Raw genomic sequence first — 57,671 nt, forward strand, 5'->3', positions numbered from 1 at the left:
ATTCCTTTATATTAGAATTTGTATGTACCTTGGATACGAGTGTAGTTACCTAATTTAAAGTTTTCTCCACCGTATAAAGTATCACGTTGTCCAATACCTTTTGCATCGAATGTATAGAATGCCTCAACTAAGAAGTCTTTACGAGGAACATAGCCACCACCCAATGTAAAGCTACGGATACCATCTAAGTAACGATCTGGCACAGCACCTGTACCATTGCCACCGAAGAAGGAACCATGAGCAAAGTATTTGTAATCCATAAATGCATTCCAGCTACCAGGTCTTGTGTAATCAGACTGTCCAAGATCAAGACGAGCTGTCCAGAAGTGTGGCGTACCACCCATAGAGTGACCTTTTACCGTAAAGTCAGCAGTACCACGAATATGATCAAAATTAGTATGACCATTCATGTAACGACCAAAATCGCTGCGGTTGAAACCATAATCTAAGGAGATAAGAGCATTATGACCTAATTGATATTGTGCACCAATAGCAAAGATATTAGCCAATCGTTTTGATGTATATGTATCATTAGTAAAGTCTGGAACTTCAGATGTTACATCACCGTAAATTGGCTCTGCATACCAACCAGTCGTGTAACCAGTAATTCCAGTATGCGTTTCCATCTTAGTTTTTGCATGACCGGCTTGCATTGTGTGTTCATTATTGTTCAAGGAACGTAAGAACCATGCTTGAATACCTAATCGTGGATTGATTTGCGTTTTATATTGAGCAAATAATGCCTTATCGATGGCTGGTATTACATCTCGTTCCAATTTCAAACCAGTTACTTTTATTGGTTTGCCCACTACTTTTTCTAAGGCAGCACGAGGTAATGTATTACCTTGTTCAGAATCTTTAACTGCAGATAGCAATTCTTTTAAGTATTCTTTCGCGATAGCTGGTAATGTAGTATCACCATATTCACTCTTATCGGATTTAAAGTTACCACCTTTTAATTCTTCTACTACATTATAGTCAAGAATTTTATCACCTTTAGGCCACTCAGATTCGCCTTTTTTGAACACTTTTACTACACGTTTAAATTTGTAATCTTTCACTGGATTAGAGTATTTGGCAGCTTCTGGTTTCCATGAGTAAATCTTCTTGTAATACCCATTTTCCATACTAAAAATATCCATATTTTTCATAGCAGAGTTGTTATTATCTCTGTCATATACATAGATTTCATTCCAGTTAGTTTTAGCTAATAATTCAGCTGCTGCTAAATAGCCTTCTTCTAACTGTGCTTTATGTGCATCAATATAGTCTGGTGTTAAAATCGTCGGATCTGCCAATGGAGATGCCATTTTTTTATTTAACGCTTCTTTTTCTACCACTTTTAAATCATATAAGACTTTATTTTTTTCTTCTTTGAATTTTTTAGCATCATCAGAGTCTGTGGCACGAATTTTATCTTCACTATACGTAATATTAGGAGTATAATTGTTCATATTTACTTCTAATAAAGCTGTATTATGATTAGCGTCTTCTACTTCATATAAAACTTTCATGGTTTCAGGATCTTTTTCCATTCTGTAACCCATGGATTTACCTTTTAAAAGTTCTGGATACGCTTGGTTTAGAATCTTAGCCATACGTTGGATAATTTCAACTTTTTTTGCATCTTTTTCTGCATCCGTTGCATTCGGCATAGATGCATCTACATTTGCCAATTGTTCTACAAAATATAGATTTTCATTTTTACCTTTAAACTCTTTGAGGTATGTGTCCATTGGCGATCCTTCACCAGGTACTTTTTTACCATCTACTTCAGGTACAATACCCCATTTATCGGCTAACATTGCTTTATCATTGTCATATGCATATAAATGATTTAATCCGATAAACTCTTCTAATGTTGGAGCTCTAAAATATGTAGAGTATGTACTATGGTTATAAGCGGAGTCTGTAATACCTGTACTTGCTTTAAAGGAACCAATACCTGTGCGGAATTGACTTCTTTGGTCCGTCCATACAGCACGAACTCCATCAAATGTTTTATTAAACCAGTATCCAGTAGCACCCATGGATTCAGATAAGCGACCAACAGAGAAATCCCAATGTCCACCAGAATGTGTAACATCTAAGTTTTCTAATCGTTGTTTATTTAATCCTTTAGAATTAATTGTCGTGTTAGCTGTATCAATGGAATGAGTTCCACTAGCACTAGCAAGAATTTTTACATTTGTATTGTCATTAATTCTTGCATCTACACCAAAACGGATACGTTGTTCTAATCCATGTTCTTTTTGATCTTTTAGATTATACTCTGCATTACCTACATAGGATGTGCTTGTGTACAAGGATTGTGGACGTTCAGAACCTCCGTGCGCCATTAAACGTGTACGATAATCACCGATAAATTCAGTACCTTTTTCTTTTTTAGCATCAAATGGTCTTTCTAAGAATTGATGCTCACGTCCCATATCATCGCCATTCACAGTAGTTATAGCTTTATCTACATGAACTTTTGTAATAGGAGTTGTACCATTTATACCATTTGTTGATCTAGGATTTTGCATCTTCGCATCTTGAGCTTTACTATCTCCACCTGCGCCGAATTTAAGATTTACACCAAAACGATATACGCGAGATTGTGTTGCTCTATCATCATCGCGATGATCAAAGATATTATTAACCCCAAAATACACTAAGGAATCATTACCAAACTTACGTTGTACCATGGCATTCCATGTACCGAATGATTTTTCTTCGTACTCATTAGATACATTATAGATGGCACTATCGGAATCAATACCACTAATCCAGTAGTTGGAACGATTTTTTTGTGTATTACTATCAAGCATTTTATGATAATAGTCTGCCCACAGTTGTGCATTCCACTTCTTAGTTTCATAAGTAATACCGAAATCGATTTTGTTAGTTGGACGGTCTAATAAATGGGCTGGCATTGTAGGATCAGATTGATTCAACGCTTGCAAACGAGTCCAGCCAAAACGTGTACTCCATTTAGAACCAAATTTATGTTTCCATTCTAACTGCACACCGGTAATTTTTGCTTTACCAATATTTTTAAAACTATAAATTAAATCTGGTGCTTGCATCCATTTATCTTGTTTTGATAACTGTGGTGCCCAGTCTTGTAATTCTCCTGTAAAGTATACGGACATATAGTTACGAATACGGTTTTGGAATACACCTAAACGAGCGTAATCATTTTTACCTTCCCCTTCAAAACTAATGTCGATATTTTTAGATGTTTCAGGTTTTAGGTTTGGATTACCTGCCCAATACCATCCCATTTTAGCTACACCTTGTGCTACTGGATTAGATGCGAACATTTGCCAGTTATACCATAATTCACCCATGCCAGGTTCAGAATAACCAGTACCAATATTCGCTTTCAAACGACGATGAGCGTTGGAGTTTACATTATAGGTAGCACCAAAATTCCAAGATACATGAGAACCAAATAAACTACTCTTATCGATACGAAGCGTTGGTTGAACTAATAAATCTTTGTTCACTTGCCATGCATCAGATAAGTAGTAATTACTTTTTTTAATACTACCTTCGCCTTCAGTAATACGTTGTTCACGCTCACGGTATTTTTCTAGGAATTTGACACCTTTATATTTTGGGGCTTTCGCACGTTCTGCTGGATCTAAGGATTCTCCTTGTGTAAAATATTTAACATATACAGAAGATGCATTCAAGTTATTTTCTTTTTTGAGAGCATCATTGAATTCGACAATTTTCTTCCTATGAGCATCATCTACACCAAAGTCGGATAAATTATTATAATAAGAAGATGGATCTGTAGATCCATTACCATCTAATTTGTGCTCCCGCAAATATTCATAGGTAATCGGTGGAATATCGCTTTCTTTTTCTGCGCCATAGTATTCATAATCTTTATCCCAAATTGGTAAACCATCTTTACTTGGTTTAAATTTGTAATCATGAATATGAGAATAAATACGTAAGCTATTGTCACCAGGTCGACGTTCTAAACGATCCACGCCTGCTACTAATAAATTTTTATCATAGTCCCATGGATCAATATAGCGAGTTTTTACATTAGGCGAACTTTTTAGTCGACTACCAGAACCTGTTTCTTTAGTTTGCGCAATACCCCAGCTCAATGTATGTTTTTCACCAATCGCGGAGTTTGCATTAAAACGGATATCTGTTTGACGATGGTCTACATCATCAATATAACGTAATTCATTTTTACCTTCATATTGGGAACGACCAACATAGTTAATTAAAGAAACATCATTTTCATTGATACGAGAGTGATTTAATTCTAATTTCCAATCGCTGGCACCACCACGACCATTCCAGATCATGTTTAAGGTATTACGGTTACTATCACGTTTAAAATGACGTTGAGGCTCCATTGGTGATGTACTATTTTTAACATCCCGTTGTAATTCTTCTGTATAACGATCTAAACGTACCTGAATATTATGATCTTTATTGATATCATAAATACCATTAAAGCCAATATCAGAAGTATCACCGTAGAAACGAAGTGCATTAGGTTTGAAGTCCCCTTCTAGTTTATCACCAGTATCTCTTCTTTCTTTTGTAGCATATACTGGTAAAATATCACGTTTACTACCAGAGATAGCTACACGAACTTTACCCATTTGTCCAGAATCGGCACGCAAGAAGAAATTAGTATTACCATAGCCAGTTTCTCCACCTTTTGCACGAGATCCTTCACCATTGATTTGGATTGTTGGTTTTTTAGCCGCTTTTTTAGTGATGATATTAACAACACCACCAATGGCATCAGATCCATATTTAGCGCTGGCAGAACCTTGTACGATTTCAATACGTTCTACGTTCTCTGTGCCTAAGCGCATAACTTCATCAGCTGCACCACTGAACTTAGCCAAGTCACCTAATACAGCTTGACCGTCTACTAAAATCAAAGTATGACGGGCTTCTGCACCACGAATGGATACACCCACACGACCCATAGAATCTACAGTACGTGATACACCGCTTTCAGTGAAAATGATATCTTCTACTGATTTAGCTTGTTTTTGTTCAATATCCTTTTTAGTAATAATGCTCACTTGTTGTGAGTTATATTTAGCCTCTTCATGAGCTCTATCAGCTGTAACATATACAGACCCCTCAGCTTGTACTGAGTTGGAATACATTAAACCTGGTAGCGCTATCCATGTAGCAATCGCACATGATAGCATGAAGTATTTTTGTTGCTTACTACGATTTGTCGTCATTCCAATCTACTCCTACATACAAAAAAATTAACACAATTAATAACACAAATGACAAAAAATATCATTTTGCTTTTATTTTATACTAATTTATCTATCAAATCCACTCCGAAACGTTTTCAATTAGCCCATTTAGTTATATTTTTTGTAAATATTTCTCATTTTTATAATGTACTACGCATATAAATTAGGTTTATTAGCATATATTTCTATCGCTCAACAAAGGGTACATATAAGTCTACCTATATACGTATAACCATTACATACTCTTTTAAGTCGATCCATTAAAGAGTATTATAATCTTTCCTATTTTAAAATCACATGAGTGTCAATACATAAAATGCCTAATGAGTACTAGATACGCACTCATTAGGCATCAAAAATAATCTTTTACATTACATCATGGATGTATGGAATAAGATAGTATTAGAATTTATATGTTCCTTGAATTCTTGTATAATTTCCTAGTTTAAAGTTTTCTCCACCATACAATGTATCACGTTGTCCAGTCGCTTTTGCATCAAATGTGTAGAACGCTTCTAATAAGAAATCCTTACGAGGCACGTAACCGCCACCTACGGTAAAGCTACTAATGCCGTCTAGGTAACGATCTGGCACAGAACCACTGCCATTACCACCAAAGAAGGAACCATGATCAAATCGTTTATAATCTATAAAACCATTCCAGCTACCTGCACGTTTATAATCGGATTGACCAATATCAAAACGTACTACCCAGAAGCTTGGATTTCCACCCATTGTACGACCAGTTGGTGTAAAGTTAATACTACCTGGAACATAGTTATACACGGTGCGTCCATTCATAAATCGACCAAAGTCAGTTCTGTTTTGACCGTAGTCAAAGGATACAGATGCATTACCTGTACTATATTTTGCCCCAATACCTACTACATTAGCCACACCTTTGAAAGTTGTACTTGATGTACCTAAGCCACTAGCAAATTGTACTGTGTTTGTATCATTGCCCATAGAACGCAAGTACCACGCAGTAAGGCCTAATTGTTTACCTACCATATGGCGTAATTGTACGTATCCTGCTCGTTTAATCGGTGGAATTACATCACGTTGTAGTACGATACCTTCCGCTGGAATAATAGCACCTGTATATGGAATAAATGCTTCTCGTGGTAATTTACTATGACCATCTGTAGCCTCTAAAGCACTTACTATTTCATTGAAATACTGTGCTACAAGGTATGGATACATGCCTGATTGATACGTTTTCGAGATCGTAGATTCACCTGGTGTGCCTACATTTAAATAGTTCATTTCGTATAATGCATCACCAGCTTTAGCTAAATCTTCATCTTTAAAGGTAATATCTTTCACTGTACCATGTTCACCTACCGAGTTTTTAGCTATTTCCATTGCTCGTTCTTTGTAGGCCTTAATGATTTCTTCTTTATTGGATTCAAACCATTTTTTGAGATATTCTTTTCTATCTTTACCCATTACAGCCGAATCAGAAATTTTCAATTTAAATAGTGGATTATCTAGGTTTGCACCGCTTGGGTTGGCCTTAGGTTTTGTATAAAATGTGTTAGAATCCACTGGATCTTCATAATCTGCATCCTCATCTTCGTCATGATGAATGGATGTACCAGTATATCTAAATTCAATATCCGGCAACTTAATCGGAACCGTAATTTCTTCATCCGCCTTTTTAGCTACATTATATTTCTTAAAGCCTTTATCATGTCCATATGCTTTTAAGACAATTTCTTGCATACGTGCTACTACATCATATTGGGCATCGATATTGGCATCTAGTTTAGCAGTTACTTCTTCAAGTTCTTTCGTTTTAGCTTCAATATCTTTACGATACTGCTCTTTCTTTTCAGGTGTGTCGGCAATGTATTCATTATCCATTTCATCCTTCAACGCAACAATATCGCTAGCAAATGTTTCTTTTTTCTCACTTAAGGATTTGTAATCTCCTTGTAAGGCTTTTAACTGTTGATAGAAATTAATCGTATTCGGCGCATCTTTCACAACTTTTTCAATTTTTGCACCACCTACTAATTTTTTCTCTTCTTCAGAAAGACCCGTGTAATCAAAAGTTGTTCCTACGAATTCATCAACAGTTGGAGGACGTTTGAATTTAGTAAAAATTGCATGGGTGTATGCAGAATCTTCAATACCTGTACTATGACGGAAATCACCATAACCAATACGCACTTGATCTTTATCGCTAGTCCAAACACTGCGTAGTCCATCAAATTCCTTATTAAACCAATAGCCGGTCATACCAAATTTCTCAGTCAATCGACCGACACTGAAATCCCATTTAGCATGATGGTTTGTGACATCTATTGTTTCTAAACGGCTATGAGAAAGTCCTTTAGACCCTGTTGTGACATGCGATGCATCGACGCCTTCTTGACCTTGTGCTGTAGCTACTACTTTTACATTCGTATGATCGCCCACACGAGCATCAACACCTAAGCGTAAGTGACTATGGAAGCCATGTTCATTTTTATCTTGTAAGTTTTTCAATGCTCCATCACTAATTGAACTTACTGCTGTCACACGGTTTGCTGGTCTATCACTGCCTAAGTGACTGTCACCACCAAAGCGGATATCTCCCACTACAGTAGCCCCTTTTTCTCGATTTTGGTCAAATTGAGATTCTAATACTGACGGCGTTAGAGCTTCTTGAGCTTTAGATACACCATGTTCTGTGATTGGAGTTGTTCCATTCATTGCTACAGCCTTCGCATCAGTATGTTTAGAAGTACTAGAACCATCGGAACCAAATTTTAAGTTCATACCAAATCGGAACTGACGTCCTTGTAGAGCACGATCATCATCACGATGGTTGAATAGGTTGTTCATGCCAAAGTAAACAAGGGAATCTTTATCGATTTTTTTCTGTACAATCATATTCCAAATACCATAGGTTTTCTTCTTGTACATATCCGCTGTTTTTTTCGTATTGAACTCGTAGGTGATAATAGACTTATCGTTATTTTCTGGATTTACTTGTGATGTAATATAGTTACCACCGCCAGCAACAGAGTTACTATCTAACATACCATAATAGTAATCAGTCCAAATATTGCCACTCCAGCCACTTACTTTATCTTCTAACTCCAATCCTAAATCGAGTTTATGCATTGGTTTGTCCAACAATCGTTTTGGCATATCTGGATTCGTTTTATTCACTGCATCTAAATATGTATAACCTACTTTCAATTTCGCATGGTCATTCAACCGTTGTTTCACTTCTAGTTCAATACCATTGACACGAGCTTTTCCGATATTGCGGAATGTATAAAGCATATCTGGTGCATGCGCATATTTTGTAGCTCCGAAATAAGTGCTTTCATCAAGATATGGATAGAAATCCATTAAATGTCCAGTATTAGCAATGGTCATATAGTTGCGAATTTGATTGCGGAAAGCCGTCAATTTCATATAGGTATTTTTATTTTCTCCTTCAAAGGAAATATCTATATTTTTCGACTTTTCAGGTTTTAATGTTGGGTTGCCAATCCAATACCAACCTAAACGAGCACGTCCACCAGACAATGGAGCCACATTCGTTACCGTAGGTCCAAACATTTCCCAGTTATAGTATAATTCACCCATACCTGGCTCTGTATAACTAGTACCAACATTGGCTTTCAACCGACGATGTGCATTCCCATTGACATTGTGTGTAACACCCATATTGAAAGTCATATGAGACCCAAATAAATCACTATGATCTAAACGTACAATTGGTTGTAACAAAGTATCTTTGTTGATTTGCCATGTGTCTTGCAAGAAGAAGTGCTGTTTCCGTAATCTTGCACTACCCATGGTTTGTTGGTTAATGCGTTTATTGTATTCATCTTTGAAATGACCGCCATTAAATTGAGGTCGTACAATTTTGAAAGACGGATCTTCCATGTAATAGAATAAAGCTAAATAATCTTTATTTATTACAGGTGGTTTGACCCCATCAATGGTTTCAGTACCTTGATGACCTGGTCCATATTTAGCAATCAGTTCTTTATTGTACGGAATTTCATTTAATTTATCATTAAATGCCTTGAATCGTTTCAATGCTTCTGGGTTACGGGATTCCATATTGTTTGGTGTATATCCAGAGTTATACACAAGTCCATGGAATGCAGCTGGATCTAATCCTGCTTCTGGGTCAAGATAGTTTTTGAAATCTTCATAGGTAAATTCTGGTATACTTGTTTTATCTGTATGATCATAACCATACCACTCTTTTTCTTTATCCCAACGTAATACGCCTTCTTCATTTTCTTTGAAAGAATGACGATAGATTGTACTCTCTGGTTTACCATGTTTTACAGCTAAACTTTTATCATAGTCCCATGGATCAATGTTTCTAACCCATGTATGAGGTGCACTTTTTAGACGGCTACCTTCGCCACTTTCAGTAGTATATCCAAAACCATAAGAAAGCAAGTGATTATCGTTGGCTTGAGTGTCTCCAGTGATATTAAAGCTCCATTGTTTATGGTCCACATTGTCCACATAGTTCAATGTGTTTTTACCTTCATAATTACTACGACCATACTCACTTGTTAAGGTTACATCATCTTCTTTTGTACGAGTATAGTTTAATTCAACCTTCCAATTGCTTTTTTCATCTTGTCCTGCATAGGAAAGGTTACTTTTATTTCTATCTAAATCACGTTTGTAATGAACTTGTGGTTCATCTTCGGAGTTTGTACGTTTTACAAAACGTTCTAAATCTTCGTTATAACGGTCTGTTGTAAAGGTAAACGAATTATTTTGATTCACATCATAAATTGCAGACAATCCTAAATTGGAGTTTGTCCCATAATATCTTAGGGAGTTTTTAGGAAACTGTTCATTGACAGTAGAATTTCCAAATGGAACTTCTTTTCTTTCCCTCGCAGCATATACAGGAACGATATCACGTTTACTACCATGAATATTGACACGTAATTTACCTTGTTGACCAGAGTCAGCACGCATAAAGAAGTTACTATATGGGAACAAACCTTGATCGCCACGGGAACGAATGCTTTCACCATTGATACGGATATTTGCATTTTTATTTGGTTTATTCGTAATTACATTGATAACACCACCAATAGCATCGGATCCATATTTTGCACTCGCAGCGCCTTGGATAATTTCTATACGTTCTACATTTTCTGTACCTAGTCGTTGTAATTCATCACCTTGACCTTGGTATTTTGCAAATTCACCCATCACTGGCTGCCCATCTACAAGAATTAATGTATGACGAGGTTCAGCACCACGAATCGATACACCGACACGACCCATGCTGTCCACTGTACGACTCACACCAGCTTGTGTAAATACAATATCTTCCACAGATTTAGCCTGTTTTTGTTCAATATCTTTTTTAGTAATGATTTGCACTTGTTGAGAGTTATATTTTGCTTCTTCTTGTGCACGGTCTGCTGTAACAAACACAGATCCTTCTGCCTGTACAGGTGCTAATCCACCAAGTAGATACCAAGAACAAGCCATCCAACTCATGACTGCACCAGTAAGTAAACGTTTCTGATACGGCTTAGAATAATGCATAGCATTCCACCATCTTCCTATAAATACAAATAAATTTGATAATATTAATCATTTGTATTATAGACCTAATCAAATATCACATCTACTCCATATGGATTTCAAATGCTCCATTTGATTCACGAATTGTAAAATTATATTTATATTTTAGACGATGAGTTCATGATAATATACTTTAATTATATCTAACTTTCATGATTATATGTTTATATTTCATTGACACTTATCACAGCTAGGAATATAATAATAAATGAGTATGAATAGGGAAATAAAAATTCATGCTTTTGGGTATATTTCTAGTTTTAGGTAAGGAGAATTATTATGAAATTCTTTTCTAAAAGCGCCATGATTGCGGCATTAGCAGTAACTGCAGCTTTCGGCGTTTCTCAATCTACTGATGCGGCGTACATGTTAAACTCTGAAGTAAAAGATGCAACTCCAGCATTACAAGAAGCTGCTTCCATTGGTGTTCGTACATACGAAAATCCAATGATGAAAAACGCAATGAATAAAGATGCTATCGTAGTTATGTCCTTTGGCACTACTTTCAAAGATACTCGTGCAAAAACAATTGATGCTACTATCAATGAAATCAAAGCACAACATCCAAATGTGAAAGTAGTCACTGCTTTCACATCCCATATTATTATTGATCGCATTAAAGCCCATGAAGGTATTACATACCCTACCCCAGAAGAAGCTTTAGACCAATTAAAAGCTGATGGATACACTCGTGTTGCTTTAACAACATTAAATATGATTCCAGGTATGGAATATAACTATGCTGGCGCTGTATTCAACCATCATAAACAAGATTTCAAAAAAATGACATTAGGTTTACCTTTAATGTACTGGATGGGCCAAGAAGAACAACGCGACGATATTGAACAAGCATTAAAAGCATACTCTTCCCAATTCCCTATGATCCAAACAAAAGATTCTGCTGTATTGATCATGGCTCATGGTACTCCGGATCCATCCAATGCATACTATGCAGTAATTCAAGATCGTATCGATTCCATGGGATTCCAAAATACATACCTTTACACAGTTGAAGGATGGCCAAACCTTGAAACAGTAATCCCTCAATTGAAAGAAAAAGGTATCAAACACGTTACATTAATGCCATTAATGATGGTGGCTGGTGACCATGCAAACAACGATATGGCTGGTGATGAACCTGATTCTCATAAAAATATCCTTATGAAAGAAGGATTCACTGTAGATACTTATATCCATGGTGCTGGTGAAAACCAACAAATCCGTGATATCTTTGCAGAACGTGCTTCCGAAGCATATGATGCATTAGTAAAATAATTTACCAACAATACTATAGTACTAAAAACATAAGGGGATACGTTTCGTATCCCCTTATTTGAAAGAAATAAACAATGAAAACATATTTAAAAATTTGTAGTGCTGTTCTACTCTCCACTTCTTTGTTACTAGGTGGATGTACAAAAACAGGCCCTACTACAACAGAAACAACTCGCACTGTCTCTTACCAAGATCAGTCCTATACAATACCTGCTAACCCATCCAAGGTAGTAGCTTTATCTAATTCGATTTCAAAAATGATCTACGCTGTTGGTGGCAAAGCCATCGCTCGTGTTGAAAGTAACGAAAAATTACCTAGTGAAATTGAATCATTACCAAGCATAGGCCATACAGCCAGTCCTAATATGGAACAATTAGTGGGTCTACATCCCGATTTAGTATTAGGATTACCTAGCCAGCATGAAAAATTCAAAGGGCAACTAGATAGCAATAACATTCCATCTATTTTGATTAACTATGATGGAATCAATGATAATATTCCATTATTAACATTATTGGGCAATATTTTCCATACAGAAGACAAGGCCAAATCTGTCATCGAAGATTACAATAAAAAAATCGATACTGTGAAAGCTGCTGTCCCTAAAGATAAACCTGTCAAAGTCGCTGTATTACGAGCTACCGGTAAGTCTGTAACAGCAGAAACTCCTCTAGCAATCACAGCGTCCATGGTTCGTGAATTAGGTATTACCAATGTAGTAGAACAACATCTAAAAGATAATGTGACTTCTAAAACAGTGCCTTATTCCTTAGAAACATTAACAGTAGATAACCCGGACATAATCCTTGTTGTTACCATGGGTAAAAAAGATGAAATCAATGCAACCTTTGCCAAAGAAATGACTAGCAATCCAGCTTGGAATCAATTACAAGCTGTAAAACATGACAAAGTTATCTTCTTACCATCCCAATGGTTCTTATTGAATCCTGGACTAGAAACACCAGAAGCTATGGCTGAATTAGTCAATATTATCTATGGTGTGAAAGTACAATTATAAACGATAAAATGCATGCTAACGTATATAGCAACCTATATACTGTATAGCATGCATTTTAATTTGCTATCTTGTTACTTTCATTCTCAACTGATTACAAATTGTAAGCAGTTCACTTACTTCTCGTTTTAATCTCTTCTGAATTTATTTCGTACCTATATGTTACTTCAAACTTCCTATTTCGTCTTCTACTTGCAATGTAAGATTATTTCTACTTTATAATCACGCTTTACAAACAATTGACTACTTACGTAGCACCAATCCAACCATATCCTTGCACTGCCATATCTACAAAGTGATTCATGAGCAATATTCCAAAGAACGAATCGATCCTAGAAGAAAATCTCTAATGCCTACCTCACAATATACATCTCTACTTCTTTGACTTATCTCCTAATCTTTTTATTCCTGTATTATTTAATTTTTCAAGTGATAACATTTGATTTCTTGCAAGCTTTCTTAGTTCTATCATTCTTTCTTTTTGTTCTAAACCTTTCTCAATGAGAATTGCATTGTAGCTTTCCATATTGGCTAAAACTAATAATTCATTTAAACTTGCATAATCTCTCATATTACCTTTTAAGTTTTTATTTTCATCTCGCCACTGTTTAGCCGTTTTATCAAATAAGGAAACATTTAACATATCTGCTTCACTTGCATATTTAAAACCTAACTGACTGTCCGTTAAATCATTTAGTAAATATGTTTGAATAGCATCAGTATGAATTTTATAGTTTATTTTTGATATTTCACGATGTAAATTCCAAGTGAGTGATAATTTTAAGTTTCATCTTCTTTTAGTCTTTGGTAATCTTTAATGATATAAAGTTCAAATTCAGCTGAGATCCAAGAAGCGAATTTAAAAGCAATATCTTTATGTGCGAACGTACCACCACCTCTACCAACTTTTACAAATAAGCCTTTGGCATTTGTAGTCGTTGCCCATTTCTGTGGAGATAATGTAAAGGCATTGCTACCTGCTTCTTTTAAAAACCCCTCGAATTCGAGGGGGTTAAATTATTGTATCATACAATTATTGATTTATATACTAATACCATCAGTACCTCTCCCAAGTCATAAAAAATCGGCATAGCCCATGGTTATGACTATGCCAATATAAAGAGTTATAGATCCCTTGTTAAGTTTTACTTATGTACTACAGTAACCCCTGTATCCGTATATAAGGAAACTCCCCTACTTCTACATCGGTTCTAACAGCAAATACTTTCTCTAGTAATTCTTCTGTCATCACATCTTTTGGTGAGCCATCGGCTAAGATCTGTCCTTGATAAAGCACACCGACCCGATGAGAATATTGTGCGGCCTGGTTCAATTCATGAAGAACCATGACAACTGTTAACCCTTCACGGCGATTTAAGTCCTGTAATAACTCCATAATCTCCAATTGGTGGTTAATATCTAAATACGTGGTAGGCTCATCCAAGATTAACACTTTTGGTTCTTGAGCTAATGCCATGGCAATCCATACACGTTGCCGTTCTCCACCAGACAAGGAAGATACTAGTTGATTCCGCAAATGACTCACTTGCGTGGCCTCTAAGGCAGCATCTACTACTTCTTTATCATGAGCTCCTTGTTGCTTCCACCAGGATTGGTAAGGGAATCGACCACAGTTGACGAGTTCTTCTACTAACATATCTTTTGGGATAGATGGTACTTGTGGTAAGAATGCCATATATCTAGCTAATTCTTTATTAGAATACTCCGTTGCCGCTTTCCCAGCAATTTGGATGGTTCCCGCACTTTTAATAGCACTAGTAATGGCATGTAATAAGGTACTTTTACCACAACCATTAGGACCGATTAAGGTAGCGATTTCCCCTTCATAGACCGTCCAATCAATGCTCTTTAAGACTTCTTTTTCACCGAAGGAGACACGACAATCTTTCACAGAAATTACTGGTTTCATTAGTCATCCCTCCTCAATAAATACAAGAAGAATGGAGCACCGAAGAAAGCCATAATGATGCCTACTGGAATCTCGATAGGACTAAATAATGTACGTCCCACTGTGTCGCTGATAACAAGCACAAAGGCTCCTAAGAAGGCAGATCCTGGCAATAAGAAGCGATAATCTGTGCCCAACATCATGCGCGCAATGTGTGGAATAATCAATCCTACGAAACCAATTAAACCTGCTACTGATACGGCACTGGCTGCTAATAATGCAGCCACAGCAGTCATCATAAACCGTGTTTTTTCAACGGCTAAGCCTAAACTTCGTGCTGTTTCATCACCTAAGCTGAGTATAGTCAATCGTTTTGCTCCTAAGAAGGCAAATAACAAGCCCCCTATGGTATAAGGAATTAAGACATACACTTGCGGCCAACTACGAGCGGCTAGACCGCCAACCATCCATAATAGAGCCCCTTGCACTCGATCCCCATAGAATACGAGAAGGGCAGATATCATGGACCCTAAGAATGCTGCTACGGCTACCCCAGCCAAGATAATACGACTTGGACGTATACCCTGTTTCCAGGCTAAGGCATACACAAGTATGGCCGCTGTCAAAGCGCCAATAAAGGCGATGAATGGCACTGCATATTCTAGGTAAGGAAATAAAATTAATACTATGACACCAGCTAATCCTGCGCCTGAGGAAACCCCTACGATTTGCGGATCTGCTAATGGATTTTTCATAACTGCTTGTAAGATAGCACCTGCTACAGCTAGATTCGAGCCTACTAGGGCCGCTACTATATTTCTTGGAAAGCGAATATTCCATATGACTAGTGAGTTCGTATCAGATAAGGTGGGAGACCACAATGTATGCCATATTTGAGCCAATGTAGTCTGGGCGGACCCAAATACTAATGATAAGATGAGGGCAGCAATCGCTGCTGCCCCAAACACTAGAACGAGAAACATACGCCATGCATTGCGTGTTTGACTCGTTCTATTCATTATTTCTTTTCTTTTCCTTCTACAAATAACATGTCGTTTCGTTTTACATCTGTGTAGAACAATGCGTTAACAACGGATGCAGCAATGGAGCTACCACCTTTGTTACCTTGAATTGTAATGTAAGGAACTGGAGATACTTCTGCTAAATAATCTTTAGATTCTGCAGCACCTACGAATCCTACTGGAATCCCGATGATTAAAGCAGGACGAATCCCTTCTTCTAAAGCAAGGCGCAATACTTCGTATAAAGCAGTTGGTGCATTACCGATCGCCACAATTTGGCCTTCTAATTCTTTACCGAATGTACGCATCGCAGCAATAGAGCGTGTTACGCCTAATTCTTTTGCCATTTCAGCCACTTTTTCGTCACGAATTAAGCAATGTGCTTCACTGTTATGAAGTTTCAACGCTGGTTTAGAAATACCTGTGCGCACCATTTCCACGTCAGTGTAAACATGAGCGCCATTGTTAACAGCTGCAATTCCCGCCGCTACAGCACCTTCACTAGTACGGAATAATTTTGCATATTCTACGTCACCAGACGCATGAATGGTACGAGATACCACACGAATTTCGTCCTCAGTAAATCCCATATCTTTAACATATGGATAGATAATTTCCATACTTTTATCTTCAATTGCTTTAGGGTTTTTAATGTAATCCATCGTAATCCTCCCATAGGGTTTTAAATTCTTCTACTGTTGAAATCGTCACTGCTCCTTTCGCCGGTGTTGGGCGATCGATAACAATGACATGAACATCTAAATCGATAGCAGCTTGTAACTTAGTGTCTGAACCTCCTACAAGGCCAGAGTTTTTCATGACTACTACCTCTGCTTTTGTATCTTGGAACATGACCTTATTCATGTCATAAGAAAATGGTCCTTGCATAGCGATTGTATATTTAGGAGATACTCCCAAATCTTCCATCATTTGTAGCACTTCCGCCGTCGGTAACACACGGGTCCATACTTCTTTATCTTGTAGAGCTTCAGACTTGGCAAAGACATGCATAGTCTTGCTACCTGTTGTGAGATATACCACTTTACCTAGCTCACCCGCTAAAGTAGCTGCCTCTTCTTCATTACTCACATGATGTAATTTATCATACTCTGGCAATGGCACTTCTTTCCGTTCAAATCGAATGAAAGGAATTTCCATATCTGCGGCAGCTTCGCGAGCTGTGGCAGTCACAATCGCCGCATAGGGATGGCTCGCATCAATGAGCATCGTAATGCCTTTATTTTGAATGAGAGCTTTCATTTCCTCTAGATTCAAACGTCCTTCATGCACTTCAATCTCCGGATGGGATGCTAATTGTGCCCCATATTGGCTCACTACGGACACCAACACAGGTAATCCTGTATGCTCTTGTACTGCTACCGCCAAATTACGGCCATCTAACGTACCCGCTATAACCCAAATCACAGTTTATATCCTCGTGGCGTAATAATTTTACCATTTTCCACATACGTTTGGCTGTTACCAATGATAACTAATGTTTGCATATCGATTTCTTCTTTGTGGAAATGCTCTAAATCAGAAATAATGATATGTTGACCTACACGACCTGCTTTTTGGACAATGCCTACAGGTGTTTTAGGATCGCGGTGTTGCAATACTAGTTCACGTACTTCATCTAAGTGGGTTACACGTTTTTTACTGCGTGGGTTATATAAAGCAATAACCATATCACCTTCTGCGCATAAAGCGGCACGTTTTTTGATTAAGTCCCATGGTGTCATCAAATCGCTTAAGCTGATAACAGCGAAGTCATGCATCAATGGAGCACCCAACACAGCTGCCGCCATGTTCACAGCGCTTAAGCCTGGAACGATATGTACAGGAGGACGTTTTTCTTCTGCCACTTTATTAGCCAATTCGATGACAAGACCAGCCATGCCGTATACACCTGGGTCACCGCTGGATACAACCACCACTTTATAACCTTCTACAGCTAAATCCACTGCTTGTTGGCAACGATCTACTTCTTGCATCATGCCTGTTCCTACAGTAACTTTGTCTGCTACAAGGTCTTTAATCAAGTCTAGATAGGTAATGTAACCTACTACACGGTCAGCTTGCAAAATTGCTTCACGAGCTTCTGGTGTCATGAATTCTGGGTTACCTGGTCCGATTCCGATAACTTGTAATGTACCCGTGCAATGGCTACGGTTGTTCTCGGAAATATTGTTTTGTGCTGCAGTAGCTCCTGCCCCTGCGCTAGTAATAGTGCTGTCGTTTCGCATACGTTTCCTACTCCTATGGTTTGTTTAACAAAATTTGATTCAATAATTTGTGCCTCTTCAATACAAGGGGCCATTTCTTCTTGTGTATAAAATTGGATAGGCCATTTCAATATTTCCATAGCCTCCAATAATCCTACTTCATCAGCTTTTACGATGACTGAGGCCGCTCCTTTGACGCTCAATGGGGACCGTCCTACATTTTGTAATGATTCTGCTACGGCTGAAAGTATCAATTCTTTCGGTGTATCACGGCGGCATCCGATGCCCACCGTCATAGTCGGTGGTCGTAGCACTAGTGTGACACCTACGCAGTCAATAGTTCTATCCGTAATGACAACCTTTGGCTCATCCCCCCATGGGAATGCTTCCTCTGGATGAAAGAGAACATAGTCCACTTGATGTGCTTGTACAGCCCTTTCAAAGTCATCTGCCAAAGTACTATCTAAATAATATTTGACAGTTTCTCCATTGACGATGGCTGCATTCACCTTAATAAGCATAGAAAAGTCTTCTACCTTCGCGCCGATTTTTCTGGCTAATACATCTGGTGCAGGCAACTGATTCACGTCTGTAGCTGTCGTAATCACCGGAGTAGCCCCCGTAATCATAGCCACTTCGCTAGTCCATTCATTAGCGCCACCTAAATGACCAGATAATAGGCTTATCACAAAGTGACCACCTTCATCCATTACCAAGATAGCTGGATCTTCCGATTTATGCTTGATGAAAGGTGCAATCATACGCACTACAATGCCTGTGGCCATAATGAATAAGATACGGTCATAGTCTTTCCACAACTGTTCTATATGCACTTTCAAAGAAGAAAAGGATATGGCTGTGTCTCCACTTTCACGTTCTACTTTTTCATAACAGTCCACCACATGTTCCTGTATATAGGCACTGCGTACTTGTTGGCCTAGCTTAGCCCCACGTTTTGTAACAGATACGATAGCTATCTTCATTACTTAGCATCTCTATACATATGAGCAAAGCCTTTGTCATAAAGCTTAGATAGTTCATAATCTGTATCTAACACACGGCTTACCACAATCATAGCTTGGCGGATAACGCCTTCTTCTGCTACCACATCAGCAATGGTTTCTAAGGTACCACGAATGATGCGTTGGTCTGGCCAAGATGCTTTCACAACGATAGCCACCGGTGTTGTTTTATCGTACCCACCTTCAATTAATTCTGCTGCTACTTTGTCAATCATTTGGACAGACAAGAAAATACACATAGTAGCGCCATGGCTAGCCAACATAGATAATTTTTCTTTTTCAGGCATAGGTGTTCTGCCTTCCATGCGAGTGATGATGACAGTTTGCGTTACATTTGGCAATGTGTACTCTTGTTGCAAGGCTGCTGCCGTAGCTAAGAAAGAGCTTACTCCTGGCGTTACATCATAAGTAATGCCCATTTCTTTCAAGGCATCCATTTGTTCTTGAATGGCTCCATAAATCGCAGGGTCACCTGTATGCAAGCGCACTACCGTTTTACCTTCTGCCACACTAGCTTTTGTAACTGCTAATACATCATCTAAGCTCATAGATGCAGAATTATGTATTTCACAACCTTCTTTACAAGCTTCTAAAATTGCTGGATTCACCAAGGAACCAGCGTAGATGACTACGTCTGCTTCTTGTACTAATCGATATCCCTTACGGGTAATTAACTCTGGATCGCCAGGACCTGCGCCTACGATATGTACTTGTGCCATATTATGCCTCCTGTTTCACTGCAGTTACGATAAAAATAGGGCTCAATGGATTTAACAAATGGTACGGACCAGCCTTTCTGAAACGGCTCACTTGCATTTGAAACCCTTCATAAGTATACGGTCTACCTTTTAGTTCTTTTAAAATGGTATATCCTGTTTCCATAGTCACAGCGGTTACTACAAGACGACCGCCCACTTTTAACAACCGTGTGGCTTCGTCCATAATCGTCCCCATACCACCAGCGCTACCACCGATGATAACAGCGTCTAATTCTGGTAAATCTTCCATACCTTCTGGCGCTTTAGCTTCAATAATTGTTAAGTTTTTTACACCAAATTTTTCTTGATTTTGGCGAATTAAATCTGTCGCTTTTTCAAAGCGTTCGATAGCATATACATGTCCTTTCGGAGCAGCTAAAGCAGCTTCAATCGAAATGGAGCCAGTACCAGCTCCCACATCAAGAACCACGCTATCTTCTTCTACACGAGTTGCATTCATGACTACCATACGAATTTCTTTTTTCGTCATTGGCACATCGCCACGAATAAATTCCTCGTCTTCAATTCCAAAAAAATGTCTCATCCTAATACCACCATCACGGAGTGCCCAAAGCCCTCCAATTTTTGTAATTCTTCTAATGTACCGCGTTCAATACGCTCATCTTCATAACTCAATCGTTCACAGGCTGCCGCTTTTGTATCCTTCGGCCAACCATGCTCCTCGATTAAATATCTTGCAATATAGGCAGGATTTTGTTCAGGATCCGTTAAGAAACCTAACTTACGTCCTTCTGCATAATACAAATCTGTTTCCTCTGGTCGACGACCGTGAAAGCTCATTAAATCTGCATTGTGCCATACTTCTCCAAGTCTAGCAAAGGCAAATGTCATAGAGCTAATTCCTGGTGTTACATCGATAGGATGGTTAGGAAACTTAGTTTTTAAATACGGCAATAAGGAATAATATCCTGTATCACCGCTGACTAAGACTACAATGTCATTGTATTGTAGTTGTTCTCCCATCCACTCTGCCATAGGCGCTAATTTCGCAATAGGAAAGGTTTCCTGACCTGGCTGAGCAAAATCTTCTAATGCTCGCTCACTTCCTACCAGAACTTTAGCCTGCTTGATTAGATGTAATCCTCTAGGTACTACATACTCTGGATTCCCAGGGCCAATACCTACGACATACAAGGTATGTGCCATGATTCTTCTTCTCCTATTTCCTTCGCTACCTCATCGACGGCCAATATAGTGCCATCTAGGGTAGATATGATAATACCAACCTTTGCATCTTGCGCAATATAGCGCATAGAACGCAAGGACGCTCTATCCGCTACACGCTGATAAATGCCCTCTAAGTGTTCCCGTTCAATAATTGGCATGGCAGCCTCTGTTGTGCGACAGTCCATCAATTCTTCACAAACTTCTCGAGATGCCCCTTCTAAGGCTGCATAAGCTACAATCGTTTCCATACGTCCATCACTCATGCGATTATGGGTATGAAAGCTGCCGCTAGCCAATTTGATAATTTTACCAATGTGACCAATGATGAGGATATTTTTAAATCCAATTTTGACACATTGTTCTAGCATGAAGCCGATAAAATTGCTTGTTTCTGCCATTTGATTGATAGAAATCCCTAGTTGTTCTTTTGCGATTTCTTGACCAATACGCCCCGGCACCAGGATGGCCGTTGTATAGCCTGCTTCTTTCATGACACGCAATTGCGGCACTAGGGAGTTTTTGAACCCTTCTTCACTCATTGGTTTTACAATACCTGTTGTACCAATGATGGAAATACCACCTTCAATACCAAGAGTGCCATTCAAGGTCTTTCTAGCTAAGGTCTCCCCAGCTGGTACGGATACTTTCACATGAATGCCCATGCCCTTTGGTACGAGCTCTTCGAACACATAGGAAATCATCGTTCTAGGCCCGGGATTGATAGCAGGTTCTCCTACAGGTAAGGCTAGACCCGGCTTGGTCACTATACCCACTCCAAATCCAGCTTCATACGTAATGGTTCCTGATTGATTTAATGTTACCGTGGTCACAATATCTGTACCATGAGTCACATCTGGATCATCACCACCATCTTTTACAACTGTCACCATTGCTTCTGCAGGAGAGAGAATCTCAACCTCAGAAATAGGCACATCAATGAATGCATCTTGAGGATTTCGTATAGAAACTTGATCTACAATTTCTTCTTCAATGAGAGCAAGGAGTCCAGCTTTTACCCCTGCTGTTGCACAGGAACCAGTGGTGTATCCACCACGCATATCTTCTACGTTCATAGTCCCTCACATGATAAAATAGGAGCATCTATTGGGTGATGCTCCTCTATTTGATTAAGAACGGAAATTCACAAATTGTAATTCCACAGGCAAGTCTTGCTCACGAAGCATCGTAATCACTGCTTGTAATTGATCTTTATCTTTACCTGCTACACGTACTTGGTCTTCCATAATTTGAGCCGTCACTTTTAATTTCATATTTTTAATTAATTTGACAACATCTTTAGCCACCTCTTTAGAGATACCATTCTTAATGGTCACAACTTGACGTACAGTACCGCCGGATGCTGGTTCAATTTTACCATATTCTAAGTTTTTAATAGCAACATTACGTTTTACCATTTTACCTTTTAGCACATCGATGATAGCACCTAATTTGTATTCATCATCACAATGAATTTTAATGGTATCACCATCATGTTCTATATCTGCTTTACTATTACGGAAATCATAGCGTGTGCCGATTTCTTTTTTCGCTTGATTTACTGCATTATCTACTTCTTGCATATCCACTTCGGATACAACGTCAAATGAACAATCTTTAGCCATATAAACCTCCAATAATTATTTACATGAACAGTTTAATTATACCCTACTTCCCTTATATTTTCTACCTTTAGAGTGCGTTTTGTTATAGTTTTTAGGAATGTGGTATACGTTAAAAAAATACCTAATGAATAGAGTTTTAATTCCTCTATTAATTAGGTATCTAGTATCGTTATATCAAATTATTTTACGCCATCTTTTGTGCGTTCAAACCCTACTTGTTCTGCAGCGATTTCATATAAAGCAATAGATACAGGATTTTCTGTTCCTACTTCACCTACAAGGGATGGATCTCCATCTGTCAATTCACGAGCACGCTTAGCTGCTAATGTTACCAACGTGTATTTACTATCCACTTGTTTTTCCAAATCTTTTAAATGCGGTTCTACCATCATAATGAAAGTCTCCTTTGTCTACTTACTATATTATTGCTGTCCTTGCTCATTGCTATAACGTTTATAAATATATTGAATCTTTTCTTTGTTGCGGCTAATCTTGCATGTTTCAGCCCGTAAGATGGAAGCTGTTCGTTCAATGGCATCTTCCAAATCGTCATTCACCACAATGTAGTCATAACGATGTGCTAATGCTAATTCAGAACAAGCTAAAGATAAACGTTTATGAATCACTTCTTTATCATCCGTACCACGACCATGCAGACGAGATGTTAACACATCTAAGGATGGCGGCACAACATAAATAAAGACAGCATCGCTGTAAGATTCTTTTACCTTCATAGCACCTTGAATATCAATCTCCAAAATCACGCTCTTGCCTTCTTCTAATAAGTTCATAACGTGCTCTTTCGGTGTACCATAGTAATTATCATACACTTTTGCATATTCTAAGAATGCATCTTCTTTGATTAGTTTTTCAAATGTATCTACATCTCGGAAGAAATAGCTAATGCCTTCTTCTTCTCCCACCCGCGGTTGACGTGTGGTCATCGATACAGAATAGACCAGGTTTGGCATTTGTTTGCGGAGTTCTGCACAAATCGTGCCTTTTCCTGCCCCAGATGGTCCTGAAATGACGATTAATATTCCTTTATCAGACATGATAACTCCAGTACTACTTACACATTATTCTATATTCTGAATTTGCTCTCTTACCTTTTCTAACTCTACTTTCAATTGTACAACTGTATCTACAATTGTAATTTCATTCCCCTTAGATCCCATGGTATTAACCTCACGGTTCATTTCTTGTAACAAGAAATCTAACTTGCGTCCAATAGGCCCTTCTTCCTCAAGGATTTCTTTTAATTGTACCACATGTGAGGCAAATCGGGCAATCTCTTCTGAAATATCTACCTTATCTGAAAGTATAGCCACTTCTTGCATAAACCGTTCTTCTTGAAAATCTACGCCCACTTTATCTAGCATAGTTTGGATTCTTTGCAATAATCGCTCTTCATGGTGCGCTAAGGCTACGTCTCTTCGACTTTCCATGTAAGCAAATAATGTTTCAATTCCTTGAAGTCGTTTTGTAATATCCTCTTTCATCGCAATGCCTTCTTTAGCACGCATATCAAGAACACCGTCTATGGCCAATTTTGTAGCCTCTTCTAAGGCACGTCCTATGGCATCTTCGTCAGTAGGTGGTTCCTCTACAGTAATCCAATCTGAAGAAATGGACATAATTGCCGATAAAGGGACCTCTTTCACATCTGTATAGAATCCTTCATCTACTAAAAACTGTTTAATCTGTCCACATAAAGCACGATTCATCCGCAAGTCTTTTTCTTGCTCACCAGATTCTTTATAGAGAATAGCCACCTCTACCTTACCACGTTGAAAGGCAGATTGGATTAACCGTCGTACTTTATCCTCAAAGATATTAAATTGTTTAGGGCTTTTAATAGTAATGTCACAATATCTTGTGTTTACCGTTTTAATCTCTACTTGGAAACTTCCTGTTTCTGTAGTCACTATGCCGCGACCAAAGCCTGTCATACTGTTCATGGATTTACCTCGCGTTTCCGTTCTATTTCTTACCTTTCAGTATAGCACGGTAGGAGTAAAAATAAAACGTTTTATTTGCTCTAATCTATATCTACCATAATGTTAATATAGTTAGAAATTTTATTTTACTGCTAATTCAGATATGCATTATTCTTCTCTTATATATCGCTCTCAGTGAAACATCAAGTTTAACGATGTCTCTATTCATCTATATTTTGGGTGTCATACCTTTAATTCAAAACCTACCTATATCTCCTAGTACTAGATTAGTGTATACTAGTATAGTGATAGTTTTTAAATTTTTCTCTTACTAATAGATAGTATAAGAATATGGTATCCTTAGTAAGGTACCATGTAATGCCAATCATTTTTGTAATCTTATAAATAAATAGCTATGTCTTTTGTATAATATCGAAGTATGATTTCACTGATACGTTACACTTTCAGATATAACAATACACCTATAATGAAAGGATTCCCATGAATTTAGATGGTTTAACCTTGTCTGTATTAATACGAGAACTGAACGACCAAGTTGGTAATGGTCAAATTCAACGTATTCAGCAGATTGATAAAACAAGTATACTTTTAAAAATCAATACACCTACCACAAGTCCATACTTAGTGATTACTGTAGGCAGTGCTCCATCCATCTATATAACAGACAAGATTGTAGATGCTCCCAAGGAGCCCACATCTCTTATAATGTATTTACGGAAATACATTGAAGGAGCTCGTATCACAAATATTGAGCAACTACACGGAGACCGTATCATCCGCATCACCGCCGACAAATTAGGCTTAGATGGTTCCATCCTTGTAAATGAAATCTATGTAGAACTAATGGGCAAATATTCCAACTGTATATTTGTGCAAGATGGCACCATTTTAGAATCCCTTGTTCATGTCACACCACTTATGAATCGTGTTCGGTCAGTAGCTCCTAAATTACCTTACGAGCTACCTCCTAATACATCTCGTGTGGATCTTATGCAGTTCTCCGGTCCGGAGATAACACAATTACTCCAATCTTTTTCACAAGACACAGTGGGCAATACCATTCGTCATATCTTCAATGGCTTTGGTCCTGTCCTATTAGATGATCTATGTTATCGTATGGGGCTAACTCCTACGACACCGATGACAGCGGAGCTCATCAATAGCATCACCGAAGGACTTACTAATTTGCAATCCCAACTTCTTAGGGCACAAGGATTATTGCAATACACCACGGCTACTGGTAAACGTTTGTTAACGCCTATTCCACTCTGTGAAAGTTCTCCCCACACCATTGTTGATACTACCCAGTATGCAACAATTTCTGAGGCCCTTTCACAGGATGTGGCAAAGCTAGGAGCTATTCATACAGCAGGAAAAGAGTTAGAAAAAATTATCTCCGCCGCTATCAAAAAAGAGGAAGGTCGTCACGAAAAAATAAAAGCTGAACTAGACGACACATCCAAAGCGGATATGTATAAATCCTATGGGGATTTGCTCATGATTTATAGCTACTTGCCCCACCACTATGAATCGGAAGTGACAGTACAAAATGTATTATCTGACTCGGCTGAAGATATTACAATCCCATTGGATCCCCCATTATCCATTACAGAAAATGCGCAGGCCTATTATAAACTATATCGTAAGATGAAAAATCGTACAAAAAATGGTCAATACCAACTAGAGCAAAGCACCATGCGCCTTTCTTATTTGGAATCCATTCAATACAGTTTATCTTTGGCCACGACCAAACAGTCTGTTCAAGAAATTCGCAGTGAATGTGAAAGTGCAGGCATCTTGCGTCAATCTAAAAAGCCGATTCCTTTCAAGATTAAAAAAGACAATTTCTTGCATTTTACCATTCCTAATGGTGACGTATATGTAGGGCAAAACAACCAGCAAAATGAGTACCTTACCAACCGTTGGGCTAAACCTAATGACCTATGGTTACATACACAGCATATTCAAGGATCTCATGTTATCTTACGTTCAAATATAGAACCAGATATTAAAATGATTGAAGCCGCTGCGCAAATCGCTGCGTACTTTAGCAAAGGAAAAGATACATCTAAAGTAACCGTGGACTACACCTTAGTGAAGCACATTAAAAAGCCACCTGGATCTCCTTTGGGATATGTCATATTTAATACCCACAACGACATTGTGGTAGAACCGAAAGTACCTAAGGGGTATACAGAAAATCACTAGTTTATCTTATGTACAAGTTAGAATATTCCTTTGTAATCTAATGGTAACCAATGATTTTAACAACATAATCAAAATATAGAAAAGGCTGTAAGCATTCATATCGTTTGCTTACAGCCTTTTTATTATTCTAATTCATATCGTATGAACTTCACAATCACTCTCGTACATCAGACTATATTCAGGTTCTTTTCCATCTATATAATCTAAAAAATATTTTAGGGAATTAGATATTACCCAAATTGTAGCACAAAGATGATAGTTTAACGAGTTATATTTAATGATTTACACTTATCCCAATACATCCGCCATGGCTTGTACTGTTCGTTCGATAGCAATATCGATGGTTTCTTTATCTATCGTTAAAGGTGGATTGAAGTAAATAACATTGCCCAATGGTCTGAGTAGTAATCCTCTATCCAACGCTTTTTTGTAGATTTGATAGCCAATGCGCAAGGAGCCATCAAACCCTTCTTTTGTTTCTTTATTAGTAACAAGTTCGATAGCGTTAATTAATCCCATGCGACGGATTTCTCCTACATTCGGGTGATTACCCAAGGATTTCACTAAGGCGCCATGTAAATAATTACCCATTTCCTCAGCTTGTTCTAAAATATGTTCATCTCGCAATGTGTCGAGTACTGCTAATGCAGCAGCACAACCCAATGGGTTACCACTATAGGTATGACTATGCATGAATGCTTTCATTGTGTGGTAATCATCGTAGAACGCCTGATAAATTTTTTCAGTCACTACTGTAATGGACATCGGCATATAGCCACCAGTCAATGCTTTGGAGATGGTCATAATATCTGGAGATACTCCTGCATGGTCAAAGGCGAATAATTTACCTGTACGTCCAAATCCTGTAGCAATTTCATCAGCAATCAATAACACTCCATAACGGTCGCAGAGCTCACGTAGTTTGCGTAGGTATTCTGGAGGATACATTTTCATCCCTGCACAGCCTTGAATCAAAGGTTCTACAATCACCGCTGCCAATGTGGAACCATGTTCTGCAAAATCTTTTTCCATATGCTCAAAACATTCACAGGTACAGGTTTCACGAGTTTTACCATAAGTACAACGATAACAGTCTGGTCCTTGTGTGTGAACAGTTTGATCCATCAACATTGGCTTATAAATTTCAGCAAACAAATCCATACTACCTACCGATAAAGCACCAATGGTTTCACCATGGTAGCTCTCACTGAGGCATAAAAATTTTTGACGCTCTGGGTAACCTGTTTGATAGTGGTATTGGAACGCCATTTTTAAAGCACATTCTACAGCGCCAGACCCATTATCACTGAAATGAAAGCGTGTTAATCCTTCTGGCACCACTTCTTTCAATCGTTCTGCTAATGTGATGGCAGGGCGATGACTAAAGTTAGCAAAGATAACATGCTCCAATGTATCTAGTTGGTGTTTAATAGCTTCATTTACATTTGGATGACAATGGCCCAATAAATTACACCACCAAGAACTGATGATATCTATGTATTCTTTTCCATCTACATCATATAAATAGCAACCTTTTGCATGGTCGATCACAATGGGTGGCAATGTTTCATAATCTTTCATTTGAGAACATGGATGCCAAATTAACTCTAAATCCTTTTTTGCCCAATCTTTCATGTGTATACCTATACCTCTCTTATAATTATCTAATTATGCATGGGGATTCACAACATCCTCGTAACAATTTAACATAGTGTCCACATCCATATGCAAGGATGTTTCACCTGGTCTTATTCGATCTAAGACAGGAATTCCCGTCAATCGTTCCATCATCACACAATTATCTTCTTCCATTGGGTTTCCTGTGTATTGATTCACAATGATACCTTTTACAGTAATACCTTTGGATTGCAAATAATGGATTGTCAACACTGTGCTGTTAATCGTACCAAGTGCTGCTGTAGCTACCACAATGGTTGGCAGGCCTAAATCTTTTACTACATCTTCTAGCATATATAGCTCTGTATCTGTTACATATAGAGGACAAATAATTCCCCCACTACCTTCTACAGTTGTATAAGCATGTGACCTAGCGACGTTACAGAAATTTTGGTTCACTACGGTTCTATCGATAATTTTTCCTTCATGACGAGCCGCTAAATGGGGAGAGACAGCCTCATCAAATACATAAGATAGTAAACTTTCATCCTCCTGTGAAAGTCCTGCCACTTGTTTTACATACCCCGCATCGCTTTCAGAAATGCTAGGAGCGCCGCTGACAGCTGCTTTGTAATAGGCTACATCATGGCCTGCTTCACGAAGTTTTTTGAGCCATAAAGCAGTGATATATGTTTTACCTACATCTGTTCCTGTACCTAATATATATAAACCTTTTGGGCATTCAGTTGTTGTCATCATTTTGTCCTTTCCTACGTTGTTCATCACCTGCGGTGACTTTCACAAATATCAATACAAGGTGCATACCAACGTGTATATGCACCTTATGTCACATCTGTTATGTATACTCTCGTTTTAAAATCGGAAGTAATCGTTTTGCAATCACTGCCGCCAATATACAGAGGAAAATATCTGGTATCACTGGTAATGCAAAACAGTAGATAAATAATACATCTAGTCCGATTGGTTTTGCTAAGTATAGATCCATAATTTCATATAAGTAGACCATGCCTAAAGCATATACTATAGCTAAATTCACAAAAGAAGCAGTTAACAATGTTTTGAAAGTCACAACTGTTGCTTTTTCTATCATACGACCTGCCACAAAGGCACCAATAGCAAAGCCTACTAGATAGCCAAAGGTAGGTTTGAAGATGTACATAAATCCGCCACCTTCAGTGAACACTGGTACACCTACGAGACCAAGAATAATATACATCGCTACGCTCATACCACCTAATCGACTTCCCAAGATTAAACCAGCTAATGTGGTAAAGAGCAATTGCAAGGTAAATGGCAAATTAGGAATAGGAATCTTAATAAATGCCCCTACCGCTACCAACGCCACAAATAATGCGGTCATCGTGATTTGCCTTGCACTCATCATACCTGTTACATTTGATTCTTCTTTCATGATAGGACCCTCCCTTGAGCCACAACATAAGATGATAAAAAATGTCTTTCAAGTAGTATTAAAACACTATTACTTTTTATTGTCAACTCCAACGTATTTTCTAGGAGTTTACAATAAAAAGAAACGACCTATCGTATCATATATCATGATAGATAGATCGTTTGAATATTATTAGATACATCAAAGATTTATAACTGTACTATAATAAATATATCCAAAAGTTAATACTGCCTCCACGGGGTTGTAAAGCTTTAATGACTGCACGCTATTTATTTGCAATTAACTGCTCCACCACAGAAATTTGCTCTGTATCTTCTTGTTTCCATGTCAAAGGAACGACAGAAATATATCCTTCTTTGATATGTCCTACATCGGTTGGTTTATCTTCCTTTTGGAATCCTTGGTCCCCTACAATCCAATAGTACTCTCTGCCCTTACTATCTTGTCGTACATCAATGACATTCGTATACTCTTGAAAGCCTTGATGGAATACTTTCACTTGCTCCCAGTCAACAGGGCCTTCTTTTAGGAAATTGACATTTAACAACCCTTCATATTTTCCTTTTTCGTATATAACTCTGATAAAGTCAGTAATAAAAGGCAATATTTCCTCCATACGTTTGACGGTATATTTCTCAAGAGATAAAGCCAAAGATGGAATGCCGTACATCAATCCTTCTAATGCGGCACCCACAGTGCCTGAATACACCGCATCAGATCCTAAGTTAAATCCATGATTAATTCCAGATACCACTAAGTCAGGACGATCTTGTTCCAATAAATAGGACAATGAGAATTTCACACAGTCCACTGGTGTGCCTTCTACAAAGAGCATTCTCGGATTGTCACCATCTTCGCTCATCTCTTTTGCTCGAATCGGTACCTGTACCGTTAACGCACTAGATTTAGCACTTTGCTCCACCTTAGGCGCCACCATTGTCACTCGATGGTGCTTTGCTAACTCCTGTGCTAATCCTTGTATACCTGGGGCCCATAAGCCGTCGTCATTTGTTAATAAAATATGCATAGTTTCTCCTATCTAATAGTAATAGTACATATACTATTGTATAGTAAATTGACTAATATTTCTATATTTGTAAGATTCCGAATATATTTATTTTAAAATTATATCGAACATACAAACGGCTAGCCTATTTTTAGGACTAGCCGTTACTTTGTTCGATATTATTCTATTCTATTATTCTTCAATAGCGGAGATTTTATCCACACGTTTTGCATGACGACCGCCTTCAAATTCAGTATGCAACCAAATGTCCACGATTTCTAATGCCAAACCTTGACCAATAACACGTTCACCCATAGTGAGTACATTAGCATTGTTATGCTCACGACTAGCATGAGCAGAGAATGTATCATGACATAATGCCGCACGAACCCCTTTTACTTTATTCGCTGCAATACCGATACCGATACCTGTACCACATGTCAAAATACCACGATCAAATTCACCAGCTGCTACTGCTTCTGCCAATGGTTTTGCCACATCTGGATAATCCATGGAATCTGTGGAGTACGTACCAAAATCTTTGTACTCAATGCATTGTTTCTCTAGTAAGCCTTTAATCGCTTCTTTTAAATGAAATCCACCATGATCACAACCAACTGCTACTTTCATTTTGTCCTCCTTTATTTAAAACGTCATTCACTATTTAATTACTTATGTAATTCAATCCCTTTTCGTATATACTCTACAATCTGTTCCGCTGTTTTAGTATATATGTCTTGAGATTGTCCAAATGGGTCTTCCACATCCCCAACTTCGCCGCCAAATTCAGCAAGGGTCATAATTTTTTTACTATCGAAAGGAAATTGGCGAAGTAATATTTTTTTATGATCTTCTGTCATGGCCAATACATAATCTGCGGCTTTCACAAAATCTACTTTTAATGGGCGAGAGCTGTGTTCGCTAATATCTTCGCCTACTAATTCACGAACCGCCTCCACAGCTTCGTCGCTCACCTTAGCTCCAGGAACACAAAATAGCCCTGTGGATAAGGTCACTACCTCTACTCCAAGTTCACGCCCTACAGCACGGGCAATTCCTTCTCCCATGGGACTACGACAGGTATTCCCTGTGCAAACAAATAATAAATTCATAAGTACCTCTACTATACTTTAAAGCTGATTACACTATTTAATGTAGTCTAGCCAACACTTTTACAAAACAATTAATAGAAACCATATCTGATATATATCAATACACCAATATTCACAACTAATACACTCATCCCATCAAGCGTTTCAAACATCCTTAGATATATTGTACATGACCACCACTAGCCTTCTCTAAGCGATTCATAACGGCCACACCAAGTCCTACCGGAGCACAGCCTTCCACAAGTAATGTATCCACACCCATGTCGTTGAACTGTAATAAACTATCATATAAACGGTTGGACAATGCCATAGGCTCTGCTTGTTCACCATATACAATGATATCTACTGACAGTGCAAAGTTGGAAAGAATTACATTTAAATTTTCCAAGGTTTCCTCTGACAGTAATAACCCAACTCTCGGCTTTCTTGTGCAATCTTCATGTAAAATAGGTTCCTGCTGAACTATCTTATCTATGATGTCTTTCATATGTTCCGCTACTGTTAATGACTGTCCCACGAGTACTTGCACAGGCATATCTGGTGCATAATGGCGATATTTCATACCTGGCGCTTTGGGCGCCTCTGTAGGATCATGCAATGCCGTATCATATACCACATGGTCAGTTACCATTTCTAGCATCTCTTTTGTGACACCACCGGGACGCAAGATAATGACAGTATCACCTTCTACCTGTACGACTGTAGATTCTACACCTATTTCACAGGGACCTGCATCCACTATCGCATGAATACGTCCTTTCATATCGTGTAAGACTGCTTCTGCCGTAGTCGGACTTGGTCGACCTGAGAGATTGGCACTAGGCGCTGCAATAGGCACACCTGCAATACGTATCATCTCACGACACACCTCATGGTCTGGGCATCGTAATGCCACCCGTGAAAGTCCACCGGTCGCACGCTCTGGCACTAGCGCAGACTTTTCAAAAGTGATCGTCAAGGGACCTGGCCAAAAGGTATCCATTAATTTTTGTTCTAAAGGAGAGATATGTTTCACTAAACGGTGTACCATAGACTGGTCACATATATGTAAAATTAAAGGATTATCAGAAGGTCGCCCTTTTGCAGCATAAATGCGATCCATCGCATCTGCTGCCAGTCCATTAGCTCCTAATCCGTAGACCGTCTCCGTAGGTATAGCTACTAAATCGCCTACACGAAGCAAAGTGCCCGCTAACTCCACATCATTTGCAGTTAATAACTGTGTCTCAATATGATCTAATGCTTCCATATCGTACCTCCTTTCCTATGTACTATTATATCACTATTTGCGTTGTATCTTCCAACGTACTTCACGAATGATACCAGCTATATCTCGTTGGTACACTGACTCTCCATATTGTCCTGTTTCCTTAGCTAGTTTAGATACTGCCTCTTCTTGACCCTGTCCAATTTCGATAGCAAGGTATCCACCGTCTTTTACAAAACGCCAGCCTTCACGAATAATAGGAACATAGAACTCTAATCCCGTATCTCCTCCATGAAGTGCAATATGAGGTTCGTGCAATACCTCTTGCGATAATACTTTCATCTCTGCTGTTGTGATATACGGCGGATTCGACACAAGTACATCAAATATACCTTCTAAGGATGTTAGTTCTTCACCAAATAGAGACTTACAAGCATCCAATACCGCACTAAATTCAGTACCTTTGCCTACTTTCACCTGTTCTAATAGTTGTTTTATATCACTTTCACAGAACCTTGAAACATCGGCTAATTCTAAGGATATGCGATTCTCCTCAGCCACTGCTAAGGCCTTATTGGAAATATCTATACCTATACCGGTGGCATTGGGCAAATAATGTAAGAGACTTAATAAAATAGTACCAGGACCTGTACATAAGTCTAAAACGCGTGGCGATGCATCTACATCATAGAGAGCTAGAATATCCTCAATTAATGTTTCCGTATCAGGACGGGGAATCAATACATGCTCGTTCACGTGAAAGTCTAACCCCATAAATTCTTTATGCCCTGTAATAGCGGCTACACTATATCCCTTCGCACGTTGTACCACTAAAGGTCGGTAAGCATCTAATTCAGATTTGTCCAAAGGTCGGTCAAAGTTGACATATAAATACATGCGGTCACAGCCCAAGCTATGAGAAAGCAGTACTTCCCCATCCAAGCGGCTTGATTCTATGCCTTTGGAGCGAAAATACTGCTCTGTCCATTGGAGCATGCGACTAATTGTCCATAACTCATTATCCATGTTGATTTGCCTCTTGCATTTTAGCGGCTTGTTCTGCTGTAATGAGGGCTTGAATTAATTCATCCATATCCCCATTTAATACAGCATTTAATTTGTATAAAGTTAAGTTAATACGATGGTCTGTCACACGACCTTGTGGATAGTTGTACGTACGAATACGCTCGGAGCGATCCCCTGTACCCACTTGGCTTTTACGGTCTGCTGCCATAGCGGATGTCGCCTCTTGCTCTGCCTTATCTTGTAATTTAGCACGCAATACGCGCATGGCTTTTTCACGGTTTTTCAACTGAGAACGCTCATCCTGACAAGCTACCACAATACCAGATGGTTTGTGTGTAATACGGACAGCTGACTCTGTTTTATTAATGTGCTGTCCACCTGCACCAGATGCACGGTACGTATCGATTTCTAAATCTTTTTCATTGATTTCGATATCGATATCTTCTGCTTCTGGTAATACCGCTACCGTTACAGTAGACGTATGGATACGTCCAGAAGATTCTGTATCTGGCACACGTTGCACACGGTGTACGCCACTTTCAAATTTTAACTTAGAATATACACTGTCGCCTTCGATGGAGAATACGACCTCTTTGAAGCCCCCTAATTCAGGCTCGTTCGCATCGATGATGGTACATCTCCAGCCTTGTGTTTCTGCGTACTTTGTAAACATGCGGAATAAATCCCCTGCGAACAAAGCTGCTTCATCACCACCGGCACCGCCACGAATTTCGACGATAATATTTTTATCATCGTTCGGATCTTTTGGTAATAGCAAAATATGTAATTCTGCTTCTAATTCATCTCGACGAACTTTTAATTCATTCAATTCTTCTTGTGCCATAGCACGGAAGTCTTCATCTAGGCTTTTATCACCTAGTACTTCTAACGCTTCTTCAATGCCGGCTAAGACTTGTTTATATTGACGGAATGTGTTCACTGTATCCGTTAATGACGCATGTTGGCGAGTCAGTTTACGCCATTCTTCTTGGCGAGCAATCACATCTGGGTCAGAAATGCGCTGTTCCAAGTCTAAAAATTTATCTTCAATCACTTGCAGTTTATCTACTAACACGGTGACTCCTTTCTAATCTTCTTCGTAAGCATCTTCTTCACTAGGTCGCACAGATTGTAAGGCACGAATAGCCACTTCAATTTGGTCATCCTCTGGCTCTCTCGTAGTCATATATTGTAGGGCCAAACCAGGAGCAATGATGGCTTTCATGAGTGGATGCTGTGTCCGTCCAGCTAGGCGAATCAATTCATAGGAAATTCCAGCCACCACTGGCATCAAGGCTAATCTAGATACTATACGTTCCACTAAATTAGGCCAACCTAGAAATGCGAATACAATAATACTCACTACCATGACGAATAATAAGAAATTAGTACCGCACCGTGCATGTAATCTAGAATGATTTCGCACATTTTCCACGGTTAATTCCATATCATTTTCATAGGTGTGTATCGTTTTATGCTCTGCCCCATGATACTGAAAGACACGCTTAATATCTGGAGTGAGTCCAATAGCAAAAATATATAATAAAAAAAGGATTAAACGAATAATTCCTTCATATAAATTCAATATCATATGATCTGTGCCTGCACCTGGCATAAATTTTGCCAACCATGTCGGTAAGGCGATAAATAATGCTGCTGCAATGAGTACAGATACAGCCATAGTGATGGCAATTTCTTTGTTGGATACCTCTTCCTCTTCTTCTCCAGAGGCCTGTGCCGAAAAGGATAAGGCTTTCATACCAATCACTAAGGATTCAAACAAAGCTACTACTCCACGCAAAAATGGCAACTTTAATACGGGATACTTGTCTTGGATAGATTTCGTAGGTTCTTCTTTAACCGTGATGGTTCCATCTGGTTTTCGACAAGCTGTGGCCATAATCTTAGGACCACGCATCATAACCCCCTCAATGACGGCTTGTCCACCTACATATTTTTTTACTCGCTGTTGAGTCATAGGGTCTCCTGTAAAACAAATATAGGCAGAGCCTTAGCTCTGCCAATTAATTTGTATAGGTTATTTACGTAATTATTTGCCGTAACGTTTGTTAAATTGTTCGATACGACCGCGAGCTTTAGCCGCACGTTGTTGGCCTGTGAAGAATGGATGGCAGTTGGAGCAAACGTCCACGCGAAGATCACCTTTAACAGAACCAGTTTTGAATGTGTTTCCACAACCGCAAGTTACAGTTGCTTCCGCATAATTAGGATGAATTCCTTCTTTCATGTATATACACCTCTTTTCAACGTCTAAACTTTTCCTATAGATTATATCACGAATGCTATACTCTATGCAATACTAGGGACTATGACTTATTCAGATTTTTCTGCTTCTAATTTTTTAGCCTCTGCTCGTTCTTGTTTTGCTTCTTCTAAAGCTTCTTCTAAATCTACAGAGTTTAAGATTTCTTTTAGTTCTAAAATTTCTTCTAATGTTAAGGTTACACCTTTTGTCATTTGTGAGTAATCTTCATCCCAAGCGCGGATATCGAATTTAGGATTGTAACGTCCCCAGCTTGTGCATGTTAATTGCTTTTTCATGCCATCTTTATTTTCTGAAAGTGTACCTAGTACTTTATAAATTGAATAGTTCACAACTGCCATGATTAGTTCTCCTCTACTTCTGTATTCGTTTCTGTTGGCACTGGTACAACCTCACTAGCTAGTGTGGCTAATGCATTGGCCCAGTTTGTTTCAGCTTGCGCTTTTTCTGTTTCATATTGTTCTAATGAAGTGGTAAAGCTTGTCGTAAATGTAGCCAAGGCCTCTTCTTTTACTACTTGACGACGGCAACTACCCATTAATTGTAATAATGCAGGTGTGGTAGTTACCATGGACGCTAAGGTGCGTACTACTTGTTTTCCTTCTTCGCTATTGAAATACGTATACCATAAGAATGGTGCACTTGGATGGTTAAAATACCAACGATATTCAACTGTATCATCTTGTAAAACAGATTGTTCCATCGCATTTTGTACGCATTCATCCTCTGGGGATGCTCCTAAGGGAATACCATCCTTTTGTTCCAATGTAACAGACACATCGATGCCTTTCATAGATACTTGTAAATAATATCCTTCTAAAGCTTCAAACATGCGTTGCATGTAGGTTGGAATGCGATAATCCCCGTGCATATATCCATCTTCACCCATGGTTGGATGTTTTGGATTCATACTTACTTGTACACCATATAATGAAAGTCCATAGTGAGCCAAACTAAATGTTTCCATAGATGCCAAAACTTCGTGAGGCAATGGAATGAAGTTGGTTTGCTTATACCCATCTTCAACGATTTCACAAATGGACAAATCTACTTTTTTCACGGGTCCTAAGCCATAGCGGAATTCATAGGTTTGCAATGGGGCCCATTCTCGAACGACTTCTAAATGATTTTGAAGAATCATGAACTGTAAGGTTACTCGATTCATATTCAATTGATCTTGTACGGCAGACACTGGAATGAAGTAACGTACAGTGCCTTTTTCGCTTACATTATTCACACGAGCCGCCATTTCTTCCATCGTCGTTACTGGTGCTGTGAACATGCCAGATGTAGCTGCTACAATGTGGTCAAAGATGACATCTTCTGGCCATTCATTGATAACAGGCGCTAGTGGGTATAAACTGCGGAATAAATCATAGCAACTTTCAGAAGCTGTATAGAAGAGCAAACGATCTGTGGGAAGTGTTTGCATGATTTCTTCTGCGATAGCTGCGTATTCCTCAAAATAGGCAAAGAGAATGATTCCCTCTGTATTCTTATGGAAGTCGATAACTTCTTGCATCGGTACAGACCACTGGCGACCGGCAGACACTCCTTCATAATAGCCAGTAGCACTGATGAAGTCCATCAATTCTACACTAAAGGAAATGCCGTAAATTTCCTTAAACCCTGCTTCATCATAGGGCAAGGGGCCAAACATATCTACTGTAGATGTTTGAGCAAGCTCAAATAATTCTTTCGGTGTAATGCCCCACTCACTGACTTCACCACTTTGGGAAATGATTTGATCTAATACTCTAAATCTTGCTATTTCTTGTACGATAGCTGGTCCTGTAATACCTACTTTTGTAAAAGTCTCAATGAGACGTCTCATTTGTTCTGTCATATTATACCTTCCCCGCCGATTGGCATACATCATATAAAGGGCATTCGTCACATAATGGTTTTCGTGCTTTGCAAATCTTTCGGCCATGCCAGATCAGCCAATGATGTGCGGCACTCCAGTGTTCCATAGGAATTGCTTTTTTCAGTTTCTTTTCTACTTCGTCTGGTGTTTTACCCTTGGCTAAACCTAACCGATTGGACACTCGGAACACATGAGTATCTACAGCAATGGCTGGTGTATCAAATAGAATGGACACTAATACATTAGCAGTCTTACGCCCTACCCCTGGCAATGTGACTAAGGTATCAAAATCTCGGGGCACTTCACTATTATATTGTTCCACTAAAATTTTGCATGTTTCATGAATATGTTTAGCTTTAGAACGATATAACCCGCAATCTTTAATGAGCGCCTCTAATCCAAGTATACCTAATTCATACATGTCTTTAGGATCGCTATATTTCGGAAAGAGTCGTTTTGTTACAATGTTGACTCGTTCGTCAGTACATTGTGCAGATAATGCAACTGCTACTAGTAATTCAAAAGGCGTAGTAAATTCTAGTGCCGGTTTTGCATCATGGTAGACTTCTCCCAATATTCGTATTTGCTCTGCCTTGATGGCTTTTGTGATTCGCATCGGAGTCTTCTCCTCTAAGATGAAAAAACTATATAAATTGTGTTATAATATAAATCTACAATGAATATCATCAGTTAGATACTTTCATCTAACACTTATATATAGTGTATCATACCATAAAGAAAGTCTAGTAACAAATAAGGAGATTATCTATGACAGAACAAGAAAAAAAAGAAATGACCATGGAAGAAGCATTAACACGCATTAATGCATTGGCAGCGAAAAAAAAATCTGGTCAAAGCTTAACAGAAGAAGAGTTAGCAGAAAAAAAAGATTTATATGAAGTGTATTTAGGTTTTATCCGTGCCCAAGTGGTACAACATTTGGAATCTATTGAGTTTGTAGATGCTGAACCTGAAGCAGATACTGTGGAAGTGGATGTAGATTTAGACACAAAACACTTACGGAAGAAGCATTAATATGTCTCAATACACAGAAAAGGATTTGCGCATTTTAGAAGAACCCTTTGTGGAAATCAGAAAAAAGGTAAAAATTCTACTTCGTATGGGCTGTTTATTATCTGAAAATGGAGCCAATGCGAACCAAATTGTTCGAGATATGCATCGCGCAGCCGCATATATGGGAATTCCAGCAGATCATCTTCATATCCATATTGCCTACTCTAATATTTTGATTAATATTCATAGTCCAGAAGATTGCTTTACATCCTTTAGAAATGTCCAATATTTAGGAGCTAATATGGATATTATTTCCTCCATTAGTGTCTTAACTTGGACTGCATTACGTAATGAGTATACTCTTGATGAATTTTCCCAAAAACTCGAAGAGATTGCTAAAAAAGATCCTCCCCATTCGGACGCCACATCTGCCATCTTTGCAGGATTTGCCTGTGGTGCTTTTCCTATCTTATTTGGGGGTACTATTATCTCTGCATGGATTACAACATTCTGCGCTCTCCTTGGATTTATTATACAATTGATATTAAAACGTTTTCAAATTAATGGCTATATCAGTATCGCCTGTGCTGCTGCGGTATCTTCTGGATTAGCCTTTCTATCCGGATGTATTTTTGACTCTGCAGATGTGATCTATGCTATGATTGCTTGCACATTGTTTATGGTTCCTGGCATTCCTCTCATTAATACAGTCGATGATTTGCTAAACAACTACATTTTGGCAGGAATATCTCGAGCTGTACATACGTTACTCATTGTGGGTAGTATGACTGTAGGGATTAGCATGGCTCAATACTTCAATCATTCTTATGATTTCACCCATTTAAGTATTGTTCCAGACAGCATTTCCATTGTTTTACTAGGTGCTGCCGTTGTGGGTGCTGCGGGCTATGCTGTCATGTTTTATACTCCAAAGCGTCTACTCCCACTCATAGGTATTGGTGGCCTCATTGCTATTTTAGTAAAAAATACGCTCATATTATACTTAGGATTTTCTGTGTTTGGCGCTACTTTTATCGCTGCTGCTATGGTTAGTTTATTTTCTCTGAAAGCAGCTCGTTATTCCCATACATCCTCTAAAGTATTAGCGATTCCATCAGTGATTCCCCTTGTACCTGGCGTATTTATCTATCGATTTTTATATGCCATGTTACATATTAATTCTCTCACATCTGCAACCTTAGTCGAAGCCATTCAAAGTGGAGTCACTGCCATCCTAATCATCATATCCATTGGTGTCGGTGTAGCCATTCCTTCGATTTTAGCTGGTAAAATTTTAGATGCTAGAAAAGAGAAAAAACTAGAAAGTTTATTAGATAAACGGTACACATAAGAAAAGGACTGATATCTCAAAGATATCAGTCCTTTCTGTATATTATAGATGAGCTTCTACAGCTGCTTTTAATTCTTCTAATGGAATGAAACCGATTTTGCGATCTACGATTTCACCATTTTTGAAGATAGCAAATGTAGGAAGAATTTCAATTTTGAAGAATTGTGCCAATTCAGGTTGTTCGTCAGTGTTTACTTTTGTTAATGTCACTTTGTCGCCTAAGGCAGCTGCCAATTCATCATATACTGGCATCATGCGAACACAGTATCCACACCATGGTGCCCAGAAATCTACAACAGTTACTTTATCATTTGTTGCTACTACTTCTTTAAAATTTGCAGATGTTACATCAATAATTGCGCTCATGTTAGCCTCCTATTAAATTTGAATCAATACACAATCTTGAATCACTTCAAGACCTAATTCAGTTGCCTTTTTCACTACTGCCGGTTTATCCGCACCTGGTTGTAGCCAAACGGTCTTAATCCCTAATTCTTTACAACTATCTAGAGCTTCTAAACCAACTTTTTCTGGCACAACAAAGTCCACTACAGTAGGTACTACTGGCAACTCATGCAAGCTTGGATAGCATTGTACGCCATCGATAGATGTAATATTAGGATTCACTGGATACACTGTATATCCTTTATTGACAAGATGTTTGAAAATCTTATATCCGAACTTATCGGTTCTTGTTGTGGCACCTAAAACGGCCCACGTTTTTTCTTGGATCGCTGTTTCCATTGACATACGTATCTCCTCGTTACTGTACTATCATACCATAATATCGAAATTTGTCAATTTAATTATATCTTGTTTTAATAGTTTCTTTGGAATTGTAATCTCCAATAGTTCTGAAAGCCCTATGTGACCGCTAAGAGGTAAGTCCCCCTTTGTGAGTAATCCTGTTTCTAATGCAAACCATGCCCACAGTATCTCTGGTGTAGCCCCTTGGTTCTGCAGATCACGTATGGTTATACTTTGTTGCCGTTTAGACAGACGATACCCTTCTGCATCCACTAGCATAGGGGCATGACCATATTGCAAAGTAGAAAAGCCCAAGGCTTGGGCCAGCGCAATTTGATGACCCGTCACAGGCAGTAAATCATTACCACGAACTACTTCTGTGACACCCATTTCATAATCATCAATCACCACCGCCAAATGATAGGCAATCATTCCATCCCATCGCTTTAACACGATATCATCACTACAAGATTGGATTTCATAATCTACCACACCTCGATATATGTCCTGAAAGGATCCTTTTATATCCTCCATATGAAATCGCCAAGAAGGAGGTCTTTCACCTATAGTCGGCTCATGGGTTAAACAATATCCATCGTACACATGATGGGCTTCACCTTGATGAGGAGCGCTACTGATTTCCTGTAAGCGCGCTCGATTACAATAACATGGATATAACCGTTTTTGGCTACGTAATTCTTGTAAATATCTCTCGTATATATCCAAACGTTCAGATTGATACGTAGGTGCTTCGTCCCAAGTAAAACCAAGCCAAGATAAATCTTCTAGTATATGATCTGCATAGATTGATTTAGACCGTTGTGTATCTACATCTTCTATGCGCACTATATATTCACCATCTTGATGCCGTGCAGACCAATAGGACAAAAATGCTACCCACAAATTACCTACATGTATATGGCCTGTAGGACTGGGTGCAAAACGACCTTTCATAGAAACCTCCTAGGCCTCTTCGCTAAGGTGTTCCCACCTCTCATAAAGAACCTCTAACTGTGATGTTGTATTGGCTAACTCTTGAGATAATCGTTCATATTCTGATATATCTCCTTGGATAGATGGGTCCTGTAGCTGTACCGTATACATTTTAACAGTCGCCTCATACCGTGCAATATCTGACTCTACTTTGGCTAATTCCTTTTCTAGCATGAAAAAATTCGTTTTCTTTTTAGGGGCTGTCACTGCTTCTGAATAGCTAGTATCTTGTTTTTCTGTTATAGTAGCCTCTGATGTACCTTTATGTATCTCACCATTAGAATCAGTACTCACTGCTCTATCTTTAGCATTATCGGATTTTCCTGCTGTATTGTTGGACATATTGTTGTGTTTCGTCTGCTCCGCTTCTAATCGTTGAGCTGCTAACACTGATCGTTCCAACATTTTTTCTTTATAATACGAATAATTACCATGGAACTCTTCAATGCCACCATTATCTAAGACCACAATGCGTTTTGCCACAGCATCCAACAAATATCTGTCATGAGAAATAATGAGCAATGTGCCCTCAAATTGTTGTAAGGCTTGCTCCACTGTTTCTCGTGTAGGGATGTCTAAATGATTTGTCGGTTCGTCAAGGATTAAGAAGTTACGGCCTTCTAAAAATAACTGTAATAAAGCTACCCTAGCACGTTCTCCACCTGATAAATCTCCTATTAACTTGAATACATCATCACCTCTAAATTGAAAGGCACCTAATACGCTACGAGCAGATTCTTCTGACATATCATAAGGAGCCATGATCTCTTGTAACACAGACCAACTAGGGTGTAATTCTTCATGTTCTTGCGAGAAATATCCTGTCTGTACACGATTTCCAGTGGTAATCGATCCATCCAGTGTATTAAGTTCCCCCATAATTGTTTTTACAAAAGTCGATTTTCCAGCTCCATTCGCACCAATTAAGCCTACCACATCTCCTCGACGTAAGGTCGTTGTAATATGTGTAGCCACTGGATGTTCTATATCATATCCAATGGACACATCTTCCACCATCAACACTCTGTCTGCACTCATTTCTGCCTTAGGAAAGGTAAAAGCAAACTCTCTATCTTGGTCTAGTGCCTCTAATCTTTCTAGTCTATCTAACTGTGATTGACGACCACGAGCCATTTTAGATTTTATGCCTGCTCGATATTTGTCAATATATTCTTCCGTTTTACGAATGTGTTCCTGTTGCTTTTCATACGCACGTTGATACGCCACTCGTTGCTGCTCTCGTTGTTTCAAGAACTGGCTATAATTACCTTTATAGGTATGCACTTTATGATGAGATAATTCTACCACTTCTGTCGCCACTTGATCTAAGAAATATCGGTCATGGCTGATGATGACAATGCCACCTTTGTAGGATTTTAAATATCCCTCTAACCACTCTAACATTGGCATATCTAGATGGTTAGTAGGCTCATCAAGAAATAAAAAATCAGGACGACGCACCAAGGCTTTCGCCAAGTTAATACGCGTTTTTTGTCCTCCAGAAAATTCACTGGCTTTCTTCTTTAAATCTTCGTCACTAAATCCTAACCCATAAGCAATACGTTGGCTTTGTTTTTCATAATCATACCCACCAAGCCATTCTAATCGCTCTTGTAAATAGGATAAACGACGCAAGTCCTGTTCTGTGGCATCTCGATTTTCTAATTCTGTCGTTAACGCTTGTAACTGGGATTCTAAGTGCTGTACATCAGCCCAAGCCGTTTGAATTTCTTCTTCTAAACTAGCATCACCTAAATTTACATCTTGTTGCAAATAGCCTATAGTGATACTACTGTCTTTCACAATGATCCCCGCATCATGTTCTTCTATGCCTAGTATGCATTTCATCAACGTCGATTTACCTGCCCCATTCGGGCCAACTAAAGCAAGACGCTCTCCTTGTCGTATGGTAAAAGATACATTAGAAAAGATTTCTCGTACCCCAAAGGATTTTCCTAGTTTTTCTATTCGGATCTGTTCCAAAATACTTCCCCTATCCTATTTCTGTTCCCTATACAAAAGTATTACCATTACATAGTATCTAAAAAATATACCATTTATATTAGTAAATAATATAGGTAGTTTATAAACTAAGTAATACTTCTTGTAAATGATTCATCAAAGCTTGCTCAAATTTATCTATCGTAGTTGCGTCCAAGTCATGTGTAATTCCTGGATAGCCTTGTTGTCTAGTTTCACCAAAAAATTCATCGCGGAATGTATTATAAAATAAGACCACTCCTGTTTCCTCATTATCTTTGATATAGGTGCCAATAATATAGGAACCATTAATCATATCTAATGCAGTATGAGGTGTCACATCTAAATGATATTCTGCGATTGTTTGTGGCAATGCCTCTGTATATTTCCACTGATGTATACCTTTTTTCTTGTATTCGTACACAAATCCTTCTTGGGGCGCCATAAATCGTGTCATCATAGATGCTTTATAGTTGGCCTTTAGGTTCTCCATAAATGGGGTTAAAGACTCACGTATAAAAGCAATATCTACAAACTCTACTAAAGGTACTGTAATACGTACCATATAATCCCCTACTTCCGTATCATAGAGAACTGACCAACGCCAATTTCTATCATTTGTATAATAAAAGATACTATATACAGTAGATGATAAGGCTTTTTGTTCCACCACTAAGTGAAAGTCTCCAATAGTGGATTCTAACCATGATAAATCGAGGGTTTCACATTCTTTTATGATTGCATCCATGGACTCTTTCCTTATCGTAGTTGACTATATAATGCTTGATACTGTGATTCATTCGCTATCACGCGTTTCACGTAATCTTTTGTTTCTGGAAATGGTATTTTGTCTATATCATCAAAATTATCATCCCAGCCATAGGTCTGCATCCATTCCTCCACATGACCACGTCCTGCATTGTAGGCTGCTAAGGCTAAGATTTCGTTACCTTTAAATTCTTCTAATAAATATGATAAATACCAAGTCCCTAATTGTATATTCGTGTTCGGTTCCTTAATATCTTGGTCAGACAGGCTAGACTGATTTAATTGTTCTCCAATCCAGTGCGCTGTTTCTGGCATTAACTGCATCAATCCTATAGCCCCTGGTAAAGATTTTGCATTCGTATCAAATTTACTTTCCGTATAGATAACAGCCGCAACCATAGATGGTCTTACATGGTAAGTAGATGCATTTTTCATTACCGCGCTTTCATATACTAACGGATACGCATACTGTCTAGCTAAATAGGGTTGTCCATATTGCACATAATAGGCCGTAAGAACAACGATTAGCCAAGCAAATGCTGTGGATACCCTCATAGTTCCTCCTTCTGAAAGTGAATTTTCGCTGTTTTCCACAATTTACGTAATTGTTTTTCTAATTCTTTCATAGTCCCAGAATTATCGATGACCACAGTACTTAAATCACGTTTTTCATCTAAACTCATTTGACTACGAATTCGATCCAGTGCCTCCTGTTCAGAATAAGCGTTTCGTTTCATCAAACGCTCTAGTTGTGTCACAGGGTTTACGTACACAAGCCAAATCTCATCCATCTGTGTATGCCAATCTGTTTCAAACATCAATGGTATATCATAGATAATAGCCTGCTTTCCTTTTGCTTCCCATTCTTCTGTCAATTCTTGTATACGATGTCTAATATGGGGTTGCAATATAGAATTGATGGTCTCCAAGGCTTCTGGATCAGAAAATACAAGGCTACCAATATAGGCACGATGTAACGTACCATCTTCTAGCACTGTATTAGGTCCAAAGGCCTCTACCAATTCCTGTAAACCTGGTGTCCCCGGCTCTACTACTTCTCTAGCCACTACATCTGCATCAATATAGGGAATACCTTTTTTTTGTAACCATCGTAACACTGTACTTTTACCAGAGGCAATACCTCCTGTGAGTCCGATTTTATACATATTTACCCCCACATTTGATTCTAGTCATACTCAACTATTATTATACACAAATACATTGTATAGAAATTCTATAAACCTACTATTTTACATCTGCCCAGTTCTGTGCACTGTGCACATCTACCTGCAATGGCACTCGTAATGTCACTACTTGTTCCATACAATTACGCAACAGAGTTTCTACTTGCTCTTGTTCCGATTCTACTACTTCTAGCACTAGTTCATCATGTACCTGTAATAAAATACGAGATTGCAAGCCTTGCTCTTCTAGCACTTGTTCTACTTGGTTCATGGCTAACTTAATAATGTCTGCCGCTGTCCCTTGAATTGGCGTATTCATAGCTGTGCGCTCCGCAAAGGATCGACGGTTAAAGTTACGGCTATTAATATCAGGCAATGGGCGCACACGGCCAAACATAGTGCGTACAGATCCAGTTTCATGGGCTTCTTGCACCATGCGGTCCATGTACCCTTTAATTTGTGGATAACGACTGAAATATAACTCAATATATTCTTTTGCTTCTGCTCTCGTAATACCTAAGTCACGCGACAAACCAAAGTCACTAATACCATAAATAATACCGAAGTTGATCGCCTTTGCATGGGAACGCTCCAGTGGCGTTACTTCTTCTAAGGATTTACCTAATACTTCTGCTGCTGTAAAACGGTGAATATCTTCACCATTTTGAAACGCTTGAATTAAGGCAGGATCTTCTGACAAGTGCGCCAAAATACGTAATTCTATCTGAGAATAATCGGCACTGACGAACATATCATATCCATCATGAGGTTTAAATAGAGCTCGAATTTCTCGGCCTTTTTCACTGCGTACAGGAATGTTTTGCAAATTTGGATCAGAACTACTTAAACGACCAGTAGCTGTTACCATTTGATTAAAAGAAGTATGAATCCGGTTAGTATGAGGATTCACAAGTCCTTCAAACCCTTCTAAGTAGGTAGATACCAATTTTACCACTGAACGATAGGCCAAAATTTGTTCTACAATTTCATGATCATTTCTGAGCATATCTAGGACTTCAGCATCCGTAGAATAACCAGTTTTTGTTTTCTTAATCACTGGCAATTGTAATTTTTCAAACAAGATAACACCCAATTGTTTTGGCGAATTAATGTTGAAAGTTTCTCCAGCCAATGTAAATATCTTTTCTTGTAGTTCACTAACCTCTACTTTGAAGCGTTCCAATGTAGTGTGTAATTGGTCTACATCCATGTAAATACCATTTTTTTCTAGTACACATAGAGTACGTAATAATGGCAATTCAATATCTCGATATAAGTCCCACACACCTGCTACTTCCATCTCTTCCGTAGCTTTCTCGTGCATATGGTATAAAGCTTGTGCTTGTAGAGCCCACTCTGTTTCATTTTCCGTAGCAGGAATGGAAGGTTGTCCAAAACGTTCGCATAAATAGGTCATACCATAGTTTGCTCGTGTAGGATCAAGTAAATACGCCATTAATGTAAGATCTTTGATATGAACAGTTTCTTCTTTCAAAATTGAAATACGACCTGTTGTTTCAGTACCTAATACTTCAAATAACAATTTTGCATTATCTGTAACCAGTTCCTTAGCCCCTTGGAAGACTGTTTCTAAATGCCCTACATCTACAAATCCATTCACAACTAATTGGGTATCCCCATTATATAGATATAGGGCTTCTATCGTCCTAAATGGATGTGTTCCCGCTTCTTTCAAGACAAGGCTAATCACTTTATCTTCGTAAAATTCTCGTGGTACTTCTGTGACATGAGTTAATTCAATTTCTTCTGCTGGTGGAGCTAAGAATTGATCGAATAAAGTCCCTTCTTCTGCCACACCCATAGCCTTTAGTAATCTTGGTGTTACTGCGTGAAAACCTAACTTTTCAAATAAAGGTGTCACTTCACCACGATGTACAGCAGGAACAAATTGCTCTAGTTCATAAGGCATATCCATATCTGTTTTGATGGTAGCTAGTTGATGCGAAATGAACGCTAAGTCTTTGTTGTCTACTAAGCGTTCTTTCAGTTTTCCCTTTTGTTCCTCAATATGCTCATATACACCTTCTAAAGTACCATATTGATTTAATAGTTTAAGGGCTGTTTTTTCACCAACGCCAGGTACACCTGGAATATTATCTGAAGAATCTCCCATAAGAGATTTCATTTCAATAACCATTTGAGGCCCATACCCATACAGTTCTTCCATATTAGCCATAGTCACATGAAGCATATCAGTGATGCCCTTTTTCGTTAAAAACACACTGGTATACTCATCGACTAGTTGTAGGTTGTCTCTATCACCAGTAATGATATGAACAGCAAGGTCTGATGAGCCCCATTTTTTGCTCAACGAGCCAATGATATCGTCGCCTTCAAATCCTTCTTCTTCAATGACAATGATACCTAAGGATTCTAAGACTTCACGGATCAAGCTAAATTGTGGACGCAATTCATCTGGTGCACTTTGACGAGTTCCTTTATAGTCTTCGTAAATATCCATACGGAATGTTTCTTTACCTTTATCAAAGGCAACTGCAATGTAATCGGGATTGATTTCTTCATACAGTTTTGTAAGCATTGTTAAGAATCCATACACAGCATTGGTAGGAACTCCTAGAGCATTTTGCAGTGGTGGAAGTGCAAAAAATGCACGATATAATAAACTACTGCCATCTATAACCATTAATTTTTTCATATAAGCATCTCCTATTAATAGATTTATGTATTCTTAATTATATCATATTTCCTGCTCTCATGAGTGATGAAAATAGAGGTTATTTCTGTGTAAAGCCTTGCTATATAAGCCAATATTCCTTAGAGTAAATATAAAAATAGTTGCAAAACTGTACGCCCTATGATATACTACTTTAGTAATAATACAGTAAATCACAAGGAGGTGACTCAATTGCCAAATATTAAATCCAGTATTAGAAGCGTAAAAACGGATGCTGAACGTCGTGCGAAAAACTCTGCTGTAAAATCTCAAATTCGTACAGCTACTCGTAAGACTGTAGAAGCTGCTCAAGCAGGCGCTGTAGAAGAAGCTAAAAAAGCACTAGTTCATGCTACAAGCGTAATTGATAAAGCAGCCTCCAAAGGCGTTCTTCATAAAAATACTGCAGCTCGCAAAAAATCCAATTTAGCAGCTAAAGTAAATGCTCTATAATGAACTCTAAAAGAGGGTTAACAAGGAGAAATACCATTTCTCTTAGTTAACCCTCTTTTTTATATATCACCTCAATATTCTAGATCCACCGTAAGATATTAGTATGTATGCATGTATCTACTGATTCTAGTATTCCTCTATAAAATTATCAAGGCAATTATAACAAAAGGAGCTACTTTCATAGCTCCCCTCGTCGCATTCGTTCAAGTTTTTCCGCCACATCCCCATCAATATGTGCACCTAATTCATTACGTTGTAATGTCATAGCATCACGTTGATGATAACCTGTATATCGTTTACGTTCTTCTTGTTTAGCTAAGTCAATTTGATGACGTAATTCACGTGCTGATATGCGTAATCCTCCAAATCCTAAAATTTGGCTTTGTTCTTCCCCATCACTTGTTACGACGTAGATTGTCTTATATTGACCCTTTTTACTAAATACTTCACGCTCAATATAAGCATCTGCCGTCTCATGAGTACCCGTAAAGACCTCAATAAAATCTGCAGATATACGCTGTTCATCTGCTGTAAAAGGTGCGTGCTTACCATCAAATACAAGAATAATTTTATATCCCTTATAGGTCCCATAATTGAGTAATCTATGACGTAATTCTAATCGGGCATGTTCTAAAGACTCCTTACTGAGTGATTTCAAGTCAGCCCAATCAAAAATAACATTATACCCATCTACAATTAAAATATCTTTTTTCATAGTATACCTATTATCGTTGACGTCTCGCTTCATATAAAAGAACCGCTGCTGCTACCGATGCATTTAATGAATTAATGGTTCCAAACATAGGAATTGTTACCAATACATCACACAATTCCTTTGTCAATCGACTTAGACCTTTTCCCTCATTACCAATGACCAATACAATAGGACCTGTCATATTGACATCATACATCACAGACCCATCCATATGAGCTCCCATCACCCAGAAGCCTTGACTTTTTAATTGCTCAATGGTCTGTGCTACATTGCCAATTTGTACCAATGGAATCGATTCTACAGCCCCTGCAGATGTTTTGCTAACGGTAGCATTAATAGGCGCATTATGACGTTTAGGAATCAATACAGCTGTAGCACCTACACATTCAGCCGTACGAATGATAGCACCCATATTATGAGGATCTTCCACCCCATCCGTTAAAATCAACAACGGATGCTCTTCCGTACATGCCAGTAATACATCTTGTAACTCTTGGAACTTCACCGCATTCACCAAGGCTACCACACCTTGATTCGGCACATCACTAGGATACTTCTGTAAATCTCGTTCCTTCACGCGACGAATTTCTACACCCTTAGACTTTGCCAAACCCAATATCTCTGAAAGAGAACCCCCTTGCTTACCTTCTACCACTAAAATACGATGAATCCCTCGATCTGACTTCAGCGCCTCACGCACAGCATTACGACCTACAATAAACGTATCCATGAAAACCTCAAACTTTCCAAAAAGCAAACCTAACAATACGCAGTAACATCTTACTAAACATATTGCGCTTCACATTACTAAGCATACTAACTAGAAATAGTGTCTATACATACATGTTAAACATATCAATATGAAAAGTACATATTTCATATCATCAAAATCAATACAAAAGCTTAGAAACCACTAAGCTATTAATCTATTATACCACTAAAACAAGACAACTCCCAACATAACACATGAGCGCCCCCCTGAAACGTTGTCACACCCACTAGTACAATGAAAAAAACATATTCTATGCCATGTCACGTTCATCTGTCGTTAATTCAGAAAACACAAGAAGAGCACGGTGTGCCCCCGAACAAACATCATGAAATGCCGTTTGAGAAGGGGTATACCGTGCTCTTCCCTTTTCACCTGAGCACCATCTGATGAAAGGTTGTCATCCTATATACTTTTAGAGAAATACGCCATAGACTTCCAAGAAGATATATTTGTATCTGCTATAAGAAGTCTGTAGCTTTTTGATGATTAGCTGAAGACCTAGAAGAGCACGGCGTGTTCCTGAAGAAACATCATGAAATGCCGTTTCTGAAGGAATATGCCGTGCTCTTCCATTCCACAGATTAAGAAAACGCCACAGACTTCAATACAAGTTAATTAATGAAAGCCTATGGCGTATTTATATTCATGCTACATATGTGACAACGTTTCAGCAAAAGCGAATTCCATGAGAGTAGTAAGCCTCTCTTCATCCCCCTTGCGATAGGTATACCCCAACAACGCCTCAAATGCTGTACTCATGCGGTATTCCTGTACACTGGCACTTTTCGGTACATGCACATTACTATTGCGAGCCCGTTTTGCCACTAATAACTCTTCCTCTGTCAGAGTTGGCTCTAATGCCTGTAATACTTTCGCCTGTGCTTTTGCATTGATAAATGACGTCACTACATCATGAAGTATTTGTGTTTTTGTAATGCCCGTTTCTACTACACGATTTCTGATAAATAAAGTATATACACCATCTCCAATATAAGCAAGCATAAGAGAGTCCTCTAAAGGACCCTCTCCATTTGCTTCTACTTTCACTGAAGATTTTAATTTATCAATCGCCATAGATCGTAGCTGTTTGTATCGATTAAAGTTCACGTTTTTTCCACCGTGCCCCTTGTGGGGAATCTTCGATGACAATTCCAATATTGGCCAATTCATCACGAATGGAGTCTGCAATGCCCCATTGTTTTTGATCACGAGCACATTGACGAATATTCAAGATGACTTCCATTAATTGATTATATTCTTCATTACTAGTTTCTTGACCTTTCCAGCCCTCTTCTAATAAACCTAGAATATCTAACATCATTTTAAAGATTTCTTTAACTTCACCAATAGTACTATGGCATACAGTGCCATCACAGCTTTGAACAGATTGGTAATAGATATTAATTTCTTTTGCCAAACCATAGATTGGTGCTGTTGCTAACGCTGTATTGAAATCATCGCTCATAGCTGCTTCAAACTCTTCTTTATAATTACGAGCATTTTTCAATAATTCTGCTGCTTCCAGTTCACACAATCCTTCTGGACGACTTTCTAAGTACAGTAAGTTGTCAATCACGGTTTGGAATCGTTCAATAGCCTTAGTCGCTTCATCTAAGCGTTCATCACTGAAGTCCAATGGACTACGATAATGTGTGCTCAACAAGAAGAAACGTAATGCATCTGCACTATATTGTTCTAAAATATCTTTCACCAAGAAGAAATTGTTCAAGGATTTACTCATTTTTTCTTGATTAATCGTAATGAAACCATTATGCACCCAATAACGTACAGCTGGATGGTGTTCAGAGCATCCTTCAGATTGGGCAATTTCATTTTCATGATGAGGGAAGATTAAGTCAGATCCACCGCCATGGAAGTCAAATTCTTCGCCCAAATATTTTTGACTCATAGCAGAACATTCAATGTGCCAACCTGGTCGGCCTTGCCCCCAAGGGCTTTCCCAGAATGGTTCTCCTGGTTTTGCCGCTTTCCATAAAGCAAAGTCCATTGGATTTTCCTTACGGTCATCTACATCTACACGAGCACCAGCTTCCATATCGTCTAAAGTACGACCAGATAGCTTACCATAATGCTCAAATTTCTCTACACGATAGTACACATCACCATCTACTGCATAGGCATAGCCATTGTCGATTAATGTAGTGATCATGGAAATAATTTCTTCCATATGCGTAGACACACGAGGATATACATCGGCACGACGCACATGTAATGCATCCATTACATCATAGTAGGCATCAATATAGCGATCAGAGATTACATTCCATGCTACTCCTTCACCATTAGACGTATTAATGATTTTATCATCCACATCTGTAAAGTTTTGTATATATGTTACTTTATAGCCTACATGGCTCAAATAACGACGAATGGTGTCCCAAGTTACAAAAGGACGTGCATTACCAATATGAGGATGATTATATGGTGTTACACCGCATACGTAGATGCTAACTTCCCCTTCTTTCACAGGTTGGAATACTGATTTTTCACGAGTCATCGTGTTGAAAACGGTCAGTTCTCTCATTAGAAATAGCCTCCTTGTATGCACTTAGCCTAGACGGCGAAGTACTTTTTCTTTGCCAAATAAGGTAATAATATAATTCAAATCAGGACCGTGCATTTGACCTGTGGTAGCAATGCGAATTGGCATAAATACAAATTTGCCTTTTAATCCTGTTTCTTTCATAATCGCTTTGATTGCTGCTTTGACAGCATCTGGGGTAATCTCATCCATAGCTTCAATTTTTTCTTTAAAAGCCCCAATTACTGTTGGATAGGATTCTTCTGCTTTCACAGCTGCAATCTCTTCTGCATGTTCTGCATCTTCTAGGATATCATCTTGGAAGAACATATTTACTTCATCTACGATTTGAGCACCATAACTAATATGGTCTTTCACGCAAGTACAAAGCATTGTGAGCCATGCTTGTTCCTCTGTAGACGGACTTTCACTAGCGTAGCCAGCTTTTACCAAATGAGGTAAACATAATTCATATAATGCATCTGGTGTCAATTGTTTCATATAATTGAAATTAATATAATTCAATTTATCAATATCAAAGACAGCTGGATTTTTTGCCACTCGATCCATAGAGAATTTTTGACACAACTCTTCCTTAGTGAATAGTTCTTCCTCACCTTCAGGAGCCCAGCCTAGTAAGGCTAAGAAGTTCACAATTGCTTCTGGTAAGTATCCCAACTCACGGTATTGTTCAACAGAGGTAGCACCATGTCGCTTACTCATTTTTTTGCCATCTTTGCCCATAATCAAGGAAATATGACCAAATGTTGGTACATCCCAGCCCAAAGCTTTATAGATCACGATTTGACGTGGTGTGTTAGATAAATGTTCTTCCGCACGGATAACATGAGAAATACCCATTGTGTGATCGTCTACCACAACGGCATAGTTATAGACAGGAATTCCATCGGATTTAACAATAACGAAATCTCCAATACCATTAGACTCAAAGGATACATGACCACGAACCATATCATCAAAAGCTACTGTTTCATGCAACGGAACACGTAAACGGATGGTTGGTTTACGTCCTTCTGCTTTGTAGGCAGCTTTTTGTTCTTCCGTTAAATGATGACAATGACCATTATATTTTGGAGTTTCACCACGACCTAATTGCTCTTCCCGAACGGAATCTAATTCTTCTTGGGAACAATAACATTCGTAAGCATGACCAGATTCTAACAATTGTTGTGTTACTTTTTCGTAAATATCTAAACGTTCTGTTTGGCGATATGGACCATGTTCGCCCCCTACGTCAACACCTTCATCCCAGTCCATACCAAGCCATTTAAGAGCAGCCTTAATGTTTTCTTCGCTTTCACGAGTAGAACGAGCTTGGTCAGTATCTTCCACGCGCAATAAGAATGTACCTTGCTCCTTGCGAGCTAATAAATAGTTAAATAATGCGGAACGAGCTCCACCAATATGAAATGGACCGGTTGGACTCGGTGCAAAACGAACTTTCATGAGTTATAACTCCTCTCTTTCATACATTGAAACAACAGCTTGTGCGGCTATACCTTCTGTTCTTCCCAAGGCACCTAACCCTTCATTTGTCGTTGCTTTAATACTAATTCTACTAAGAGGGATACCTAAATCCACACTTAGATTTTCTTTCATTTTTTCAATATGAGGTTTCAATTTTGGAGCTTCTGCAATGACCATGATATCTGCATTGTAGATTCCAAAATTTGAGTCCTTTAATAATTGTACCACTTTTTCTAATAATAGCCTACTAGAAATCCCTTTGAAAGCATCATCTTCTGGAGGAAAATAATACCCAATGTCTCGCATACCTGCAGCCCCTAGCATAGCATCCATAAGGGCATGAATCAACACATCCGCATCAGAATGCCCATCAGGACCAATAGGGCTATCGATAGTTACCCCTCCTAATACACAAGGTCGTCCCTCTTTGAAACGGTGGATATCATAACCATAACCAATACGCATCATAGATTCTACTCCTAAATACTTCTTAGCAATTGCCACATCTTCAGGGACTGTTAATTTAATATTTTTTCTATCCCCTTCTACAATGTGCACTGGGTTTCCTTGAAACTCTACTAAAGACACATCATCGGTTCCTTTATATCTGTGTTCTTCCGCATATACATAAGCATCTAACAAAATAGCAGTTTGAAACCCTTGTGGTGTTTGCATTCCATATAATTCAGAACGTACTAATGTTTCTTCTACATATCCCTCTGCATTCACACGTTTTATCGTATCTACTACAGGAATGGCTGGCACTGCAGCTCCATATACTTTAGCCCCCTCAACCACTCGATGAGCTAACTCCTTGTTCGCTAATGGTCTTGCACCATCATGCACTAATACAATCTCTGCTCCATTCGATACTTGTGAAAGTCCAGCAGCTACAGAGTCTTGTCGTTCTGCACCGCCAATCACATATTGTACCATCCACGGTACCTGCATAGCTTCCACTTGTTCTTGAATAGAGAGTTGATCTTGTTCCGATACAACCACAATGACTTCTTCTAAGCCTTCCCATTGTTTCATGTGATGTAAATTCCATTGTAACACTGTATACTGTCCCAACGGCATACACACTTTATTCTCTGTATAGCCCATTCGGCGTCCTGCACCTGCTGCTAATAAGATACAACTAATCATGGTACTCCCTTTCTAGGAATTTGATTCCTCTACACGGGCAAAAATCATTCGTCCCGCACTGGTTTGTAATACAGAGGTAACTACTACATTTACTGTTTGATCCACATAGTCTACACCATTTTCCACAACAATCATAGTACCGTCATCTAAATAGGCAACTCCTTGATGTGGTTCTTTACCAGCTTTCATAATACGTACTAGTAAGGTTTCACCACTCGTCATTTTTGGCTTAATAGCATTTGCTAGATCATTTAGGTTCAACACCCCAACTCCTTGCAATGTGGCTACTTTATTCAGATTAAAATCATTGGTTATGAGCTTCCAATGTTTATCCATACTAAGTCGAATCAATTTCAAATCTACTTCTGACAGATCTTCATAATCAACATCTATGATTTCCATGGATTCTGTTAATTTTTCACGCATTGTCTGTAGTAAGTCTAACCCTCGTCTGCCTTTATTACGTTTCAAAGTATCCGCAGAATCAGACAATTTTTGTAATTCTTCTAGTACAAATACAGGCACTATGAAAGGACCTTCCAAAAATCCTGTATTCACAATATCTAAAATTCGACCATCAATGACAACCGATGTATCTAAGACCTTAGCAGAACAAGTTTGGATTTCTTTTACTTTTGATTCTTTAGGTGATCTACCCTTATTGAGCAATCCTCTAAACGTATAAGATACCATAGCTTTATATAAGTCTGGCCCTTTATCCATCCCCAAACGAATCCCTATATATCCCAATACAGCACTGAGCGCGATGGGTAAGTATGAGCCAATAATTGGTACACGCTCAAAAGCCATACCAATTAAATTAGCAATAATGAGTCCAAATAATAATCCTATCGTGCCAGCTACTAGTTGTTGACTAGGAACTCGACTTAAAATACGTTCAATTTGTTTTGCTACTCTTAATCCTATACGCAAAATATACTGGGACACTAAATAACCGATAAAAGCTGCTAGTAAGATACTTATGGTATAGTACAATATCATCACTGCAGAGATTCCAAATACACCCATTTGCAGCATCTTTTCATCCCATATAGATACCATAAGTGTTGATAGTGCATCTGCTCCGACGTACCCCATACTGCCAAATAAAATAGCAATAGCATAGCGCAATAATTTATAAATCATATGGTCACCTCCTCTTTTTTTAGTATACTATCCCTACGTGTAATTCTAATGAATACTTCATAGTAAAGACTTCGCACATAGGGTTAGAAAATAC

General features: G+C 38.5%; 54 protein-coding genes (1 of these 54 running past the window's edge). 6 read left to right on the plus strand and 48 right to left on the minus strand.

The genetic code is table 11. The features are described 5' to 3' along the window. Positions 1-11: 11 nt before the first annotated feature. Positions 12-5,222 carry a TonB-dependent siderophore receptor gene (locus tag EO111_RS04080; protein ID WP_127010804.1) on the minus strand — a complete coding sequence of 1,737 codons (5,211 nt, stop codon included), beginning with the start codon at positions 5,220-5,222 and terminating at the stop codon, positions 12-14. A 423-nt stretch (positions 5,223-5,645) separates the two neighbouring features. Next, the gene (locus EO111_RS04085; RefSeq protein ID WP_240642240.1) at positions 5,646-10,784 is read right to left on the minus strand and encodes a TonB-dependent receptor domain-containing protein; all 5,139 of its coding nucleotides are present in this window, start codon (positions 10,782-10,784) and stop codon (positions 5,646-5,648) included. Positions 10,785-11,126: 342 nt separating this feature from the next. Between EO111_RS04085 and EO111_RS04090 the strand changes: the two genes are divergently transcribed. After that, entirely contained in the window at positions 11,127-12,098 is a 972-nt protein-coding gene (locus EO111_RS04090) for a sirohydrochlorin cobaltochelatase (protein ID WP_371413123.1), read from the plus strand. Positions 12,099-12,172: 74 nt separating this feature from the next. Next, complete coding sequence (locus EO111_RS04095; RefSeq protein WP_127010806.1) at positions 12,173-13,117, plus strand: ABC transporter substrate-binding protein; 945 nt, start codon at positions 12,173-12,175, stop codon at positions 13,115-13,117. A 370-nt stretch (positions 13,118-13,487) separates the two neighbouring features. On the opposite strand, the gene EO111_RS08385 is transcribed toward EO111_RS04095, so the two are convergent. From EO111_RS08385 to EO111_RS04170, 16 genes are all read right to left on the minus strand, one after another. Continuing rightward, on the minus strand, positions 13,488-13,757 hold the full coding sequence (locus tag EO111_RS08385; RefSeq protein WP_240642242.1) for a hypothetical protein: 270 nt from the start codon (positions 13,755-13,757) through the stop codon (positions 13,488-13,490). Between the two features lie 137 nt (positions 13,758-13,894). Beyond that, positions 13,895-13,984 carry a hypothetical protein gene (locus EO111_RS08390; protein WP_371413124.1) on the minus strand — a complete coding sequence of 30 codons (90 nt, stop codon included), beginning with the start codon at positions 13,982-13,984 and terminating at the stop codon, positions 13,895-13,897. A gap of 286 nt (positions 13,985-14,270) precedes the next feature. Next, positions 14,271-15,044: an ABC transporter ATP-binding protein gene (locus tag EO111_RS04105; protein WP_127010807.1), complete on the minus strand. Its 774-nt coding sequence runs from the start codon at positions 15,042-15,044 to the stop codon at positions 14,271-14,273. Then, on the minus strand, positions 15,044-16,006 hold the full coding sequence (locus tag EO111_RS04110; protein ID WP_371413125.1) for a FecCD family ABC transporter permease: 963 nt from the start codon (positions 16,004-16,006) through the stop codon (positions 15,044-15,046). Before EO111_RS04110 ends, EO111_RS04105 begins: the two co-directional genes overlap by 1 nt. A gap of 35 nt (positions 16,007-16,041) precedes the next feature. Continuing rightward, positions 16,042-16,707, minus strand: coding sequence for a precorrin-8X methylmutase (locus EO111_RS04115; RefSeq protein ID WP_009354093.1), 666 nt, complete (start codon positions 16,705-16,707; stop codon positions 16,042-16,044). Beyond that, positions 16,694-17,470 (minus strand): precorrin-6A reductase, encoded by a 777-nt coding sequence (gene cobK, locus EO111_RS04120; RefSeq protein WP_127010808.1) that lies wholly within the window; start codon positions 17,468-17,470, stop codon positions 16,694-16,696. Before cobK ends, EO111_RS04115 begins: the two co-directional genes overlap by 14 nt. Further along, positions 17,467-18,156, minus strand: a complete 690-nt coding sequence (cobJ, locus tag EO111_RS04125) for a precorrin-3B C(17)-methyltransferase (protein ID WP_240629359.1) — start codon at positions 18,154-18,156, stop codon at positions 17,467-17,469. Before cobJ ends, cobK begins: the two co-directional genes overlap by 4 nt. Further along, entirely contained in the window at positions 18,153-19,253 is a 1,101-nt protein-coding gene (locus EO111_RS04130) for a cobalt-precorrin 5A hydrolase (RefSeq protein WP_240642251.1), read from the minus strand. Before EO111_RS04130 ends, cobJ begins: the two co-directional genes overlap by 4 nt. Beyond that, the gene (cobM, locus tag EO111_RS04135) at positions 19,253-20,011 is read right to left on the minus strand and encodes a precorrin-4 C(11)-methyltransferase (RefSeq protein ID WP_127010810.1); all 759 of its coding nucleotides are present in this window, start codon (positions 20,009-20,011) and stop codon (positions 19,253-19,255) included. Before cobM ends, EO111_RS04130 begins: the two co-directional genes overlap by 1 nt. 1 nt (position 20,012) lies before the next feature. Next, a complete protein-coding gene (gene cbiT, locus EO111_RS04140) occupies positions 20,013-20,594 on the minus strand; it encodes a precorrin-6Y C5,15-methyltransferase (decarboxylating) subunit CbiT (RefSeq protein WP_127010811.1) in 582 nt (193 codons plus the stop codon). Further along, positions 20,591-21,217: a precorrin-6y C5,15-methyltransferase (decarboxylating) subunit CbiE gene (gene cbiE, locus EO111_RS04145; protein WP_127010812.1), complete on the minus strand. Its 627-nt coding sequence runs from the start codon at positions 21,215-21,217 to the stop codon at positions 20,591-20,593. Before cbiE ends, cbiT begins: the two co-directional genes overlap by 4 nt. Further along, positions 21,193-22,311 carry a cobalt-precorrin-5B (C(1))-methyltransferase CbiD gene (gene cbiD / locus EO111_RS04150; RefSeq protein WP_127010813.1) on the minus strand — a complete coding sequence of 373 codons (1,119 nt, stop codon included), beginning with the start codon at positions 22,309-22,311 and terminating at the stop codon, positions 21,193-21,195. The genes cbiE and cbiD overlap by 25 nt, the downstream gene beginning before the upstream one ends. A 54-nt stretch (positions 22,312-22,365) precedes the next feature. After that, positions 22,366-22,860, minus strand: a complete 495-nt coding sequence (locus EO111_RS04155; RefSeq protein WP_062402554.1) for a YajQ family cyclic di-GMP-binding protein — start codon at positions 22,858-22,860, stop codon at positions 22,366-22,368. Positions 22,861-23,039: 179 nt separating this feature from the next. Then, entirely contained in the window at positions 23,040-23,252 is a 213-nt protein-coding gene (gene rpoZ, locus EO111_RS04160) for a DNA-directed RNA polymerase subunit omega (protein WP_009354099.1), read from the minus strand. Positions 23,253-23,282: 30 nt separating this feature from the next. Beyond that, positions 23,283-23,915 carry a guanylate kinase gene (gene gmk, locus EO111_RS04165; protein ID WP_009354106.1) on the minus strand — a complete coding sequence of 211 codons (633 nt, stop codon included), beginning with the start codon at positions 23,913-23,915 and terminating at the stop codon, positions 23,283-23,285. A gap of 24 nt (positions 23,916-23,939) precedes the next feature. Continuing rightward, positions 23,940-24,821: a YicC/YloC family endoribonuclease gene (locus EO111_RS04170; protein WP_126940366.1), complete on the minus strand. Its 882-nt coding sequence runs from the start codon at positions 24,819-24,821 to the stop codon at positions 23,940-23,942. Between the two features lie 480 nt (positions 24,822-25,301). Between EO111_RS04170 and EO111_RS04175 the strand changes: the two genes are divergently transcribed. Further along, positions 25,302-27,029: an NFACT family protein gene (locus EO111_RS04175; protein WP_127010814.1), complete on the plus strand. Its 1,728-nt coding sequence runs from the start codon at positions 25,302-25,304 to the stop codon at positions 27,027-27,029. 288 nt (positions 27,030-27,317) lie between these two features. On the opposite strand, the gene bioA is transcribed toward EO111_RS04175, so the two are convergent. The 14 genes from bioA to nth all read right to left on the minus strand — a co-directional run bounded on the left by bioA (position 27,318) and on the right by nth (position 39,196). After that, entirely contained in the window at positions 27,318-28,664 is a 1,347-nt protein-coding gene (gene bioA, locus EO111_RS04180) for an adenosylmethionine--8-amino-7-oxononanoate transaminase (protein ID WP_127010815.1), read from the minus strand. 33 nt (positions 28,665-28,697) lie between these two features. Further along, on the minus strand, positions 28,698-29,402 hold the full coding sequence (bioD, locus tag EO111_RS04185) for a dethiobiotin synthase (RefSeq protein ID WP_127010816.1): 705 nt from the start codon (positions 29,400-29,402) through the stop codon (positions 28,698-28,700). Between the two features lie 100 nt (positions 29,403-29,502). Then, positions 29,503-30,078: a biotin transporter BioY gene (locus tag EO111_RS04190; protein ID WP_127010817.1), complete on the minus strand. Its 576-nt coding sequence runs from the start codon at positions 30,076-30,078 to the stop codon at positions 29,503-29,505. 265 nt (positions 30,079-30,343) lie between these two features. Then, positions 30,344-31,105, minus strand: a complete 762-nt coding sequence (gene surE / locus EO111_RS04195) for a 5'/3'-nucleotidase SurE (RefSeq protein WP_127010818.1) — start codon at positions 31,103-31,105, stop codon at positions 30,344-30,346. Between the two features lie 171 nt (positions 31,106-31,276). Then, positions 31,277-31,714 carry a ribose 5-phosphate isomerase B gene (rpiB, locus tag EO111_RS04200; RefSeq protein ID WP_127010819.1) on the minus strand — a complete coding sequence of 146 codons (438 nt, stop codon included), beginning with the start codon at positions 31,712-31,714 and terminating at the stop codon, positions 31,277-31,279. A gap of 38 nt (positions 31,715-31,752) precedes the next feature. Beyond that, positions 31,753-32,196 (minus strand): low molecular weight protein arginine phosphatase, encoded by a 444-nt coding sequence (locus EO111_RS04205; RefSeq protein ID WP_127010820.1) that lies wholly within the window; start codon positions 32,194-32,196, stop codon positions 31,753-31,755. Between the two features lie 154 nt (positions 32,197-32,350). Further along, a complete protein-coding gene (locus EO111_RS04210) occupies positions 32,351-33,445 on the minus strand; it encodes an L-threonylcarbamoyladenylate synthase (protein WP_127010821.1) in 1,095 nt (364 codons plus the stop codon). Positions 33,446-33,478: 33 nt separating this feature from the next. Then, the gene (prmC, locus tag EO111_RS04215) at positions 33,479-34,429 is read right to left on the minus strand and encodes a peptide chain release factor N(5)-glutamine methyltransferase (protein ID WP_127010822.1); all 951 of its coding nucleotides are present in this window, start codon (positions 34,427-34,429) and stop codon (positions 33,479-33,481) included. Further along, positions 34,422-35,504 (minus strand): peptide chain release factor 1, encoded by a 1,083-nt coding sequence (gene prfA / locus EO111_RS04220; protein WP_062402531.1) that lies wholly within the window; start codon positions 35,502-35,504, stop codon positions 34,422-34,424. The genes prmC and prfA overlap by 8 nt, the downstream gene beginning before the upstream one ends. Before the next feature lie 12 nt (positions 35,505-35,516). Next, on the minus strand, positions 35,517-36,407 hold the full coding sequence (locus EO111_RS04225) for a DUF1385 domain-containing protein (protein ID WP_127010823.1): 891 nt from the start codon (positions 36,405-36,407) through the stop codon (positions 35,517-35,519). Positions 36,408-36,479: 72 nt separating this feature from the next. Continuing rightward, positions 36,480-36,677 carry a 50S ribosomal protein L31 gene (gene rpmE / locus EO111_RS04230; protein ID WP_009354094.1) on the minus strand — a complete coding sequence of 66 codons (198 nt, stop codon included), beginning with the start codon at positions 36,675-36,677 and terminating at the stop codon, positions 36,480-36,482. Positions 36,678-36,763: 86 nt separating this feature from the next. Continuing rightward, positions 36,764-37,054, minus strand: a complete 291-nt coding sequence (locus EO111_RS04235) for a YdbC family protein (protein WP_009354108.1) — start codon at positions 37,052-37,054, stop codon at positions 36,764-36,766. Positions 37,055-37,056: 2 nt separating this feature from the next. Beyond that, positions 37,057-38,559 (minus strand): hypothetical protein, encoded by a 1,503-nt coding sequence (locus tag EO111_RS04240; protein WP_127010824.1) that lies wholly within the window; start codon positions 38,557-38,559, stop codon positions 37,057-37,059. Between the two features lies 1 nt (position 38,560). Continuing rightward, positions 38,561-39,196, minus strand: coding sequence for an endonuclease III (nth, locus tag EO111_RS04245; protein ID WP_127010825.1), 636 nt, complete (start codon positions 39,194-39,196; stop codon positions 38,561-38,563). Positions 39,197-39,348: 152 nt separating this feature from the next. On the opposite strand from nth, the gene EO111_RS04250 reads away from it, so the two are divergent. Together EO111_RS04250 and EO111_RS04255 are read left to right on the plus strand one after the other, a co-directional pair. Then, positions 39,349-39,615: a DUF896 domain-containing protein gene (locus EO111_RS04250; RefSeq protein ID WP_240629355.1), complete on the plus strand. Its 267-nt coding sequence runs from the start codon at positions 39,349-39,351 to the stop codon at positions 39,613-39,615. A 1-nt stretch (position 39,616) separates the two neighbouring features. Continuing rightward, positions 39,617-40,945, plus strand: a complete 1,329-nt coding sequence (locus EO111_RS04255; protein ID WP_127010826.1) for a threonine/serine exporter ThrE family protein — start codon at positions 39,617-39,619, stop codon at positions 40,943-40,945. 42 nt (positions 40,946-40,987) lie between these two features. Here the strand turns inward: EO111_RS04255 and trxA are convergent, their stop codons facing one another. From trxA to polA, 8 genes are all read right to left on the minus strand, one after another. Next, positions 40,988-41,311 carry a thioredoxin gene (gene trxA / locus EO111_RS04260; RefSeq protein ID WP_009354160.1) on the minus strand — a complete coding sequence of 108 codons (324 nt, stop codon included), beginning with the start codon at positions 41,309-41,311 and terminating at the stop codon, positions 40,988-40,990. 12 nt (positions 41,312-41,323) lie between these two features. Next, on the minus strand, positions 41,324-41,695 hold the full coding sequence (locus EO111_RS04265) for a CoA-binding protein (RefSeq protein ID WP_009354162.1): 372 nt from the start codon (positions 41,693-41,695) through the stop codon (positions 41,324-41,326). A 24-nt stretch (positions 41,696-41,719) separates the two neighbouring features. Further along, positions 41,720-42,646, minus strand: a complete 927-nt coding sequence (gene gluQRS / locus EO111_RS04270; RefSeq protein WP_127010827.1) for a tRNA glutamyl-Q(34) synthetase GluQRS — start codon at positions 42,644-42,646, stop codon at positions 41,720-41,722. Positions 42,647-42,655: 9 nt separating this feature from the next. After that, positions 42,656-44,668 (minus strand): ABC-F family ATP-binding cassette domain-containing protein, encoded by a 2,013-nt coding sequence (locus tag EO111_RS04275; RefSeq protein WP_127010828.1) that lies wholly within the window; start codon positions 44,666-44,668, stop codon positions 42,656-42,658. A gap of 100 nt (positions 44,669-44,768) precedes the next feature. Continuing rightward, positions 44,769-45,413: a hypothetical protein gene (locus EO111_RS04280; RefSeq protein WP_127010829.1), complete on the minus strand. Its 645-nt coding sequence runs from the start codon at positions 45,411-45,413 to the stop codon at positions 44,769-44,771. Between the two features lie 11 nt (positions 45,414-45,424). Beyond that, positions 45,425-45,988, minus strand: a complete 564-nt coding sequence (locus EO111_RS04285) for a lytic transglycosylase domain-containing protein (RefSeq protein WP_127010830.1) — start codon at positions 45,986-45,988, stop codon at positions 45,425-45,427. Continuing rightward, complete coding sequence (gene coaE / locus EO111_RS04290) at positions 45,985-46,599, minus strand: dephospho-CoA kinase (RefSeq protein ID WP_062402501.1); 615 nt, start codon at positions 46,597-46,599, stop codon at positions 45,985-45,987. The genes EO111_RS04285 and coaE overlap by 4 nt, the downstream gene beginning before the upstream one ends. Before the next feature lie 79 nt (positions 46,600-46,678). After that, the gene (gene polA, locus EO111_RS04295; protein WP_127010831.1) at positions 46,679-49,294 is read right to left on the minus strand and encodes a DNA polymerase I; all 2,616 of its coding nucleotides are present in this window, start codon (positions 49,292-49,294) and stop codon (positions 46,679-46,681) included. A gap of 210 nt (positions 49,295-49,504) precedes the next feature. On the opposite strand from polA, the gene rpsT reads away from it, so the two are divergent. Further along, positions 49,505-49,765 carry a 30S ribosomal protein S20 gene (gene rpsT, locus EO111_RS04300; RefSeq protein ID WP_009354152.1) on the plus strand — a complete coding sequence of 87 codons (261 nt, stop codon included), beginning with the start codon at positions 49,505-49,507 and terminating at the stop codon, positions 49,763-49,765. Positions 49,766-49,943: 178 nt separating this feature from the next. Here rpsT and EO111_RS04305 read toward each other — a convergent pair whose 3' ends face one another. The 8 genes from EO111_RS04305 to radA all read right to left on the minus strand — a co-directional run. After that, a complete protein-coding gene (locus tag EO111_RS04305) occupies positions 49,944-50,480 on the minus strand; it encodes an NYN domain-containing protein (RefSeq protein ID WP_009354153.1) in 537 nt (178 codons plus the stop codon). Between the two features lie 10 nt (positions 50,481-50,490). Further along, the gene (gene rlmB, locus EO111_RS04310) at positions 50,491-51,210 is read right to left on the minus strand and encodes a 23S rRNA (guanosine(2251)-2'-O)-methyltransferase RlmB (protein ID WP_127010832.1); all 720 of its coding nucleotides are present in this window, start codon (positions 51,208-51,210) and stop codon (positions 50,491-50,493) included. Positions 51,211-51,900: 690 nt separating this feature from the next. Next, positions 51,901-52,359: a Mini-ribonuclease 3 gene (locus EO111_RS04315; RefSeq protein WP_164727605.1), complete on the minus strand. Its 459-nt coding sequence runs from the start codon at positions 52,357-52,359 to the stop codon at positions 51,901-51,903. Continuing rightward, the gene (cysS, locus tag EO111_RS04320; RefSeq protein WP_126941021.1) at positions 52,349-53,797 is read right to left on the minus strand and encodes a cysteine--tRNA ligase; all 1,449 of its coding nucleotides are present in this window, start codon (positions 53,795-53,797) and stop codon (positions 52,349-52,351) included. Before cysS ends, EO111_RS04315 begins: the two co-directional genes overlap by 11 nt. A 24-nt stretch (positions 53,798-53,821) precedes the next feature. After that, positions 53,822-55,261 carry a glutamate--tRNA ligase gene (gene gltX / locus EO111_RS04325; RefSeq protein WP_127010833.1) on the minus strand — a complete coding sequence of 480 codons (1,440 nt, stop codon included), beginning with the start codon at positions 55,259-55,261 and terminating at the stop codon, positions 53,822-53,824. Positions 55,262-55,264: 3 nt separating this feature from the next. Beyond that, positions 55,265-56,431 (minus strand): 2-C-methyl-D-erythritol 4-phosphate cytidylyltransferase, encoded by a 1,167-nt coding sequence (gene ispD, locus EO111_RS04330; protein WP_127010834.1) that lies wholly within the window; start codon positions 56,429-56,431, stop codon positions 55,265-55,267. 12 nt (positions 56,432-56,443) lie between these two features. Further along, a complete protein-coding gene (locus EO111_RS04335) occupies positions 56,444-57,577 on the minus strand; it encodes a PIN/TRAM domain-containing protein (RefSeq protein ID WP_127010835.1) in 1,134 nt (377 codons plus the stop codon). An 83-nt stretch (positions 57,578-57,660) separates the two neighbouring features. After that, positions 57,661-57,671: the final stretch of a DNA repair protein RadA gene (gene radA / locus EO111_RS04340; RefSeq protein WP_127010836.1), read on the minus strand. The gene runs 1,366 nt beyond the window's last position; the window shows 11 of its 1,377 coding nt (coding positions 1,367-1,377); its start codon lies beyond the right edge, outside the window; its stop codon occupies positions 57,661-57,663.

It is taken from the genome of Veillonella sp. CHU594 (assembly GCF_003992265.1).
In the GTDB taxonomy this organism is placed as follows: Bacteria; Bacillota; Negativicutes; order Veillonellales; family Veillonellaceae; genus F0422.

Bases quoted from the DNA above. Each gene is read 5' to 3' on its own strand.
- coaE (WP_062402501.1), bottom strand. From the start codon at position 46,599: ATGTATAAAATCGGACTCACAGGAGGTATTGCCTCTGGTAAAAGTACA.
- rlmB (WP_127010832.1), bottom strand. From the start codon at position 51,210: ATGGATACGTTTATTGTAGGTCGTAATGCTGTGCGTGAGGCGCTGAAG.
- EO111_RS04265 (WP_009354162.1), bottom strand. From the start codon at position 41,695: ATGTCAATGGAAACAGCGATCCAAGAAAAAACGTGGGCCGTTTTAGGT.
- cbiD (WP_127010813.1), bottom strand. From the start codon at position 22,311: ATGAACGTAGAAGATATGCGTGGTGGATACACCACTGGTTCCTGTGCA.
- cysS (WP_126941021.1), bottom strand. From the start codon at position 53,797: ATGAGAGAACTGACCGTTTTCAACACGATGACTCGTGAAAAATCAGTA.
- EO111_RS04225 (WP_127010823.1), bottom strand. From the start codon at position 36,407: ATGACTCAACAGCGAGTAAAAAAATATGTAGGTGGACAAGCCGTCATT.
- EO111_RS04090 (WP_371413123.1), top strand. From the start codon at position 11,127: ATGATTGCGGCATTAGCAGTAACTGCAGCTTTCGGCGTTTCTCAATCT.
- EO111_RS04240 (WP_127010824.1), bottom strand. From the start codon at position 38,559: ATGACAGAACAAATGAGACGTCTCATTGAGACTTTTACAAAAGTAGGT.
- rpmE (WP_009354094.1), bottom strand. From the start codon at position 36,677: ATGAAAGAAGGAATTCATCCTAATTATGCGGAAGCAACTGTAACTTGC.
- gltX (WP_127010833.1), bottom strand. From the start codon at position 55,261: ATGAAAGTTCGTTTTGCACCGAGTCCAACCGGTCCATTTCATATTGGT.
- EO111_RS04080 (WP_127010804.1), bottom strand. From the start codon at position 5,222: ATGACGACAAATCGTAGTAAGCAACAAAAATACTTCATGCTATCATGT.
- EO111_RS04085 (WP_240642240.1), bottom strand. From the start codon at position 10,784: ATGCATTATTCTAAGCCGTATCAGAAACGTTTACTTACTGGTGCAGTC.
- EO111_RS04130 (WP_240642251.1), bottom strand. From the start codon at position 19,253: ATGAAGATAGCTATCGTATCTGTTACAAAACGTGGGGCTAAGCTAGGC.
- cbiE (WP_127010812.1), bottom strand. From the start codon at position 21,217: ATGGCACATACCTTGTATGTCGTAGGTATTGGCCCTGGGAATCCAGAG.
- EO111_RS04105 (WP_127010807.1), bottom strand. From the start codon at position 15,044: ATGAAACCAGTAATTTCTGTGAAAGATTGTCGTGTCTCCTTCGGTGAA.
- EO111_RS04115 (WP_009354093.1), bottom strand. From the start codon at position 16,707: ATGGATTACATTAAAAACCCTAAAGCAATTGAAGATAAAAGTATGGAA.
- ispD (WP_127010834.1), bottom strand. From the start codon at position 56,431: ATGATTAGTTGTATCTTATTAGCAGCAGGTGCAGGACGCCGAATGGGC.
- rpoZ (WP_009354099.1), bottom strand. From the start codon at position 23,252: ATGATGGTAGAACCGCATTTAAAAGATTTGGAAAAACAAGTGGATAGT.
- EO111_RS04110 (WP_371413125.1), bottom strand. From the start codon at position 16,006: ATGTTTCTCGTTCTAGTGTTTGGGGCAGCAGCGATTGCTGCCCTCATC.
- surE (WP_127010818.1), bottom strand. From the start codon at position 31,105: ATGCATATTTTATTAACAAATGACGACGGCTTATGGGCCCCAGGTATA.
- gmk (WP_009354106.1), bottom strand. From the start codon at position 23,915: ATGTCTGATAAAGGAATATTAATCGTCATTTCAGGACCATCTGGGGCA.
- EO111_RS04155 (WP_062402554.1), bottom strand. From the start codon at position 22,860: ATGGCTAAAGATTGTTCATTTGACGTTGTATCCGAAGTGGATATGCAA.
- trxA (WP_009354160.1), bottom strand. From the start codon at position 41,311: ATGAGCGCAATTATTGATGTAACATCTGCAAATTTTAAAGAAGTAGTA.
- EO111_RS04210 (WP_127010821.1), bottom strand. From the start codon at position 33,445: ATGGAAGCATTAGATCATATTGAGACACAGTTATTAACTGCAAATGAT.
- EO111_RS04095 (WP_127010806.1), top strand. From the start codon at position 12,173: ATGAAAACATATTTAAAAATTTGTAGTGCTGTTCTACTCTCCACTTCT.
- polA (WP_127010831.1), bottom strand. From the start codon at position 49,294: ATGAAAAAATTAATGGTTATAGATGGCAGTAGTTTATTATATCGTGCA.
- bioD (WP_127010816.1), bottom strand. From the start codon at position 29,402: ATGACAACAACTGAATGCCCAAAAGGTTTATATATATTAGGTACAGGA.
- cobM (WP_127010810.1), bottom strand. From the start codon at position 20,011: ATGGCACAAGTACATATCGTAGGCGCAGGTCCTGGCGATCCAGAGTTA.
- EO111_RS04305 (WP_009354153.1), bottom strand. From the start codon at position 50,480: ATGAAAAAAGATATTTTAATTGTAGATGGGTATAATGTTATTTTTGAT.
- cbiT (WP_127010811.1), bottom strand. From the start codon at position 20,594: ATGAGACATTTTTTTGGAATTGAAGACGAGGAATTTATTCGTGGCGAT.
- EO111_RS04190 (WP_127010817.1), bottom strand. From the start codon at position 30,078: ATGAAAGAAGAATCAAATGTAACAGGTATGATGAGTGCAAGGCAAATC.
- rpiB (WP_127010819.1), bottom strand. From the start codon at position 31,714: ATGAAAGTAGCAGTTGGTTGTGATCATGGTGGATTTCATTTAAAAGAA.
- EO111_RS04285 (WP_127010830.1), bottom strand. From the start codon at position 45,988: ATGAGGGTATCCACAGCATTTGCTTGGCTAATCGTTGTTCTTACGGCC.
- EO111_RS04255 (WP_127010826.1), top strand. From the start codon at position 39,617: ATGTCTCAATACACAGAAAAGGATTTGCGCATTTTAGAAGAACCCTTT.
- bioA (WP_127010815.1), bottom strand. From the start codon at position 28,664: ATGAAAGATTGGGCAAAAAAGGATTTAGAGTTAATTTGGCATCCATGT.
- EO111_RS04235 (WP_009354108.1), bottom strand. From the start codon at position 37,054: ATGGCAGTTGTGAACTATTCAATTTATAAAGTACTAGGTACACTTTCA.
- EO111_RS04280 (WP_127010829.1), bottom strand. From the start codon at position 45,413: ATGGATGCAATCATAAAAGAATGTGAAACCCTCGATTTATCATGGTTA.
- cobJ (WP_240629359.1), bottom strand. From the start codon at position 18,156: ATGACACCAGAAGCTCGTGAAGCAATTTTGCAAGCTGACCGTGTAGTA.
- EO111_RS04170 (WP_126940366.1), bottom strand. From the start codon at position 24,821: ATGAACAGTATGACAGGCTTTGGTCGCGGCATAGTGACTACAGAAACA.
- nth (WP_127010825.1), bottom strand. From the start codon at position 39,196: ATGCGAATCACAAAAGCCATCAAGGCAGAGCAAATACGAATATTGGGA.
- EO111_RS04335 (WP_127010835.1), bottom strand. From the start codon at position 57,577: ATGATTTATAAATTATTGCGCTATGCTATTGCTATTTTATTTGGCAGT.
- prmC (WP_127010822.1), bottom strand. From the start codon at position 34,429: ATGGATAATGAGTTATGGACAATTAGTCGCATGCTCCAATGGACAGAG.
- EO111_RS08385 (WP_240642242.1), bottom strand. From the start codon at position 13,757: ATGTTAAATGTTTCCTTATTTGATAAAACGGCTAAACAGTGGCGAGAT.
- gluQRS (WP_127010827.1), bottom strand. From the start codon at position 42,646: ATGAAAGGTCGTTTTGCACCCAGTCCTACAGGCCATATACATGTAGGT.
- EO111_RS04175 (WP_127010814.1), top strand. From the start codon at position 25,302: ATGAATTTAGATGGTTTAACCTTGTCTGTATTAATACGAGAACTGAAC.
- EO111_RS04205 (WP_127010820.1), bottom strand. From the start codon at position 32,196: ATGAATTTATTATTTGTTTGCACAGGGAATACCTGTCGTAGTCCCATG.
- EO111_RS04250 (WP_240629355.1), top strand. From the start codon at position 39,349: ATGACAGAACAAGAAAAAAAAGAAATGACCATGGAAGAAGCATTAACA.